Below are 55,120 nucleotides of genomic sequence, written 5' to 3'. Positions count from 1 at the left end.
GCCGCAGCGATGCCGCCAGGAACAGCGCGGACTCGCTGTCAAGAAGCACTCCACGAGCCGCGGAGACGGTCATTGCGGCCGCCGGGGTATCGACGCGAGGGCGGCCAACTCGTCGAGCAACGGCTCCGGTGCAGCGACGTCGTCGGCGTGGGGCAACTCACCGATTATCGAGCCGAGCATCGCGACGAACAGGTCCCGGTCGGGCGCGAGCACCTCCAGGCGTTCGCGCCCGACGTCCCAGCCGGACAGTGCCACGTCGGGCGGGTTGTCGATCTCGTTGAGGCGCGGGTCCTGGTCGCCGACGATGATCTTGTCGTCGGGGGTGCCTTCATAGCCGTACAGGACGAGCTCGGTGACGGCCCGGGCCAATGGGGTCAGTCGGCCGGCGAGCTGAGTCCGCAGCGTCGTCGGGTCGGCGATTGAGCGGGTCAGCTTGCCCAGCGACTGCCGAAGTGTTGGCAGCATCTCGTCGACAGTGGCCTGGTCGGAGTCGAGTGCCACCCGGTCAGCGGCCCATCCGTCGGCGTCGTCGCGTGTGCCGTGCACGACGAGACCGATGACGGCGCGCTGGATACGGAGTTCACGATGGACGACGTCGAGCGGCCGTTCGGCGGGGCGGTCAGTGGCGGTCATGCGGTAGGTCCTTCCGTCGTGGTGGTGTCGATGGCGTCGTGGAGCGCGTCGGCGAGGGTGCGGGCCTCGTTGACGGGCAGTGAGATGCGTAACCGCTCGAGCTGCACGACGATCGGCCGGTCGGGGCTGTCGGTCAGACGCACGGTCGGCGTGCAGGTCCATCCGTGCACCCGCGCGCTCACGGGCGCTGCCGCCGATGCCAGCCACACCGATGGGCGGGCGCGGACACGGCGATGCGACACGGGTGACCGTCGGCGCACGGCGCACCGCACCGGAACGCGGCGGCGAGAACGCGGTGGTGCACGTCGTCGGGCAACGGTCCAAGGCGTTCGTGCGCCGGCGGCTGTGGGGCACCCAGTGAGGTCCGCCTGCCGGGCTTGTCGAAGTCGGTGAAGTCGGCCACCCAGAGGCGGCGGCGGCCGTCGTCGTGGATGGTCTCGGCCGCGTAGTGATCCTGCAATCCGACGTCACCGAGATCGGTGGTGCGGACCATCCAGCCCACGTCTGAGGCGTCCCACTGGTCCTCGGGGTGATTTGGACCTGTCGTCATCGACACGGTTGCCTCCTCCTCGATTCGTTTCTGTCCGCGCCGTGGGGCGCGTCAACTGGTCATGTGATGAGGCTCCGCTCGGATGAGTTCCCATGAGTTCCCATCGGTTCCCGGAACCGGTTCCCGGTTCCGGTTCCCTATAGGGAGGGAACCGGGAACCGAACCGGAAAACCGAGGTCATCAGTTCCCGGTCTGGGAACCGATCTCGACCGCTTTGAAACCGCACGAGCCCTTCCTTTCTCCGAGGACTTTCTCGAGCCGTCCCTGAATCGCGAGCACCTCTATCGCGTCGAGGACGTCTTGCTTGCGTGCCTTGCCGTCAGCAGCCTTGAACGCCGCATAGGCTTCGGCCTTCGACGTCGCCACACCGCCCGGCAAGCCGGCGATCGCCTCATAGATCTGTTCACCGAGCACGTCCTCGCGGGCCGTCGCGGGGATCGCCTCATCAGCCTTCGGCGCATAGAAGCCCACGGAGAATCCGTCGTCGGTCGCATCGACGACGAACGTGCCCATCCAGGTGCGGCCGGGTGTCTTCGACGGCTTGCCGTGCTTGCGGAGATGCCCGGGCCGGTCCTTCGTAACGAACACCAGCGACCGGCCACGCATGTCACGGCCGAATGGCTCTTTGTTCTCGAGGATGAACCGGGCACCGTCGACGGCAGCACCCTTGTGCACGGTGCCGTAGGCGTCACGGCGACTGCCGTCAGCGCCCATCGGCATGTGGTCGCAGTGCAGCACCGTCGCGCCCATCTTGATGAACGGCGTGATCACGCGCCGCCGGAACTCCGACCAACCCTCGACGTCCTTGGTCGCCGCGCCGTGCATCGCCATTCCTTCGTTGACGCCATCGGCGATGACCAGGGCCGGACCGGTCGTGAGGAGCGCGGCACGTGAGTCGGGGTCGATACCGCGGTCCGGTGCCACGAACAGCAACCGCGATGCGATGAGTTCCGGTGGCACACCGAACAGTTGGAGCCGTTCGATCGTCGATGCCGGATCGGATTCTTCGAAGTGGATGTAGATCACGGTGTGCTGCAGCTGCAGCTCGATCGCGACGCACGCCAACGCGAACCATGTCTTGCCGGATTCAGTTTCGCCGAGGACGGCGTGCTCACGGCCGGGGTAGAGCATGCGCAGGTCGTCGGAACGTAGGACACCCTGGGTTGGCTCGATCGGTGTGACTTCACCACGCAGGTAGGGCCCGAGATCGAGGGGGTGCCAGGTGGATTGCTCGACCAGTTGTTCGTCGGGCGGCTCGTCGGGCACGTCGACGTATGGGTCTGCGCCGTTGATCTGAGTCATCGTGGGTCACCTCGCACGACGGCGAGCCGGTCTCGCAGCGAGCGCACCGCGGCACCTTCTCGGAGAAGCAGCGCCCACAGATCGTCCTCACAGGCATCGGCTGCCCCGGTGACGAGTGCTTCACCTGCGGCCCGCAGTCGTGCCCGAAACAGGTCCGAAAGGACTGCGGAGGCATACTCGGGCAACAGTTCTGGGAGTTGTTGCGGGTTGCCGGCGGCGTCGATCATGCGTGTGCGGACGAGGTCACCGTGGTGGCCGTGGTAGGCGCCGCGGCGCAGCAACTCGGCGTTGACGACGTCGGCGGTCGGGGGTGTGCCGACGATGGCGAGCTCGGCGACCACCCGGAGCGCGGTCGCGGTCGCTGCGTCGAGCAGCTCGACGTCGTCGGGCCGGCACGCTGACAGGACCTCGACGACCTGGCGGGGCGGGGCCGCCATCGCCGCCGACAGCAGGATGGTGAGGGTGCTCTGGCTACTCATTGGAGACCTGCGCGGCCTGCTCGTCGAGCGTCTCCCTGTCGATGCCGATGACGAACGTCTCCCAACTCCGCATGTCGCCGAATCCGCCAGGCGGCACCGACTCACCGCCTTTGCTGAGCAGGTAGCCGTCGATCAGCGACGTCGACGGCTGCCGTCGACGTAGCTCGGTGAGCAGCCGGAAGGTCCGCACATCGTCGTCGTCACCGAGGCGGACTCCCCGGTCGTGGCAGACGACCGCCACGGCGAGCGGATCGAGCACACTCCGCTCGTACGCGTCGTCGTCCCATCTGCGGTGCAACCGTGAGGCACGCGCGAAGGTCAGGGCTTGGCGTTCGGTGAACTGTGCGGGCATCTCCCGGGCGAGGAGGTCGAAGGTTGGACTGTGCCGTAGCGCGCAGCCGAACGCAGCGAGGAGCCGCAGGTACCCGTCGATGATCTGGTCGCGCCACACCAGGATGGGTTCGAGCTGTCCGAAGGTCGCCATCGTGAGTTCGAGCCAGGGCAGCACCACGTCATCGACCGGTCCGGCTGCGATCACCGGATGTACCGAAATCCCTTGCTGCACTGATGGTGTGGGGTCTCGGTAATGCTTCTTGAACAGGTCGGAGTCGAGGTGGTCGAGGGGTATATCGGCGCCGGGCCGCAGGTCGGTGCGTGCGGGGACCAGTCCGGCGTCGGCCATCCGGTCCCACGCCGCCACGTACCGCAGGATGGTGTTGCGGCTCATGTCGGCGGCGTCGGCGAACTTGGTGGCGGACACTTTCTCGTCGGTCACTGTTGACCGACGAGATCCGCGCTCGAATTGTCCTGCGCCGGGTTCAACACATCGCGCGATGACCTGGGCGAGGTCTCGACGATCTGTCCAGGCCTTGGTGTTGACTGTGCGGGCGTCGGATTCCCAGGCCCTCATCGACAATCACCGCCTGCGATATGCTCATCGTCGAAGCCCCCCGCCAGGTCTTCACTCGCCTGCCCCGGTTGTATTCCCGCCGGGGCGGCGGCGTCTCCGGGGGGATCATCACCGCCGAGATCGCACGCTGGCGTGTGCCGCTTCCTGATTGCCGCCTGGACATGTGGGCGCAGCAACTCAGCGAGGCCTGTGATTTGCTCGTCGGTGAGCGGTGGAAAGTTGGCGAGCTGCCGATCCACCCATGCGTCGATCCGGGCCTGCAGGTCCGTGGCGCTCATCGAGACTCACCGCTCGTCGTCGGCCGCGAACAAGGCGTCCTCAACCTCGGCCAAGTTGTATCGAATCAATCGCGGCCCGACGCGCCTGCCTGCGATGAGGCCTGCAGCCTCCCATCGGCGCACGGTTGTCACCGAGACGTTGAAATGCTGCGCGATGTCGGCTGCCGTCTCCTTGTAGCCGCCGCTCGACGAGCGGGGCGGCACGTTGCGTGGTGGGGCTACCCTGGCCATCGGAAACTCCCTCCGTGAGTTTTCGTTCAGCGGCGACCGGGAGTTCATTGGCGTGAGCCCGGTCGCCGCGTCATCTGCGATGAACTTTTGCGTTCACGCACATCCACAGGGGTACAGAGGATTTCACGTTCCGTCTACAGGGCCGATGACACACCACTAGCGCCAGGTTTGCCGAAGCCATGTCCGCAATGCGGAAGCTCTGATCACTGACGGTCAGTACAGGGCAACCGGAGAGATTTTCAGCCATCCCAACGGGATTCGATTGTTTGCCGAAACCAACATGAGAATTGGTGACGCACCATCGGCGTGTCGCTCAGCCGGGCGTGTCGCGCAAGGCCGACTCGATCCGCACGCTGTCCGGGTCAAAGCCAGGCCCTTTCCTCGCACGATCGATCACGACCCGCATGCGTAACATCTCGATTACCGCGCGCCGTTGCGCAATCGACATCCCATCCCAGCTAGCCGTTGCCGTCTCGCCCATCAGCGGCCGCAGAACATCGAGATCGATCGCTGCCACTGATTCGCGTCGACGCTGCTCAGCTTCATCGAGTCCCGGCCGCAATCGCTCGGTGATCCGCCGGAGCTGTCCGGCGTCGATCGCGCCCTGCGCGAACAAGTCGGCAGCCTCGTCGAGTTGCCGTCGCAGCCGATCCACACGATCCGCCCACTCCCGCGTCTCGACGTCGTCGCCGAATAGCCAATTGAGCTCCGACTTGGACAGCAGAGCGATCACGAACTGGCGCGCGAGTTCGTCCACTGCGGACTCCGATCGACCCACACACCCTTTGCCGTCGCACACGTACAGATCCAGCGGCCGCCCATACCGGCCCCGTTTGGTCACCGCACGGAGCATCGATCCGCATACACCGCACTCCCCGATCCCCCACGAGAGCAAGTGTCGGCGAGCGCCCGGTCGGCGGGCACCGTTGGAACGACGAGACGGATCGGTCAGCTTCGCTACGAGCTTCTCGTACTTGGCGCGGTCGACGATCGCAGGCCAGCATCCGGCGAACCGCTCTTCGTCCTCGCGGCCGCGGTGATGCACTCGGACCGCGATGTTCGACTCTCGCAACACGAGTTTCTTCAGCGCCGTTTTGCCCCAGGCCGCAGAGTTCGGCGCGGGTTCACCGCGTCGGTTCAGACTGTCGGTGACGCCACGGAGTGTCTCTCCCGCGAGTAGTCGGTCGACGACTTCGCGGACGACGACGGCCTGTTCGGGGTTCTCCACCCACTTGGCGGTCGCGCCGGTCCCCCGCTTGGTCCATCCGTATCCGAGAGTCCCCGACGGCCGGCCATCTCGCGCCCGACGGTCAGCAGCTGCCGAGACCCGCTCAGATTTGATCTCGCTCTCCCACGTCGCCAGTGAGCCCTGGATGTCGGCCCACGATCGGCCCGCGGCCGTGGACAAGTCGTAGTCGCCGCCCTGCGTCTCGGTCACGTTCACGCGGTTGCGATGGAAGTCGTCGATGAACTCGGCGCGCTCTCGCCGGTTCCTCGTCATCCTGGTGACTTGGTAGACGACGACGCGGTCGATCTCGCGTCGCCGCGCGAGCGTCAGGACCTTCTCGTAGCCCGGCCGCTGGGCACCACGGAAAGCGCTGATGTCGTTGTCGGAGTGCTCGGCGACGATCTGGTAGCCGCGTTGGTCGGCGAGTTTCCGAGCGGACTCGAGTTGCGTGTTCACGCCGACGGCTCTGCCGCTGGAGTCCTGACTGATGCGCGCGTAGAGCGCCACTCGCTCCCCGTTCCGAGTATTCACCGTTACGATCCTACCGGGTTCCCCGGCGGAGTCGGCAAGACGTGGCAGCCGGGTGACTTCGAGAAGCTCTACGCCGACGTGACCAGCAAGGTCTTCGACCGCTACGACGACTCGACGGTCGTCTACCCGGGCCACGGCAAGGACACCACGCTGGGCACCGAGCGTCCCGCGCTCCCGGAGTGGCGCACACGCGGCTGGTGAACTCTTGTCGAAATGGTCCCCCGGCGGTCGCGCCGAGGGGATATCCCCTGGTTAACGCACCGGGGGGACGATTTCGGCGGATCGACGACAGCCGGCAGGTACCTGCGATCGTCGGCCGTGGCCGGTAGCCTCGATGAAGTTCACTGCTCGAGACAACGGGGGTGAACACACGAGTCCTGTCACGAGGAGGCCGTCGATGTTGATCCGCCGAATTGCCCGACCCATGCTCGCCAGTGTCTTCATCTCCGCCGGCATCGATGCCGTGCGCGATCCGAAGCCGAAGGCCGACATCGCCCAGGAGTTCGTCGACAAATCCGTCGACACGCTGCCGGACACCGTGACGGACAAGGTCCCGACGGAGGCCGAGACCCTCGTCCGGATCAACGGCGCGGTACAGATCGGTGCCGGGACATTGCTCGCGGTCGGCAAGTTCCCGCGGGTCGCGTCGGCGGCACTGGCCGGCTCACTCGTCCCGACAACCGTTGCCGGACATTCGTTCTGGAACGAGCCCGATCCGGTGAAGCGCAAGATGCAGCGCACGCAGTTCCTCAAGAACGTGAGTCTGCTGGGCGGTCTGCTCATCGCCGCGGTGGACACCGAGGGCAAACCGTCGCTGGCGTGGCGTGGCCGCGCGAAGGCCGCAGCCGCGGGACAGGCGCTGTCGGCGGCACTCCCGTCGACCGGAGGTGCACAGGACACCGCGTGGGAGTCGGTTCGCGAGCGCTCGCAGGAGGGCGCGCACGCGCTCAGCGAGGGCGCGCACGCTCTCAGTGCACGTTCGGCCGGCGCAGCCGAACTGATCCGACAACGCGCTCCCGAACTGGCCGAGGCCGCCCGCGAACGATCCACCGAGGCCGCCGAGCTGATCCGACAACGCGCTCCGGAACTCGCCGAGGCCGCGCGGGAACGTTCCACCGAGGTCGCCGATGTGATCCGCCAACGCGCACCCGAGGTCGCCGACGAACTGGCGAGCCTCGCGACCACCGCACGCGAGGATGTCACCTCCCTGGCCGCCACCGCCCGGGAGAAGGCACACGAGGGTGCCCAGGAAGGCCGACGACGCGCCCGAAAGGCCCGCTCATAGCCACACCGCCTGCCACCGTTCCGGGACGACCACCCAGCATCGACCCGACGGTGTTCCCTGCCCACGACTATCCGTGGACATCACCGCATCGCCGTCAACAGACCGACCTGCATCCCGACCGCCTCGACGGGCGCCGCCTCGTCGTCGCGGTCGGGTCCAACGCGTCACCCGCAGTCCTGCGGGCCAAGCTCTCCGGCGATCCGGCAGCCATGCCACCGCTGATGGCGGTCGCGATCTCCGGACTGGCGGTGGGGTACTCGGCACATGTGTCGCGACGCGGTTATGTCCCGGCCGCTCCGTATCGTGCTCCGGGTGCCCGATTGTCCACGGTGGGCGCCTGGTTGAACGACCGGGAGACCACCGCTCTCGACCGCACCGAACCGAACTACGATCGGATGGTGCTCTCCACCGCCCACCACCCGGTCGCCGCAGCCGTTGCGCCCGAGACATTCTCCCTGTATGTGTCCCGCCACGGCGTGCTCGCCGACCCGAGAACGGCCACTCCGGTGCCGTTCGGGACGCAGCAGGAGATCATCGACTGGCTCGAGACACACCTGCGCGATCCGGGTCTGTCCGGAACCGCGACCGCGGTCTGTGCACGACTCGCCGACCGCGACGTCGGCCGTCGGGTGACCGAGGCCATCCGCACCACCCGCCTGTCCACGGACTCGCGGATCACCACGACGAAGCACGACCGAGAAGGCTTGACGCAGCAGTGAGTACAGACATCCACGCAGACGAACGGGTGGTCGAGGAACAGGCCCATCTCGACCTCGTCTACGCACGACTGGACCGCATGCGGGCCAACACCGAACGTCGTTTGTCGTCGACGCTGCGGGAGACCGGCGGCACCCCGCAAGCACGCTCGGAACGTGAGTCGTACGAACGCATGTACACCGACGACCTCACCAAATTCGATGCGGCCGAGCACAACCTGTACTTCGGCCGACTCGATCTCGACGACGGCGAGGTCCGCCGGATCGGCCGCATCGGCGTCCTCGACGACGACGCCACCGACACCACACTGTTGCTGGACTGGCGGGCACCACTGTCGCGCCCCTTCTATCTGGCGACACCCGCGGCCCCCGAGGACGTCGACCGTAGGCGCCACATCCGCACCCGCAGCCGCCACGTCCGGGCGGTGAACGACGAGTTCCTCACCCTCGGCGACGCATCCCCCGACGACGTCGGGCACGGCGACGTGGTGAACGAGAACGCCCTCGTCGCCGCGCTCAACGCAGCGCGTACCGGTGAGATGACCGACATCGTCGAGACGATCCAGCGCGAGCAGGACCTCATCATCCGCTCGGCGCATCGCGGCGTCACGGTGATCCAGGGTGGCCCGGGGACCGGCAAGACCGCTGTCGCCCTGCACCGAGCCGCATATCTGCTCTACACCCATCGGGACATCTTGTCGCGCAGCGGCATCCTGATCATCGGGCCGAACGACGACTTCCTGACCTACATCGGACAGGTCCTGCCATCGCTGGGTGAATCCGGGGTGTTGTTGTCCACCATCGGAAACCTCTATCCGGGCGTCCACGCGACGGCTGAGGAGTCGCGCGCCACGGCCGCCATCAAGGGCAGCCTGCGCATGGTCGACGTCCTGAAACGTGCGGTACGTGCCCGCGAGTCGTTGCCGACCAAACCGGTCCCGGTGGATTTCGACACCTACCAGGTCACCATCGACTCCGCGCTGATCAAGGCGGCCCGCACCAAGGCCCGAGGTTCCCGGCGGGCACACAATCTCGCGCAACGTGCGTTCCTGCGTGCTGCACTCGACGGACTCGCGCAGGCACATGCCCGGTCTATCGGATCGAGCCTGCTCGACGGTTCACAGCTGCTCAGCGCCAACGACATCGCCGACATCCGCGACGAGATGAGCCATGACGCGGACATCCGGCGCGCCCTGTTGCAGTACTGGCCGACCCTGACTCCACAGACGCTGTTGCGTGAACTCTTCGCCGATCCGACCGCCATCCGCAAGGCGACGCCGGGATGGTCGGAGGCCGACCGCGATGCCCTGCAACGGGATCCGATCGTGTCCGGTGACGACGACCTGACGCCCGCCGACGTCCCGCTGCTCGACGAACTCGCAGAGCTGATCGGCTACGGCACCGACGACGCCGAACGAGCCGAACGCGCCCGCTGGCGACGACAACTCGCCGACGCCCAGGACGCGTTGGACATCCTGACCGGCTCGGCGCCACAGGATCTCGAGGACGAACTGGATCCCGAGATCCTGATGGCCTACGACCTCATCGACGCCGAACAACTCGCCGCCCGCCAGACCGAGACGCAACGTCTGACCACCGCCGAACGTGCACACGGCGACCGGAACTGGGCCTTCGGTCACGTCATCGTCGACGAGGCGCAGGAGTTGTCGGCGATGGCCTGGCGAATGGTGATGCGCCGCATCCCGAATCGGTGGATGACGATCATCGGCGACACCGCACAGACCGGCGATCTGGCCGGCACCCGCTCATGGGACGAGGTGCTCTCTCCCTACGTCGCACAACGTTGGCAGCTGCGGCAACTGACGGTCAACTATCGCACCCCGGCCGAGATCATGGTCTACGCCACTCGTGTCCTCGCTCGGATCGGCGCAGAACAGGACGCACCGACGTCGCTGCGCAGCAACGGCTTCGAACCGCTCGCCATAGGGTCGGATGTCCGGGAGCGTGCGCGCACGGCGTTCGCGACCGCCGAACGTCCCGAACTCACCGGGCTGACCGCGATCATCGTGCCCGACCGATTGCACGACGACTTCGTCACCGCTGCCAAAGAGTTCGATTCCTCGCCAAGGGTTCTCACGGTAGGTGCCTGCAAGGGGCTGGAATTCGACAACATCGTCGTGGTGGAGCCGTCACAGATCGTCGACCAGTCGCCACGGGGATACAGCGATCTGTACGTCGCCTTGACTCGCGCCACCCAACGGCTGTTCGTGGTGCACGCCGAGGAGCTGCCGGAAGAGTTGGGCGACATGACGCAGGCCGCCCCCGACTCCTGAACGGTGTCGGGGGCGGCCTGGCGGTCGAGCGATCCTAGGTGGTGTGGACGATCAGCACGTCGCATGCGGACTTTCGCGCGACGTCGGCGGGCACCGAGCCGAGCAGGCGGCCCGCGATCGAGTTGAGGCCCCGGTTACCGACCACCAGGAGATCGGCCTTGACGTCGGTGACTAGTTGCAGCAGCGCGTCGACCGGAGCGCCCTTCACCGAGCGCAGATCGATCGAACCGGCGCCGGATTTGGCGGCACGCTCGCGAGCGGTGCGCAGGATCTCCTCGGTCGGCGACGAACCGGTGATCTGATAGGCCTCGTCCTTGAGGACGTCGGCGGCTCCCCCGGCTTCCCGCTCGTTGGGGAAGTATGCGCACGCGACCACCAGAGTGGCCTTGTCCCCCGCCAGTGCCCCCGCACGATCGACGGCCCGCAGCGATGACTCGGAGCCATCGGTGCCGACGACGATCGTCTGATATGCGCTCATTCGGAAAAACCTCCACGGTCCGCGGTGCCTCGCTCGGTCACGAAGCAGATGTCATCCCCACACTGTAGAACCCCTGTCCCGGGAGAGTAGTTGGCGGAGTGTCCCTTTGTCCGCCGTTCGTGGGGATGAGCACATTTACTTGATCCCCGCGGCGTCCATCCCGCGAAGTTCTTTCTTCAGGTCGGCGATCTCGTCTCGCAGGCGTCCGGCCAGCTCGAACTGGAGATCCCGTGCCGCGGCCATCATCTGGTCGGTCAACTGAGCGACCAGATCGGCCAGCTCGGCACGCGGCATCGACGATGTGTCACGGTGCTCGATGACGCCTGCACTGCCCGCCTTCTTGGACACCTCGCCCTGGGCGCGTCGGCCACGACTCGCGTTACGGCCGGAACCGCCGATCGCCACCTCGTCCTCGGCTTCGCGATACACCTGATCGAGGATGTCGGCGATCTTCTTGCGCAACGGTTTCGGATCGATACCGCGTTCTTGGTTGTATTCGATCTGCTTGGCACGGCGCCGTTCGGTCTCGTCGATCGCGTTGCGCATCGAATCGGTGATGGTGTCGGCGTACATGTGCACCTGACCGGACACGTTACGGGCGGCGCGACCGATGGTCTGGATGAGTGATGTGGTGGAGCGGAGGAATCCTTCCTTGTCCGCGTCGAGGATCGCCACCAGAGAGACCTCCGGCAGGTCCAGCCCCTCTCGCAACAGGTTGATCCCAACCAGCACGTCGTACTCGCCGGTGCGCAACTGGCGCAACAGTTCCACGCGACGCAAGGTGTCCACCTCCGAGTGCAGATACCGCACCCGGATGCCCAGTTCCAGAAGATAGTCGGTGAGATCCTCGGCCATCTTCTTGGTCAGCGTCGTCACCAACACGCGTTCGTCGCGGTCGGTCCGCTCGCGGATCTCGTGCACCAGATCGTCGATCTGCCCCTTGGTGGGTTTGACGATCACCTCCGGGTCGACGAGCCCCGTCGGACGGATGACCTGTTCCACGAACTCGCCGTTGGCCTGACCGAGTTCGTACGGGCCGGGCGTCGCCGACAGATACACCGTCTGACCGATGCGGTCGACGAACTCGTCCCAGGTGAGCGGACGGTTGTCGACGGCTGACGGGAGCCGGAATCCGTAGTCGACGAGATTGCGTTTACGCGACATGTCGCCTTCGTACATGCCGCCGATCTGCGGCACCGTCACGTGCGACTCGTCGATGACGAGCAGGAAATCGTCCGGGAAATAGTCGATCAGCGTTGCCGGCGCGCTCCCGGCGGGACGACCGTCGATGTGTCGCGAGTAATTCTCGATACCCGAGCAGAAACCGACCTGTCGCATCATCTCCAGGTCGTAGCTCGTGCGCATGCGCAACCGCTGCGCTTCCAGCAGTTTGCCCTTGCCCTCGAGATCGGCCAGACGCTGCTCGAGTTCTTGCTCGATGCTCTGCATCGCCTTCTCCATGCGCTCGGGCCCGGCGACGTAATGGGTGGCCGGGAAGATGCGCAACGAATCGACCTGCCGCACAACGTCACCGGTCAGCGGGTGCAGGTAGTACAGCGCCTCCACCTCGTCGCCGAAGAACTCGATCCGTACCGCCAGTTCCTCGTAGGACGGGATGATCTCGACCGTGTCGCCGCGGACGCGGAAGCTGCCGCGGGTGAACGACAGGTCGTTGCGCGTGTACTGCACGTCGACGAGCAGACGCAGCAGGGCGTCGCGGTCGACCTCCTCGCCCACGGCCACCTCGACCGACCGGTCCAGGTAGGACTGCGGCGTACCGAGACCGTAGATGCAGGAGACCGACGCGACCACCACGACGTCTCGCCGCGACAGCAGGCTCGAGGTGGCCGAGTGGCGCAACCGCTCGACGTCGTCGTTGATCGACGAGTCCTTCTCGATGTAGGTGTCGGTCTGCGCGATGTACGCCTCGGGTTGGTAGTAGTCGTAGTACGACACGAAGTACTCGACCGAATTGTTGGGCAGCATGTCGCGCAGCTCGTTGGCCAGCTGCGCAGCGAGCGTCTTGTTCGGTGCCATCACCAAGGTTGGTCGCTGCACCCGCTCGATCAACCACGCCGTGGTCGCCGACTTGCCGGTACCGGTGGCGCCGAGCAGGACGATGTCCTTCTCCCCTGCCCTGATGCGACGCTCGAGGTCGTCGATGGCCGCGGGCTGGTCACCGGCAGGCTCGTACTCGCTGACGACGTCGAAATGCCCCTCGATCCGTTCGATGTCACCGATCGGACGGAACTCCGAGTGCGCGATCACCGGACGTTCTGCTGCAAAAGCCATGACACGAGGGTAAACGCGCCGTCTGACAGATGTGTTCCGTCCGCGCGGTGAGCTCCTGACCTGCGGGTTAGGGTGAGGCCATGCCAGCCGATCTGCATCCGCCCAAGCGCGAGGTGTTCGACGTCCCCGCGATGACCAACACCGACAACAAGGGCTTCCTGCGGCCGGTCGAGCGCTACGAAGTCACCGCGCACGGCCTGTACATGTCCCGGCCCGCAGATCATCCGCGGTTCTTCCACCTCGAGTCGTGGTTGCTGCCGGATCTGGGGCTGCGTGCGAACATCTTCCACTTCGTCGCCGGCCACCGGTCCGGACAGCGCCTCTACCTCGACGTGGGACGGTTCACCGGGCCGGATGCCGACGGCAAATGGTTCGCCGAGGACTGGTACCTCGATCTCGTCGACGTCCCCGGCCGTCCCCTCGAACTCGTCGACATCGACGAATTGTTCGAGGCGCACCGCGCGGGCCTGCTGGACACCTCAACCTGCGAGGAAGCAGTGCAGATCGCGACCCGCGCGCTGGTCGGAGCCGCCGAGCACGGTCACGATGTGCAGACGTGGTTAGACGCCGCCGTCGGGGCCACGGTGTTCTTCCGGGACCGCCCGACGGGCTGAGCGGTCAGTAGATCGGTACGACGAAGCAGGCGCCGCTACGGATGAAATCCGGGAACTGGACGCCCGTACCGACGTTGACGGCCCTCGTCTTGGTCACCCCGTCGAGCGTCGCGCTCAGCATGTATCGGCCCGGCGCGGTGGGCCGCCACTTGGGTTTCACGACGGAGGTGGTGGGCTTCGCGTCGTAGATCGTCACCGATCGACCACCCACCGACGACGTCACCTTCAGGTTGGACGTGGCCGTCTTGGGATTGTCGACGACGACGTCGAGCTCGTAGGTGCACCCTGCGCCGTACACGTCGTAGTTGGTCGACCCATTCGACGACCCGTACCCGGCAGGCGTCCCGATGGCCACCCCGCGCAGCGCGGCGTCGGCCGGCGCCGCGAATGTCGCACCCGCGGCCCCGACGGCCGCGAATGTGATGACTGCGCAAGCGAACCTGGCGCGCGTACGGTGACCTTGAATCATGGTGTGCTCCACTCTCGACGACCTCGATGTCCATCGCCCCCGACAGGGCGTGGAGCAAGGCTAACAACCTCGTCGGCCATCGCGGAGCAATTTGGTTACATCTGTAATCAGTTAGGGAGGAAGTCGTGATCGAAGTGATCCGAAGGTCCGTCGTCGCCGCACGCCCGGACGAGGTGTGGGAGCGCGTGGTGACTCCCGAGGGCATCAACGACGAGCTGATGCCGTACATGCGGATGATGCTGCCGCGCCGACATCGGGGCATCACCGTCGCCGACGTCACGCCGGGTACATCGCTCGGGCGGGTGTGGATCTTCTATCTGGGCGTGCTGCCGCTCGACTGGGACCGGATGACCATCGCCGAACTGGAGCCCGGACGAGGGTTCGTGGAGGTGTCGTCGATGGCGTCAATGCGGATCTGGCGGCACGAACGCACGCTGACCGAACGTGGCACAGACGGCACCGAGGTGATCGATCGACTCCGATTCACGCCTCGACTGCTGCTGCGGCCGGCGTCGCCGCTGCTCGAATGGTTCATCGGCCACCTTTTCGAGCATCGGCATCGGCGCTTGGCTAAATATTTTTCGTAACGGACCGAAAGAATGAAAAACCTGTGCAACGTCAATGCAACATTTGACAAGAAACAAGCCATGAAATAGGCGCGGAAATATTAATGCCGCCATACGCCACGCGGGGCGCCCCGGACCGGAGTCCGAGACGCCCCGCGTGTGATGAACGCGTGTGCGTCAGCCTGTTACGGCAGGACGACGATGCACGAACCCGAGAACGGGAGCTCGACCGAGCCGCTCGGCGGCGTCTGGAAGCCGGTGCCGACGGTGGCCTCAGCCTGCGTCTTCTCGACGGCCGCATCCGACCAGTTGGCCGCGCCCCCCTCAGTCGTTTCCTGGGTGGCCTGGAGGGTGAACTTTCCTGCGCTACCCGGCTCGAACGTGAAGGTGGCCTTGCTACCTGACGGAACCTTATTGGCGTCCGAACCCGGGACAGGGGTCAGCTCGGTCGTCCCGTCCTCTGCGCGAGTTTCCTTGAGTGCCCGGAAGTACACCTTGGCCGAGGGACTCTGGTTGTTGACGGCGACCTCGACATCATACGAACAGCCCGAACCCAGCACGCCCTGCGACGAACCGTACCCGGACGAGGTCGTGATCTTGACTCCGGTCACCGCGGCATTCGCCGGGGCAGCCATCACGAGCCCGGCGGCGCCGACACCCACGAATGCGGCCGCGGCACCGAGAACACGGGTCCGACGGGTCTTGTTTACAGCCATGAACTGTTCTCCCTTGAATATTTGCTGATCTGCACACCGAATAGACCGGCGCGACAGGACAGAGATTAAATGGTGAATCCGGTTTGAGCAACAGCGATTATCGACATCACACATTGATAATTATCACGTGCGAGGTCAGAACCTTTGTCGAACGATGTTTCGATTACAATTCACGAAATCACAATGCATGAACTGCCGGTGTACACACCGAGTCCCACGGTGAGTGGGCTGATCGTCTTGGTGGACTGCCCCTGCTTGACCGTGAGCGTGTAGGTACCGGGGGCGAACGGAATCCAGAAGCCGGTGGCCTTGCCGTCCTGCGGGGCGACCGAGCCGAACTGTGTGTTGTTCGCGGCAAAGGTGACCTGCTCGTCGGTGTCGACGGTGGCGATCACCCCGTATGCGCAGCCTGCGCCGTATCGGGTGTCCAGCGAGCCGAAGAGATTGCTGCTGTCGATCTGCACGTTGGTGATCGCGGCTTCGGCCGGCGCGGCCAGGGCGATCCCTGCCGCCGCGACTCCCGCGAATGCCACTGCGGCGACCGCAGCACGGCTCTGCTTGCGCATATTCATGATTGTTCTCCCTCGACCCGAGCCGTGGTTCACATCGCACCACGTCATGCGGCTTCACGCTAGCAAAGCGAGGGTGTCGAGGTCAGCGGATCGGCGAACAGGTACGCGTAGAGTTCATCCGAATGTTCGACCGGATCACCGGCCGGACTCGCGCCGTTTCCACTGCGCGATCCGACGATAGGCGTCGTCGAACCACGGTTCCTTGGCCTCGACGTAGCGTTCGAGATCCCCGTCGGCGCCGGCCAGCGCCGCCCGCTTGACGTCGGCGTACTCGGCTCGCGCCGCGGCGTCGTCGCGCAGCCAGTCCCGGAAGTCGATCGCAAACTCGCCGCCGGGAGATCCCGCTGCCCGCACGTGGACGTTGATCGGACGTCCGGGGTCGGCCGACGCGTGGAAGCGCTTTCCCCACCGCCCCTCGTCGACCGAGCCGGTGGCGGGGTCCGGCTTGGGACGGTCACCGTCGATCCCCGCGACCCGCGGGAATCCGCCGTCGGCCAGCGTGTCGGCCAACGCGTCCGCGACATCGAGGTCGGCGACGGTCACCTGTACGTCGATCGTCGGTTTGGCCGCCAGTCCCGGCACCGCCGTGGAACCGATGTGGTCGACGGCCGATGCCTTGTCGCCCACGACCGCCCACAATCGATTGACCGTGCGGGCACCCAACGCGGCCCACTCTGGGTCGGGATCGGCCAGCGTGAGTGGGCCGCGCACCACCGTCCGCGACCGCACGTTGCGCTCGAACGGAACCAGCCGTTCGTCCCACAGCGCCGCGGCCGCGGTGGCCAGATCCGCGGGCGTACCCGAGTTGTCGAGCCATACGTCGGCAACCGCACGGCGCTGTTCGTCGGTGGCCTGCGCCCGGATCCGTGCCCGCGCATCGTCCTCGGGCATACCGCGCAATGTGGTCAGCCGCTCCACACGCAGATCCTCGTCTGCGCCGACGATGACGACGATGTGGAAGAACGGCGCCATGTTGCCCTCGACCAGCAACGGGATATCTTGCACCACAATCGCATCCGACGGCGCCTCGGACAGCATCTGCTGGGTGCGCGCACCGACGAGCGGATGGGTGATGCCGTTGAGCTTCTGGCGTTGCTCCTCGTCGACGAACGCCTTGGCGGCCAGGGCCGGCCGGTCGAGGCTGCCGTCGGCGGCCAAGATGTCGTCGCCGAAAGCCTCGACGAGCTTCGTGAGCCCTTCACTGCCGGGCTCGACCACCTCGCGGGCGATCTTGTCGGCATCGATGTGGTAGCCACCACGAGCGATGAACGTCTCCGCCACGGTCGATTTGCCGGCGCCGATTCCACCGGACAGTCCCAGTCTGATCACATCGACCAGTCTCGCAAATCCCCCGACGGGTGTTGCCGCGACCTCACCGGATGGTCGCGACAACACTCGACACCTGCTCGTTCAGCCGGAGACGCCGGTCAGTTCGATCGTCTCGTGCGGGAGGTCCGCCTGCGCGGTCTTCTCCCCGGTGTCGAGGTCGATCGCGGTGACCGACTTCGCCGTCGGATCCGAGATGTAGGCGATCTCGTCACGCACGTACAGATTGGGCATCGCCGACTGCCACTCGTCGGGCTCGGTCCATGCACCGATCGCCGGGATCTTGCGGATCTGTTGTGCGGTGGCCGGATCGTAGACGTAGAGGGCACCGTCGGTACCGAGGATCACCGCGGAGCCGTTCGGGCCACGTTCGAGGGAGCGGAAGCTGTAGCTCGCCGGGAAAGGGACAACCCGTAGTTCACCCGTGCGGGTATCGGTGAACGTGAAGCGATTCGGCCGTTCGAGTTCCGCATCGGCGTCGGTCTTGTAGTCACCGAGCACGATCGGCGACGCCTCGCTGCCCGCCTGGTTGCCGATGCGACCGTATCCATCGGGGCTCTGTACCTTCTGGATCTGGTTGCCGCGCACGATCAGGATGCCGTCCTGGCATCCGAAGGTCAGCGCGCCGTCGGCGGCAGCGGCCTCGCCGTGCACTTCCGGGCACTGGTCGTTACGTGCGATCTCCTTGCGGGCCTTGTCGAGAATGACGATGCCCGAACGCTGCTCCTCGTTGCCCGACGTGACCACCAGAGTGCCGTCGCCACGCGAGACCGCCACCCCGTGATGCGGTTCGGGAACTGTGTAAGCCGTCGATTTCGCGTTGCCCTGCAACAACTCCGCGGGTTCGACGATGTCGACCTCACCGGTTCCGTCGCTGAACAGCGTGATCCGCGAATCGTGGGGCACCACATGCCCGGGTTCCTCGCCGCCGAAACGCATGTCGGTCATCTCGGGCCGTTGTGTGTAGTAATGGCCGTGGTCCCCGTGCTGACGCGTCCAGGTCCCCATGTCGAGTACACCGAAACCGCCGGTCTGCGAAACGAAGACGTTGCGTCCATTGTCGGCGTCGTTGAGCCGGATGAACCCTTCGGTCGGGATGTCTGCGACCTGGGAGAGATCGTCCGCGTCGAGGACGAGGATGCCACCGTCGTAGCTCAGCGCCAATCGCGGTGTCGCGCTCTGTTGTTCGACAGGTGAGGCCGACGAGCTGCTGCCGGCGGCCGACTCCGCGGCGCCCGGATCGGTGTCGGTACCGCACGCAACGAGCGCGCAGGACGAAGCGATCAGCAGGGCCAGGGTTCGTGTCAGGTTTGTCCGTTGTGATTGCACGAGGGACAGTCAACACGGTAATGAAAATCATTGCCAAATACTTATCGGTCCCACCCCACACAGCACAGCGCCCCGGCTCGGATTCCGAGCCGGGGCGCTGTGAGTGGTACTGCAGGTGTCAGGCGTTACCCGACAGCTTCTCGCGCAGTGCGGCGAGCTGCTCGTCGCTGGCGAGCGAGCCGCCACCGGACGAGCTGGAGGTCGAGCGGTTCTCCGACGCCGACGAGTAGTCCGACGGGGCGTTCTCGGCCTCGGCGGCAGCAGCCGCGAACTTCTCGATCTGAGCGGTGTGCAGCTTGTGACGACGCTCGGCCTCGGCGTACCGGGCCTCCCATGCCTCACGCTGCTTCTCGAAGCCCTCGAGCCACTCGTTGGTCTCCGCGTCGAAGCCCTCGGGGAAGATGTAGTTCCCCTGCTCGTCGTAGCTGTCGGCCATGCCGTACTTCGAGGGGTCGAACTCCTCGGTGTAGTCCTCGTTGGCCTGCTTGAGGCTCAGCGAGATCCGGCGACGCTCCAGGTCGATGTCGATGACCTTGACCATCGCGTCGTCGCCGACGGACACGACCTGATCCGGCACCTCGACGTGGCGCTCGGCCAGCTCGGAGATGTGCACCAGACCCTCGATGCCCTCGTCGACACGGACGAACGCACCGAACGGCACCAGCTTGGTGACCTTGCCCGGCACGATCTGTCCGATCGCGTGGGTGCGAGCGAACTGACGCCACGGATCTTCCTGGGTTGCCTTGAGCGACAGCGACACGCGCTCGCGGTCCAGGTCGACGTCGAGGACCTCGACGGTGACCTCGTCGCCCACGGCGACGACCTCGGACGGGTGATCGATGTGCTTCCAGGACAGCTCGGAGACGTGCACCAGACCGTCGACGCCGCCGAGATCGACGAACGCACCGAAGTTGACGATCGAGGACACGACGCCCTTGCGGACCTGGCCCTTCTGCAGCTGATGCAGGAACTCGCTGCGGACCTCGGACTGGGTCTGCTCGAGCCAGGCGCGACGCGACAGGACCACGTTGTTGCGGTTCTTGTCGAGCTCGATGATCTTGGCCTCGATCTCCTTGCCGATGTACGGCTGCAGATCGCGGACGCGGCGCATCTCCACCAGCGACGCCGGGAGGAAGCCACGCAGACCGATGTCCAGGATCAGGCCGCCCTTGACGACCTCGATGACGGTGCCCTTGACGGCCTCGTCCTTCTCCTTGAGCTCCTCGATGGTGCCCCAGGCGCGCTCGTACTGAGCACGCTTCTTGGACAGGATCAGGCGACCTTCCTTGTCCTCCTTGGTGAGGACCAGGGCCTCGACCTCGTCACCGACGTTGACGACCTCGTTGGGGTCGACGTCGTGCTTGATCGAGAGTTCGCGGGAAGGGATGACGCCTTCGGTCTTGTAACCGATGTCGAGCAGAACCTCGTCCCGATCGACCTTGACGATGGTGCCCTCGACGATGTCGCCATCGTTGAAGTACTTGATCGTGGAGTCGATGGCGGCGAGAAAGTCCTCGGCCGAGCCAATGTCATTGATGGCTACTTGCGGCGAGGTGATCGTGGGGGACGACATATGTTGAGTTGCTCCGGACAGGTGTGTAGTAGGTACAGTTTTTCTTGCGTGGATCGCTGTGTGCCACTGGGCGGCTGGGCCGCCGGGAAGGGCATACACGAACCGCGCGTAATCGAGCACACGCGCGTGAGCAAGCGTACTCCAGCGGCATTGTGCTGGGCAAATGGCGCCCACCAGGAGGGCCCGATGGTGCATTCACTCGAACTACTCCTCGATGCAGACACCGACGCACTGATCCGACAGGAATGGGAGCGTCTGGCCGCGCTCGGACTGGCGAATCAGGGCCACATCCGTGCCGGCACCAACCGTCCGCATGTGACCCTGCTGGCCGCCGAGCAGATCACCACCTCGGCCGATGCCGCGCTCACACCCGTGAGTACAAGGCTCCCGATCCCCATGACGGTCGGTGCGCCGGTCCTGTTCGGCCCCGCCACACGCCTGACGCTCGCGCGACTCGTCGTCCCGTCGACCGAACTGCTGTCGGTTCATGCGCAGGTGACGCGCCTGAGCGCGGATCACCTCGGGGACGGTCCGGCGATGCCGCACAGCGCGACGGGCCGATGGACACCGCACATCACGCTGGCCAGACGCCTGGACGCGTCGCAGATGTCACGCGTGCTCGAGGCGATCGATCCACGTTCGGAGATCACCGGCGCCTTCGTCGGTCTGCGGCACTGGGACGGCGACGCCAAGACCGAACACGTCCTCGCCGGCCGCGCCTGCTGACGACAAGACTCCCCTGACACGTCGTCGCCCGACGACACCTTCGGCACCCGAGAAGCTTTCTGGCCAATTTCTCGAAGTGACCTACATCTCATGTGACAACGGATGTAGTCTCTGTCACCAAACCTGGACGTTCGTCCAACCGATTGCTTGCCGGGGGGCTGCATGGGAATACCGTCGACATACGAGGTCCGCGGGTTGCGGTGGGCCTATCAGCTCACCACTCTGATCAACCGGGTCCTCGGCTACCTGGGTCATTTCATCTCGTTCGCGTGGTACGCGGCCCGCTACGCACCCACTGCGCTGATCCGATACCGCCGTCAGACCATCCAGACAGTGACGGATCTCGCCTGGGGACGCGGGGCGATCATCGTCGGCGGCGGCACCGCCCTGGTCATGGCGGTACTCGGGTTGGCGGCGGGCGCCACGGTCGCGGTCATCGCCCACGGCACACTCAACATCCTCGGCATGGGGTCGGTCGCCGGTGCGGCATCGTCGTTCGCCATCACCCGCGAGTTCGCTCCGTTGCTCGCGGCCGTCGCCTTTGCGGTGCAGGCAGGCTGCCGGATGACCGCCGAGATCGGGTCGATGCGCATCAGCGAGGAGATCGATGCGCTGGAAGTCGTTGGTGTGCACTCGATCTCATTTGTCGTGTCCACACGGGTGATCGCCGGGATGATCACCACGATCCCAACCTTCCTGGTCGCGATCGTCGCCAGCTATGCCAGCGCAGCGCTGATCGTCACCTTCCGCGGAGAATCCGGCGGAGCCTACGGTCACTACTTCGATCAGTTCGTCAACTTCACCGACCTGCTGTTCGCCACCGTCAAGATCATCGTCTTCGTCGTGGCGGTGACCGTCATCCACTGCTACAAGGGATTCTTCGCCTCGGGTGGTCCAGAAGGTGTGGGGGTGGCTTCGGGCCGCGCGATTCGGGCGAGCCTGGTCGCCATCATCCTCCTCGACGTCGTGCTCACGGTGCTGTTCTGGGGCGTCAACTCACCTCTCGAGTTCCGGGGCTGATCGCCGATGCCCGATTTCCGTGCGCCCGGTATGGCCGCCGACCCGAAGACCTTTCGGCTACGCGCACTCGGTTTCCTCGCCGCGACCGTCGTCGCATCGGTGATCACGGTGACGGTGATCCGACTGATCCCCGACGACTCGCTGGACATCACCATGCACACGAGCAGCGTGGCGGGAGGCATCGTGCCGGGCGCGACGGTGGTCGCCAACGGTGCCGACGTCGGCACCGTCTCTGACGTGTCCGCGGACGCGCCCAACACCTTCCGGGTGAAGATGGCGCTCGACCCGGACCTCGTCGGCGACGGTGGACTGCTCACCTCCACCATGGGCGTGAAGTACGCCCCGAAGAATCTGTTCGGGATCGGGGCCGTCGTGCTGTATCCCGACGATGGTCCCCCGATCCACGACGGCGACGACTTCACGCCCGCGCCGCCTGCCGACGCCACACTCACCACGCTGCTGCGCAATCTGAGCGACCTACAGAACAAGGCGTTCTCACCGCATGTCAGTGACATCCTGGCCTCGGCGAATCAGGCGACGTTGGGACTTCTGCCCATCGTCGGGGTGGCGGGTCGCCTCGCCGAGGCGATCGCCGACACCCAGCGGGTCAGTCCGCGACAGACCCTGCCGCAATACGCCCAACTCGTGAGCCAATTGCAGCAGGCGGGTGAGGACCTACTCCCGCCGACCGAGGGAATCCTGGCCTGGCAGGCACCGCGGCGGCCCGATTTCCTGGAAGAGATGCACGCGGGATTCTCCTTTGCGGCAACGACACTCATGGACGACGCGGAAGCGCTGCTCGGGCCGGAAGAGCTCGGTGCGGCCGAGCCCCTGGTGGCCCCGATGGTGTCCATCCTGAACCGGGTGAACGACACCTTTCCCGGCGCCCGCCGCAACGGCATCGAGATCGCCGAGCTGATCGACCGGATCGACAGGGCGATGCCGACCGGACCCCGAGGACCGATGTTGAACGTCGACCTCGTCCTCGACTCGATACCGGGTGTCACCGCTGCCCTGGGAGGACATGCCCGATGACGCGTTTCTCCCGGGCCATCGTGTATCTCCTGGTGTTCGCGGTATTCGCCGTCGCAGGCGGCGTGTTCATCGCCAATGCCATCACCCGCCCGCTCAGTGGCGCCGACGGCGAGTACACCGCCGAGTTCAGCAACGTCTCCGGTCTGAGGGTCGGCAACGATGTCCGCACCGCCGGAGTCCGGATCGGCAAGGTGACCGCCGTCGACCTGCATCACGACAGCACCGACGACGCCTCGACGGCACGGGTGCGGTTCACCCTCACCGACGGCAACCACATCTACACCGACAGCCATCTCGCCATCCGATACCTCAACCTGACCGGCATCCGGTACCTGGACCTACAGCAGAAGTCGCGGTCGGGACCCACGTCGTCGCCGAACGAACTGATCGGCATCGAGTCGACGTCGCCATCCTTCGACATCACCGAGGTGTTCAACGGTCTCGCACCGGTTTTCGCGGTCATGAACCCGTCCGACATCAACCATTTCTCGGAAAGCATGCTGGCGCTGGTCCAGGGCGACGGTTCCGGGTTCAGCGAAGTACTCGACTCGCTGAGCACGGTGCTGAAATTCACCGACGACCGTGCCGCCCTGATCGACACGCTGGTGAACAACCTCAGCACACTCTCCGCCACACTCGACGGACGGTCCCGCTACCTCAATCCGATCATCGATCTGCTGTCGCGATTCGGGACCGAATTGGCCGCACACAAGGCGGACTTCGCGGATCTCGCGAACGTCAGCGGCGAGGCCGTCGTCGCACTCGACGACCTGCTCGACGCCGTCGGTCTGCGTCGCGACCAGACTCCGGATCTCGATGCCGTCGTGCACCAGATACTGCCGATGGCACAGGCGGCGGTCGGTCTCCTGTCGTTGACACCGGGCATCCTCAACGCACTGAACTCGGTGCTACCGCAGGCCGATTCGACGCCCACCCTCACGTGTTCCAAGGGGCGCGCCCAACTCCCCGCCAACATCGCGCTGTTCGTCAAGGGATCGCAGGTGACACTGTGCAAGCGTTGAGTCGGACGGAACGCCGACCGTTCACCACGGCATGGATGTCCAAGCCCGTTGCCGTCGTCGCACGGGTCATCGATCCACCGGCGATGACGGCACGGCAACGTTCCCGTCGCGACCTGCGATGGGGACTCACGGCCGCGGTGTTCCTCGTCGTACTGGCGTTGATCGCCGTCGGGATCTACGTCCTGACACCCGGACAGGTTCGCGTGCACACCCAATTCGCCGAGGCAGGCCAGATCCGCGTCGGCGACAACGTGCGCCTCGCCGGCGTGCCCGTCGGAACGGTGAAGAAGATCGAACTCGCCGACGATCACGTGAACGTCGATCTGTCGGTCGACGACGGGGTGTTCGTCGGCGACGAATCCCGCGCCGACGTCAAGATGCTGACCATCGTCGGCGGCAACTACATCGACATCACCTCGGTGGGACGTGCCCCACTGGGCAAGAAGGTCATCCCGGTGTCCAAGACTTCGATCCCCTACAGCCTGATGAACACCTTCCAGACCGTGTCCCCCAAGATCGACAAGCTGGACGGCAAGCCACTGCGCGAGACGCTCGTCCAACTCGACCAGGGACTCGACGAGAACCCCGGCTCCCTACGCGCCAACCTCACCACGCTGTCCTCGATGCTGACGAACCTCGACCGCAGGCAGGACGATTTCGGCCGCATGCTCGAACTGGCCGCCGACTACTCGGAACGGCTGAACGCGAGCGGCGACGTCATCACGGGCCTGCTGCGCGGACTGAGCAGTTTCGTCTCGGAGTACCAGTCCTTCGGCGAACGGCTCAACGTCGTTCTGTTCCGGCTGTCCTCGGTGGTCCGGCGCCTGCACGGCGCGGTGATGGTCTACCAGGGCGACCTCGAGCCTCTGGTCGACAAGATCGACGCCATCGGAAGGGAATTCGGCCCAGCCCTGCGTCGGTACACGCCGATGATCACCCAGGGACGCGACCTGATCAAACGACTCGAAGGGATGGTCGGCCCTGACGGATCCATCGCCGTCGACAAAGACCTCATGCTGTCGTCGGACATCTGCGTCCCACTACCGGGAATGGCCTGCTGATGCTCATCCGGATTCTCTCGTCCAAGTGGCTGATGACCGGCTCCCTCGTGGTGGTCGTCGTCGCCCTGGTCGCCGTCTTGCTCGGAGTCCGGCAGGCGCAACCCGGCGCGAAAGAGTATTGCGCCGCAATGCCGGACGCGGTGGGTGTCTTCGACGGCAACGCGGTGACCCGCCGAGGGGTCACCGTGGGCAAGGTCACCAAGATCGAATCCCGACGAGGCCACGCAGTCGTGACCTTCACCGTCGACGGCGACGAACGCCTGCCCGCAGACGTCAAGGCGGCCACCGTCGCCCCGTCGATCATCGCCGTCCGTCAGCTCGCCCTGATCGGCGACTACCACGGCGGTGCGCAACTGCCACCCGGACAGTGCATCGACCTCGGTTCGACCGCCACGCCGGTGTCGATCTCCCGATCCCTGCAGAGCGTGTCGGATCTCGCCGAGGAGATGACACTCGGCGGCGGACCCCAGCAGGCACAACGGGTGCTGGGCAGCATGTCGTCTCTCGACCGCGAACTCGCCGGCACCGGACCACTGCTGAACGCCATGATCAAGCAACTCGCGAAAGCGCCGCACACACCCATGGTCGGCGGACTCGTCGACACCGCACGGGTCATCGACAACGTCAGCTCGCTGACCACCGGACTCGCCGGGAACTGGAAACTGTTGCAGGACTTCATCACCACCGCCGCCCCACTGGCCGGGACAATGGCGGTGGGCACGGTGGACCAGCTGGCGAGCCTCATCAAGAGTCTGCCCGATGTGCTCAACGTGACCGCCCGGCTGATGTCGCGGTACAGCCACTTCCTGTGGCCCGCGGTCGATGCCGTGGTCCCGGTCGCCCGACTGGTCGGGGCCGGGATGCGCAACTGGGGCGATCTCCTCGGCATCGTGCCGGTGTTCATCCGGGCCTTCGACATGTCCTGGGACCAGAAGTCGTTGGGTCTACGTATCCGGTACACGCCACCGTCGAGCACACGGATACCGGCCAAGAATCCGGGATTGACGTGCGCCAACATCAACCGGATCGTGCCCGGACAATGTCACGTGGTGGGCCCGGACGCAATCGAGGTCGACGGTTTACGCGCGTTGCTGCTGATGACGGGAGCGGCTCGATGATCCGCAGGCCCACGCCGTCTCGCCACATCGTCATCGCCCGTGTCGCAGTCGTGTGCACCGTGCTCACGCTGCTGGTCGCCGGCTGCACCGAATCGTTCTCCCCCGAGCGCCTGCCGACGCCGCAGACCCAGACCGGTGGCCGACTCATCAACGTCGAATTGAGCACCGTCGCAAACCTTCCGGACGACGCCCGGGTGGTGGTCGACGGCGTCGACGCCGGGTCGGTGCACGGCATCCGTACCGGTTCCCACGGTGCGTTGATCTCCCTCGCCCTACGCGCGGCCACCCGGGTGGACAGCAAGGCGACGGTCGAACTCAAGCAGGACACCCTGCTGGGAGACACCTACGTCGCCATCGCCAACCCCCAAATCACCGATACCACCGACGCCCGAACACCGTTACCCGTGGGCGGGACTCTCGGGGCGGCCCAGGTCAAGGACCCCGTCCAGGTGGAGAACCTGCTGACGAGTCTGGCCAACTTCCTCGGCAGTGGCAGCCTCCCCCAACTCGGGAGTTCCTTTGCCGCCGTGAACAACCAATTCCCCGAAGATCCCGCCGAGGTCCGCAGGATCGAGGGCACACTCGTGGACACCCTGCGCACCTGGGCCGGCGACACCGCCGACCTCAACAAGATGCTCGTCGGCATCAACGCACTGGTCAACCGACTGGCCGGGATGCGCGACTCGCTGGCCTACCTGCTCAGCCCCGGCGGCGTCCGGCACGTCAAGGTCATCACCGAGGCACTGTGGATCGCCGAGGTGTTGACGCGTCTGGACTCCAGTCTCAAACCGCTGTTGGCCGATGTGCCACTGCTGCAAGCGCTCACCCGGACCGTCAGCGACGTGGTGAAGCCATACCTCGTCCCCGGCTGGCCCGACTACGACGGTCAGGACTCCAACGCCACACGTCTCGTCGAGCTGCTGACCGACAAGGTCATCCCGTTCTTCAAAGGGACACCGGCACTGAACATCCGCAGATTGGCGATCGCCAACGACGTCTCCGACAAACAACTCGCCGACCGCATGGTTCGCGTGTACCGAACGCTGGGGCTGGTCCGATGACGTCAAGTACTGCACGGGAATTCGTCGTCAACGTCGTCATCTTCGTCGTCGTGGTCGCGGCGACGAGCGCCTACCTCGCCACGTCGGTGTATCACTGGCGTCCGTGGGAGGAGTCGAAGACGGCGACGCTCCACGTCACCGGCACCGACCTCGTGCTGTCGGGGACGGGTGTCGACCTCAACGGAGTCTCGATCGGCAAGGTATCCCACGTCCGGATCACCCACGACGGCGCCGACCTGACCGTCGAATACCCGGGGAGTGCGACGATCCCGTCGAACGCGGGCGTCGAGATCGGCATGCAATCGGCCCTCGGCGAACCATATGTCAACTTCGTCCCGGGCGACGCCGATGCCCCGGCACTCCCCGACGGCGCGGTTCTCGACACCGATCGCGTCGCCGAACCAGAATCGATTCCGGGGATCTTCGACCGCATCTCCAACCTCTCCGCGGTGACCGCCGCCGATCCCGTGGCCGGGGTGTTGCACACCGTGTGGCAGTCCCTCGACGGCAACAACACCTCGCTCGCGCAGATCAGCGACGGCAGTCGACTGGTCGCCGGACTCCTGCTGTCCCGAGAGGCGCAGCTGCGCACCATGTTCACCAACACGCAGGTCTACACCGGCGATCTCGACTGGCTGGTGAAGTCCTTGCCGCAGTTCGGCAATGGTCTCGGCAAGGTGTTCTCCCATTTCCTCGGTGCGATGACGGGCACCGAGGACCTCGTCTACGGGGCGAACATGCGTCAGACCCTCGTCGACATCGTCCACCCGTTCCTCGCCCGGCTCAACCCGTATCTGCGTGAGATCGTGCCCACCAGCGTCGAAGCCCTCGGTCCGCTGATGCCCATCGCGAGCGCGGTGAACTCCACCCTGCCCGTCATCGACGTCAGCGATCTGCTCTCGCGCGCTCTGGAACTCTTCGGATCCGGTGACTCCGCGAGATTCGTGATCCGACCCAGACAACCGCAACCCCGCTGACCCGTCCCACCGACGACACAGAACGGAGCAATCGATGACGACCACCGATTCCGGCAATGACACACACACCGAACCGAACAAGGAAAATGACACGGACACAATGACACTCGACACCGACAAGCGCGACACCTCCGCCGAGGGCGTTACCACGGCCAAGGGTGAGTCGGCGCCCAAGACAGAGGAGTCGTCGCCGTCGGGCCGGCGCCAACTCACGATCTCGGTGCGGTCGCTACTGATCAGCCTGGGAGCCGTCATCGTGATCGCCGCCCTCGTCGCACTGATCTTCGAGGTCGTCAACACGCGTCATGACCTGAGCGATCTGCGGTCACAGACATCCGACCGGGCCACCGCGGAGCGACTGGCGGGTGACTACGCGGTACGTGCCGCCACACTCGACTACAAGGATCTGACGCCGTGGATCGCCGCCATGAAGAAGGGTGTCAGCCCCGATCTGCAGAAGCAGTACGACGTGGTCGGATCGACGATGGAACAGGTGCTGACACCGTTGCGGATGCAGACGTCGGCCGATCTGGTCGTGGCGAAAACCGTGAAGGCGTCCGGGGACAACTACCGGGTGGAAGCCGTGGTCAACGTCAACACCAAGACCGTGCAGACCCCCAACGGCGGGTCCACCACCGCCGTCTACGGCATCACACTCGACAAGGACAAGGACTGGCTGATCACCTCCGTGGGCGACCCGACATCGGCGATCGGACAGAATCTGGGCACGCAAGCAGGTGGCGATGCGGGCGCGCCCGCGGCCGATCAGCCGCCCAACCCGGCACCGGGTGCACCGGGTGCACCGACCGACGGCACACCGGGGAACTGACGTGTCGGCCGACATGACCGCACCCGGCGCGCCACCGGTCGGGCCGACCGCCGCGGAGGCGCTGTCGGAGAACCTGCAGGACAACGTCTTCGATCCGGTTCGGACACTGGGCCGTACCTTCCATCTGGCCACCTCGACAGTGCTGCAGATGGCGGTCGACGCGGTCCGGTTCCGACTGAAGCTGCGCGAGACGGTCGTGCAGGCGTGGTACCTGGTGAGCGTCACCGCACTGCCCGCGCTGCTGATGGCAGTCCCGTTCGGAGTCATCGTCACCATCCAGATCGGCAACATCATCAACCAACTCGGTGCGCAATCACTACTCGGCGCGGGCAGTGGGTTCGCCGTCATCCAGCAGGCCGCACCGCTGGCCGCCGGATTGCTGCTCGGCGGGGCCGGGGCGTCGGCGATTGCCGCGGATCTGGGCGCCCGGACCGTGCGTGAGGAGATCGACGCGATGCGCACGATGGGCATCGACCCGGTGCAGCGGCTCGTGGTGCCCCGGGTGATCGCGGCCGTTGTCGTCGCGCCGTTGCTCGCCCTGTTCATCGTGTTGGTCGGAGTGCTCGCCGCCTTCTACCTCGCGGTCACGCTCCAAGGCGTCGGTCCCGGCAGCTACTGGCAGTCCTTCGGAGCGTTCTCGTCGGTTCGTGACATCTTTCTGGCGCTGGTCAAGGCGAGCGTCTTCGGTTTCATCATCGCCGTCGTCGGCTGCCAGCGCGGGCTGGAGGCCAAGGGCGGGCCGCGCGGCGTCGCCGACGGGGTGAACGCGACCGTCGTGATCTCCACCGTCGCGATCATCGGCGTGAACTTCGTGCTGACCCTGATCTATTCGATCTTCTTCCCGATACAGCTGGGTTGAGTTCGGTCCGGATCGGACAAGCCCTGTGCCGGCGGGATCTATCATCGGGGCATGTCCGGTGATGAGGACGTGGTCATTCGACCGCCCCGTGTGTTGACCGACGTCGACTCGATGACGAGCGAACGCGCCAACCGCTGGTGGTGGGACCACGACGCGCAGAACTATCACGACGAGCACGGCGAGTTCCTAGGCACGTACGCCTCCGACGGCGATTTCGTCTGGTGCCCGGAACGTCTCCGGGAAGCCGACGTTGGCCTCCTCGGTGAGATCGCCGAGCGTGACGTCCTCGAGATCGGCTGCGGGTCTGCCCCATGCTCGCGTTGGCTCGCGGCCCACGGTGCGCGGGTCGTCGGAATCGATCTGTCCCGGCGGATGCTGGGAATCGGCCTCGCGGCGATGGACGCCGACACCCGGCGCGTTCCGTTGGTCCAGGCGAACGCCGAGAACCTGCCCTTCGCCGACGCATCCTTCGACATCGCGTGCTCGGCCTTCGGCGCGGTGCCCTTCGTCGCCGACTCAGCGCAGGTGATGGCGGAGGTCGCGAGGGTGTTACGTCCCGGTGGACGTTGGGTTTTCGCAGTGAACCATCCGATGCGGTGGATGTTCCTCGACGATCCGGGCCCAGACGGCCTGACCGTCCGCATCCCCTATTTCGACCGCACCCCGTACACCGAGGTCGACGACGCCGGCACCATCACCTACGTCGAACACCACCGCACCATCGGTGATCGGGTACGTGAGATCCGTTCCGCCGGATTGATTCTCGACGACATCGTGGAACCCGAATGGCCGGAAGGGTTCACCCAGGAGTGGGGACAGTGGAGTCCGTTCCGCGGCCAGTACTTCCCCGGCACCGCCATCTTCTGCTGCAGCAAACCTACCTGAAGCGGAGTCCGGTCACAGGAGTTTCGAGAGGAAGGCGCGGGTGCGTTCCTGCTGCGGATTCGCCAGCGTCGCTCGGGGATCACCGCGTTCGACGACGACGCCGTCGTCCATGAAGGCCAGTTGGTCGGCGACCTCACGGGCGAAACCCATCTCGTGGGTGACAACGATCATCGTCATGCCGGATTCGGCGAGTTCACGCATCACCCCCAGCACCTCCCCGACCAATTCCGGATCGAGCGCCGAGGTCGGTTCGTCGAACAACATCAATTTCGGATCCATGGCCAGGGCGCGGGCGATGGCCACGCGTTGCTGCTGCCCACCCGATAATTGCGCCGGATAGGTGTCCGTCTTGTCGGCGAGCCCGACACGGTCCAGCAGGTGCCGGGCCCTTTCGATCGCCTCGCTCTTCTTCTGCTTCTTGACCTGTGTCGGCGCCTCGATGATGTTCTCCAGCGCAGTGCGATGCGGGAACAGGTTGAAGTGCTGGAACACCATTCCGATGTCCCGACGTTGTCGAGCCGCGTCCTTGGCGCTCATCTCGTACAGCTTGTCGCCGCGTTCGCGATACCCGATGAGGTCGCCGTCGACGTAGAGTCGCCCCGCGTTGACGATCTCCAGGTGATTCACACAGCGCAAGAACGTCGACTTGCCCGAACCCGAAGGCCCGATCAGACACAGCACCTCACCGCGACCCACCTCGAGCGAAACACCTTTGAGCACATCGAGATGTCCGAAACTCTTCCAGACCCGGTCGGCCACCACCATCGGGCTCTCAGCGGCGCTCATCGCTCTCCCCCTCCACCGCGACGCCGCTGCCCAACGGCGCATTCTGCGCTGCGGCAAGAGCTTTGAGCTGCCGGGCGGTCATCTGACGGCTGGCCCCCTTCGAGTAGTGACGCTCCAGGTAGAACTGCCCCACCATCAGCACGCTCGTCACGACGAGGTACCAGGTCGACGCAACCATCAGCAACGGGATCGGCTGGAAGTTCACCCCGGAGATGTCCCGGGCCCTCCCGTAGAGTTCCAGGCTGAACGGGACCGCGGCCACCAGGCTGGTGGTCTTGAGCATGCTGATCAGTTCGTTGCCGGTCGGCGGGATGATCACGCGCATCGCCTGCGGGAGCACGGTCCGACGCATCGTCTGACTCCACGACATACCGAGCGCGACCGATGCCTCACTCTGCCCTTCGCCGACCGAGGACACGCCGGCCCGGACGATCTCGGCCATGTAGGCGGCCTCGTTGAGGGCCAGACCGACGACCGCGAACAGGAATGCGGCGTTCCAATCCTGGATGTCGAAGTGCACGAACTGAACCGAGAACGGAATGCCGAGGTCGATCTGCTTGTAGATCGACGGGAACAGGCCCCAGAACACCAATTGCACGTACACCGGTGTGCCACGGAAGATCCAGAGGTAGACCCATGCGGTGTAGCGCAGCACCGGATTCGGCGACAACCGCATCACCGCCAGCACCACGCCGAGGATGATCGCGATGATCATCGCCAGGACGGTCAACGCCAAGGTGTATCCGACACCGGAAAGGATGCGGTTGTCGAACAGGTACTTGGCGTAAGTGTCCCAGCGGTACGCGCCGTTGGTGGCCGCACCGTAGACGAACAGGACCACCACGATCACCACGACGGCCGCGGCGATCCATTGACCGGGATGGCGCAGAGGAACGGCCTTGATCGGTGTCGGCTCGTGCCTGCCCGGCTCGTGCCTGCCCGGTTCGTGCTTGTCTGGGTCCTTCGCAGCCGAGTCGGTCGGGCCGGTCACGTCGTCAGCTCACCGCGCCGTTGATGACCGCGGTCGGGATCGTGCCGGCCTGCACGCCCCAATGCTCGGCGATCTCGCGATACTGGCCGTTGTCGATCAGATGCTGCACGGCCTGACGTAAAGCCTCTGCCAGCGGCGAACCCTTCTTGACGGGGTAACCGTACGGCGCCGACGCGAAGACCGGGCCCGCCGGTTCGAGGGCGCCCTCGGACTTCTTGATCGCGTAGGCGGTCACCGGAGAATCGGCCGACATCGCGTCGACCTTGCCCAGCACCAACGCATTGACCGCCTCGTCCTGGGAGTCGAACTTGACCTTGGTGATCGCGGGTTTGCCCGCATCGGTGCACGCCTTGCTCTTGGCGGGCACCTCGTCGGTGTCCTCGACCGTGGTCGCCTGCACCGCGACCCGCTTGCCACAGGCATTGTTCGGGTCGATACCGGCGCCCTTCTGCTGGGCCCATTGGACACCCGCGCTGTAATAGGTCACGAAGTCGACCTGCTTTTCGCGTTCCTCGGAGTCGGTGAACGACGACATCCCCACGTCGTAGGTGCCCTGCTGTACGGCCGGGATGATCTTGTCGAACTCCGACTCCTTGAACTCCGGCGTCACACCGATCACCTGGCCGATTGCCGTCATCAGATCGACATCGAAACCGATGATCTCGCCGCTCGAACTCTTGAACTCGTTCGGCGAGTACGGCACGTTCACGCCGACGGTCAGCGTCCCCGAATCGCGGACGTCGGCAGGCACCGCAGCCGCGATGTCGTCGACCTTCGCCACCTCCAGATTGATCGGACCGACGTCCCCGGACGAACTGCTCTCGTCGTCGGTGTTCGAGCACCCCGACAATGCCAGGGCCAGCATCGCGACCAGCGCGACGAGCACCGCACCAATTCGAGACGACTTCGCAGACCGCATCACACACCCCATCCGTAAACCCGACATCACGTCGAACCTACTTCCTGACAGGGGATTCCACCGGGTGGTTACCAGAGATTTACCGGGCCCCCGGGCGCCGTCAGCCGAGTTCTGCGATGACCTCGTCGGTGAACCGGGCGGTCGAGGCGGTGCCACCGAGATCCGCGGTGGCGATCGATCGTGCGAACGCCGCGGCCACGGCGGCCTCGATGGCCTCGGCCGCGGCGACGAGGCCCGGACGGCTCACGGCGTCACCGTGTTGTCGGAGCGCCATCGCGGTGGAGAGGATGATCGCGGCCGGGTTCGCCACGCCGCGACCGGCGATGTCCGGCGCCGCACCGTGCGTGGCCTGCGCCATGACCTTGGTGTCCGAACAGTTCACCGACGCCGCGATTCCCAGCGAACCCGCGAGTTCGCCGGCGAGGTCCGAGAGGATGTCGCCGAAGAGATTCTCGGTGACGACCACATCGAAGTCGGCAGGTCGCCGGACCAGGTGCGCCGCCATCGCATCGACGTGCTGTTCGTCGACATCGACGTCCGGAAAGTCTTGGGCCACCACACGACACACGTCTCGGAACAGCCCCGTCGTCAACCGCAACACGTTGGCCTTGTGCACGATCGTCACTCTCGACGACCGTTGGCGTGCCGCCTCGAACGCGACTCGCGCAATGCGCTCGGACGCCGCACGCGTCACCATCCCGACGGCCAACGCCACATCCGGGGTCGGCATGAACTCCCCGCTGCCGGCGAACATGTTGCGGTCGGCGTAGAGCCCCTCGGTGTTCTCCCGCACGATCAGCACGTCGATGTCCGGCGCGGTCGCCCGCACGCCCGGAAATGCCCGCGCCGGACGCAGGTTGGCGAACAATCCGTAGCGTGACCGGATCACCGCGCCGGGAGTGCGCGCCGCGTGCGGCGGTGGATAGCTCGCCGAGTCGTGCGGCCCCAGAATCCAGAGGTCCAGGTCGTCGAGCGCACGCAGCGTGTCGTCGGGGACGGGATCGCCGTGCGATTCGATCGCAGCACGTCCGAACGGCAATTCCACCCATTGCAGCGACACCCCGGGGCCGCGTGCGGCAGCCTCGGCCACGGCCACCGCGGCCGGGACGATCTCCGGTCCGATCCCGTCGCCGGCAAGGACTCCGACCCGGACCGGCGACTCCGACATCAGTGCGCCGCGTCGTCCCAGGACCGCCCGAAGCCGACCGAAACCTCCAGCGGCACCGAGAGAGTGATGGCGTTGCCCATCTCCTCACGGACCAGCGTCTCGACGGTGTCGCTCTCGCCCGTGGCGACCTCGACGACGAGTTCGTCGTGCACCTGCAGCAGCATGCGTGACCGAAGCGCCTCTGCCGCAATCCGTTTCTGCACGTTGATCATCGCCACCTTGATGATGTCTGCCGCGGTGCCCTGGATGGGGGCGTTGAGTGCCATCCGCTCGGCGGATTGTCGACGCTGCCAATTGTCACTGTTGAGATCGGGCAGATAGCGCCGGCGGCCGAACAACGTTGCCGTGTACTCGTTTCGGCGTGCCTCGTCGACCACGTTGTGCAGATAATCGCGAACGCCGCCGAAGCGGGCGAAGTACGCCTCCATCTGTTCCTTGGCCTCGTCTCGGCTGATCTTGAGCTGGGCCGCGAGACCGAAAGCGCTCAACCCGTACGCCAGACCGTAGGACATCGCCTTGACCCGATGCCGCATCTCTGTGGTGACCTCGTCGATCGGTACGCCGAAGGCGCGGGAGCCGACGAAATTGTGCAGATCCTCACCGGTGTTGAACGCTTCGATCAGACCCGCGTCCTCGGACAGATGCGCCATGATGCGCATCTCGATCTGGCTGTAGTCAGCCGTCATCAAGCACTCGTAGCCGGCGCCCGGCACATCCGAACCGCTCGCCCCGCCCACCACGAACCCGTGGCGGATCTGCCGTCCCGCGGCGGTACGCACCGGGATGTTCTGCAGGTTGGGATCGGTCGACGACAAGCGACCGGTCGCGGCGATCGTCTGATTGAAAGTGGTGTGGACGCGGCCGTCGTCGGCCACCGACTTGAGCAGACCGTCCACGGTCACCTTCAGTCGCGTCGCGTCACGATGCTCGAGCAGGTGCGCCAGGAACGGATGTTCGGTCTTCTCGTACAGGCCCTGCAGCGCATCGGCGTCGGTCGTGTAGCCCGTCTTGGTCTTCTTGGTCTTGGGCATGTCGAGCTTGTCGAACAGCACCGTCTGCAACTGTTTCGGCGAGCCGAGGTTGATCTGTTCCCCGATGACCTCGTAGGCTGCGTCGGCCGCAGTCCGAATACGTTGCGCGAAATCGGCTTCCAACTCGTGGAAGTGGTCGACGTCCACCGCGATACCGACCGCCTCCAGCTCGGCGAGCACGAAGGTCAGCGGCAGCTCCATCTCGGTGAGCAGCGGTTTGGAATCGATCCGGTCGAGCTCGGTGTCGAGGGTGTCGGCGAGTTCGGCGACCGCTTGGGCTTCGAGCATCTGATGCTCGGCGTGTCTGGCGTCGCCGGCGTCCTCGTCGAGCAGCGACATCTGGCCGTCTCCGGGGCCGTCGTCGGCACGTAGTTCCCGACGCAGATAACGCAGGGCGAGATCGTCGAGGTTGAACGTCCGCTGTCCCGGACGCACCAGGTACGCGGCGAGCGACGTGTCGCTCGTGACACCGCCGAGGGTCCATCCTCGAGCGCGCACCGCATGCACCGCCCACTTCGCCTCGTGCACGGCCTTGGGCCGTTCGGGGTCGGCCAACCACGCCGCCAACGCCTGCTCGTCATCGACGTCGAGGGTCGTGACGTCGGCGTAGGCGGAGGAACCGTCGGCGCCGGCGATCGCCAGTCCGGTGGCATCGGCACCGACGACGACGTGCGGCGCCGTGACCGCAACTCCACTGCGTCCGGTCGCGGTGTGCTCGTCGAGCCATCCGCGCACGGCACCCGGCGCGAGTACCGTCCCGTTCAACTCGAAACCCGATTCCGCCTCCGGCTCAACCGAACTCAACGTCGAGAACAGGCGGTCGCGCAGCACCCGGAACTCCAGGTCGTCGAACAGCTGATGGATCCGATCCCGGTCCCACCCGACCATGGCCAGGTCGTCCGGCCCGGCCGGAAGCTGCATGTCGCGCACCAGCTCGGTGAGCTGTCGGTTGGTCTGCACCGACGCCAGGTGCGCACGCAGTGCGTCACCCACCTTGCCCTTCACCTCGTCGACGTGATCGACCAGTCCGGCGAGGGACCCGTATTCCCGAATCCACTTCGACGCGGTCTTCTCCCCCACCCCCGGGATGCCGGGGAGATTGTCACTCGGGTCGCCGCGCAGAGCCGCGTAGTCGGGATACTGCCGTGGTGTGAGGCCGTACTTCTTCTCGACCTCTTCCGGCGTGAACCGGGTCAGATCGGACACGCCCTTGCGCGGGTAGAGCACCGTCACCGAGTCGTCGACCAGTTGCAGCGAGTCGCGGTCGCCGGTCACCACCAGCACTCGGAAGCCCTCGGCCTCGGCCTGCGTGGCCAGGGTGGCGATGATGTCGTCGGCCTCGTAGCCCTCGATCGCCATGACCTGCACGCCGAGCGCGTCGAGCACCTCCTTGGTGAGATCCACCTGACCGTTGAACTCGTCCGGCGACTTCGATCGCTGCGCCTTGTAGTCCGGGAACATCTCCGAACGGAAGGTCTTGCGGGAGACGTCGAAGGCCGCGGCGATGTGGGTCGGCTCCTCGTCTCGCAACAGATTGATCAGCATCGAGGTGAAGCCGTAGACCGCGTTGGTGGTCTGGCCGGTGGCGGTCTTGAAGTTCTCTGCCGGCAGGGCGAAGAACGCCCGATAGGCCAGGGAGTGGCCGTCGAGCAGCATCAGGGTCGGTCGCCCGTCCTGGCCTGCTGACTTCTTCGCGGGTGCTGTCGAACTCTTCGCGGGACTCACCCGTGCGAGTCTAGTGACCCGACCCGACAACACGGTGAGGTGTGCATTCGTCCGAGCCGACCGGTCAGCCGCGGCGATACATCGGCCACACCCTGGGGCCGTCGAACGGCAGCGTGACCTCGGCGGTCACCTCGAATCCGAAACGCTCGTAGAGCGGGATGTTCACCTCGTTGGAGCTCTCCAGATACGCAGGCCCGTCCACCCGGTCGACGCCGGTCGTGAGCAACGCGGTGCCCACGCCCATGCCGTGTACCGCGGCACCGACCTGACCCAGATACCAGTGCGGCTCCTTGGGGCGATGCTTGGCGAACTCCGTCTCCAGGATCATCCCTCGCCGCACCTTCCCGCGCAGGGCCCGCACGAATCCCCACACCGACCCGAACTGTTGCCGGGGCGACATCCGGGCCCCGGGCGGATCCCACACCGCGGCACCCACCGCAGAACCGTCCAGAAACGCCACATCGGCGCAGGCGGCCGGACCGTGCACCCACCGCACCAGGGTGGCGAAGAGCAGTTTGTCGGCAGACGGATCGGGATTGACCCAGCGCGTGACCGGGTCGTCGGCGAATGCCTGGGCCAGCAGAGTGCTCACCAGATCCAGGTCGCGGCTCGGGGCGGTTACGATGCGCGGCACCATGACCAGAGCCTACCGACCCGTCCGGCAGAGCCGAAGGGTCTCGGACTGATCAGGCGACGCCCAGATAGGCCTCGCGAACAGCGTCGTCGACGAGCAGGTCGCGACCCGCACCCTCCTTGGTGATCACCCCTGTCTCCAGGATGTAGCCGCGCGTGGAGCGGCTCAGCGCCTGCTGGGCGTTCTGCTCCACCAGCAGAATCGTGGTGCCCTCGGCGTTGATCTGCGCGATGATGCGAAAGATCTGTTGGATCACCATGGGCGCCAACCCCATCGACGGTTCGTCCAGCAGCAGCAGCCTGGGGCGGGCCATCAACGCACGACCGATCGCCAGCATCTGCTGCTCACCACCGGACATGGTGCCCCCGAACTGTTTCCGACGCTCACCGAGACGGGGAAACAGGTCGAAGACGTGGTCGAGAGCATCACGGTAGTCGGACTTGGACGTGAATTTTCTCCCGTAGCAGCCCATGTCGAGGTTCTCCAGGACGGTCATCCCGGGAAAGATGCGACGCCCTTCCGGCACCTGGATGATGCCGCGCTTCACACGTTCGTGCGGGGCGAGACCGGAGATCGACTCACCGTTGAACAAGACCTCGCCGCTGGTGAGCCGGTTCAACCCCGAGATTCCACGCATGGTGGTCGACTTGCCCGCACCGTTGGCTCCGAGCAGCGTCACGAGTTCCCCGTCGCCGACATGCAGCGAGATACCGTGCAGCGCCCGGATACGGCCGTAGTGGACGACGACGTCACGAAGTTCCAGGATCGGTGTCGGCGCCGCCGGTTCGTCGGGCGTCGCCGATTGCGGGTCAGGCACTTTCGTCATCGGGGACCCCCAGGTAGGCGGCGATGACCGCCGGATTGTCGCGGACTTCCTTCGGGCTGCCCTCGGCGATCTTGCGGCCGAACTCGAGCACCACGATGCGGTCGGTCACACCCATCACCAACCGCATGTCGTGTTCGATCAGCAGCACGGTGTAGCCGTCGTCGCGGATCTTCTGGATCAGCCCCATCAGTGCGGTCTTCTCACTCGGATTGAAGCCGGCGGCCGGTTCGTCGAGGCACAACAACTTCGGCTCGGTGGCCAGTGCGCGGGCGATCTCGAGTCGACGCTGATCGCCGTAGGGCAGATTCGACGCCTTCTCGGCGGCGCGGGCGCCGATTCCGACGAACTCGAGCAGCGCCATACCGCGCTCCGCCGCGTCTCGTTCCTCGCGGTAGAGGCGCGGGGTGCGGAAGATGCTGCCGAACACCGAGGTCTTGTGACGGGCGTCGGTGCCCACACAGACGTTCTCCAGCGCGGTCATCTCACCCCAGAGCCGCACGTTCTGGAAAGTGCGGGCGATGCCGAGACGGGTGATCTTGTGTTGCTTGATCTTTCCCAGGCGTGCACCGTCGAAGGTGACGGTGCCGCGGGTGGGTCGATAGACACCGGTGATGGCATTGAAGCATGTGGTCTTGCCTGCCCCGTTGGGGCCGATCAGTCCGAGGATCTCGCCACGCCGGATGTCGAAGCTGACATCGTCGAGGGCGGCCAACCCGCCGAACTCGACGGTCAACCCCTCGACCGAGAGCAGGGACTCGCCGGTCGCGGTGGCGATGTCACGCTGGGGTGCAACGACTTCCGCAACAGCCTCCGGATCGGCGAGATCCGGGTCGATCGCGGCGGTGTCGACGATCGCGGTGGCCTGCGGGTCGGCGACGGCTTCGGCGATCTGTTCGGTGTGGTCGGGAACCTCGTAGTCGGGAACCTCGTGGTCGGTGCCCGACGATTCGTCGGGCTGCTCGCCGGATTCCGGGGGATGTGTCACGCCGCCTCCTCACGAGTCGACGGCGCAGCCGGGGTCCGTTTGACCGCTCCGTAGATCTTTCGGCCAAAGGTGATCAGGCGCGCCCGTGCCGGGAACAGTCCCTGCGGACGGAAGATCATCAACACCACGAGCGCGAGACCGAAGAACAGGTACTTGAACTCACTCAACGACTGTCCGCCGATTTCCACGCCCTGCACCCGAGCCGGGAGGTAGACGATGAGGAAAGCGCCGGCGATGACCCCGAGCTTGTTGCCCTGGCCACCGAGCACCACCGCGCACAGGAACAGCATGGAGTTGATGACGGTGAACGCCTTCGGGTCGACGTACTGCACCTGACCTGCGTAGACCGCACCGGAGAGGCCGCCGATCCCGGCGCCGATCACAAACGCCCACAACTTGTACTTGAAGGTCGGCACACCCATGATCTCGGCGGCGTCCTCGTCTTCGCGGATCGCCACCCAGGAACGGCCGACACGACTGCGTTCGAGGTTGCCGATGATGATCAGCACCAAGATCACCAGCACGATTCCCAGCCAGTACCACCAGACACCGTAGTTGAGGGTGTCGGAGTTGTTCGCGCTGGAGAACACCCCGTCCGGATGTTTGTCGGAGGTGCCGAGTTCGGGGAACAGCACCCCTTGCAGACCGGACGCCCCGTTGGTGATGTCGCCGAGATTGTCCGCGAGCAGACGCACGATCTCACCGAAACCGAGGGTGACGATGGCCAGGTAGTCGCCGCGGACGCGCAACGTCGGCGTGCCCAGGATGAGACCGGTGATCCCGGTGATCACGATGGCCAGCGGGACACACGCAAGCCATGCCCACGGGCCGGAGAAGATGCCGTGATCGGTGCTGCCCCACAGCGGGCTCGCCGGACTGGTCAACAACGCGACGACGTAGGCGCCGACCGCGTAGAAGCCCACATAGCCGAGGTCGAGCAGACCTGTCTGACCGACGACCACGTTGAGGCCGATGGCGATCAACGCGGTCATCGCGAAGGTCGCCATCACCACTCCGAAATCGGTTGCGGTGGTGGTGATCAACGGCGGGTTGAGTACCGGGAGCAACGCGATCACGATGATCGCCGGCACCCCGACGAGCCATTGCGCGACACGCGGCAGCCCGTTCCACCACGTACGGATGGCGTCTCCGACTCCGCGCGGTTCCGGCGCGTTCGGGTCCTCGAGCTCCGAGGGTCCGGACAGAGGTCGATCAGTCGTCATACCCTTGCCTTCCCGAGTTTCTCGCCGAGAATGCCCGTCGGGCGGAACATCAGCACCAGGATCAGCAGGACAAAGGCGACGACGTCACGCCACTGGTTGCCGAGCACCACCGATCCATAGTTTTCCATGACGCCGAGCAGAAGTCCGCCGAGAAGTGCACCGCGAACGTTTCCGATACCGCCGAGGACCGCGGCGCAGAACGCCTTGATCCCGAGGATGAAGCCGCCGTAGTAGACGATGTTGGTCGGCACCCGCAACGTGTAGAGCAGGGCGGCGGCGCCGGCCAGCAGACCACCGATCAGGAACGTGACGGTGATGATGCGCTCGCGGGACACACCCATCAGCAACGCCGCGTCGGGGTCCTGTGCCACCGACTGGATGCCACGGCCCAGTCGGGTGCGGTTGACCAGGTAGTCGGTGCCGAGCGCAAGAACCAACGCGGAGATGATGATGATCAGCGTCAGGTTGTAGACCGGCGCGCCGAACAGGCTGAACTCCTCGACCGGCTGCACCAGCCGGATGGTCGGCTGGGCACTCGACCCGCCCAACGGCGGATCGATGGGCAGTTTCGGGAGCACGTAGTGCACGAACTCCTGCAGCACGAAAGACATGCCGATCGCAGTGATCAGGAACGCCAACGGTTTGGCTCGTCGGCGACGTAGCGGCCGATAGGCGACGAACTCCAAACCCACTGCGGCGCCCCCGGATACGGCCATTCCGCATAGACCCGCGAGGAGCAGGTACAGAATCGTCATGACCGTGCCCTCGGAGTAGGTGTTACCCGACGGACCGAACCCGAGCAGAAGCAGACCGATGTACTGCCCGAACATGCCGAGCATGAACACTTCGGAGTGCGCGAAGTTGATGAGGCGCAGAACGCCGTAGACCAGGGTGTACCCAACGGCGACCAGCGCGTAGATCGCGCCGTAGGTCAACCCCTCGATCGTCAGACCCCAGAAACCGTCCTTGAGCGCACCGAGATCGAATCCGATGGTCGAGGCCACGGCCGTCGTCTCGGCCAACGAGTACCCGATCATGCGTGCCTTTCAGCCACAGAAATCCCCCAGAGACCACGATGCGTCCGGGCTCATGTGCCCGGACGCACCGTGTTCGTCGTGTCCTACTTGACTTCGTAAACCCAGATCAGCGACGAGGTCAGCTCACCGGTCGGAGTCCACTCGTACTCGCGGGCAAGGCCCGGTCCCTTGTACGAGCTGACGTAGGAGAGCAGTTCGGGGCGGGTGCGCTTGCCCTCGGTGATCCCCTTCATCAGGATCGACGCGAGGTCGTATGCCTCGACCGAGTAGACACCCGGCGCCTGCTTGAACGCGCTCTGGTAGTTCGACTTGAACTGCGACGGCGCCGGACCACACGGGCACGACAGGATCGCCCCCTTCGCACTGTCGCCGGCCTGCGCGGTGAACTGCGGGTCGTTGGCGCCGTCACCGGAGACGAATGTCGCCTCCGAGCCTGCGGTCTTCAACTGCTGAGCCAGCGGGGCGGCCTCGGCGTAATAGCCGGAATAGAAGATCGCGTCCGGGTTGGCGGCGGTGACCTTGGAGATGATGGCCGAGAACTCCCGATCGCCCTTCTTGACGTCGCCGGAGCAGTCGGCGTCGAAGGCCGAGCCGAGCGACTCGGTGATCGCTTCGGCAAGTCCCACACCGTAATCGGTGTCGTCCTTGATGACGCAGACCTTCTTGGCGCCCTTCGCGCCGGTCAGGTATTTGGCGACCGCGGGTCCCTGCACGTCGTCGTTGGCCAGACCGCGGAAGAACGTCTTCCAGCCGTTGTCGGTCAAGGTCGGGTTGGTGGCCGAGGCGGTCACCGACACGAGGCCGGCCTGGTTGAAGATTCCGCCGGTGGCCTTGGTCTCACCGGAGAACGCCGGTCCGATCAACCCGACGATGGCGTCGTCGTTGACGATCTGCGGCGCGACCTGCGTGGCCTTCTGCGGATCACCTTCGGTGTCGAAGGGCTTGAGCACGATCTGGCAGTTCGGATTCGCCTTGTTGTGCTGATCGACGGCGAGTTGGGCGCCATTCTTGATGTTGATGCCGAGAGCCGCGTCGGCTCCGGTGAGCGCACCGGCCATGGCGATGGTGGTCTGTGGGCACTGGGCCTTGCCGTCACCCGCCGGGTCGAGTGCTGCCGACTCAGAGGTCGGTTTCACCTCGTTGCCCTGGGTGTCGATCTGCGCGAGGGGCGCGATCTCCAGACCGGAACTGGCAGCGGCGGATCCGCTGGTACCCGATTCGGAACCGGAGTCGCTGGACTTACTGCTACACGCGGACACGGCCAGGACACTCGCGAGTGCCACCGCGAGGGCACCGGTCGCCATACGACGATGCATGCTCATACCTCTTCGTTTCCCACCCACCCGGCGCGGGCGCCGAGAGGCCTGCTGAGGAGACCTCCGAAAAACATAGACCGAATCACCCGCCTGCGCGCTGTATTGACAGCAAATGCGCACGACGTCGCGGGCCGTGTTTTCACAGATTTAACGAGTCCCCCGAGATCCGGGATGAGTGGGCGCGCAGGATCACTCGGTCGGGCCGAGAGTCTCCACGACGACTTGCGCGACCGCCTTCATGGTGGTGCGACGATCCATCGCGGCACGCTGAATCCACTTGAACGCCTCGGGTTCCGAGAGCGACTGCTTTTCCATCAGCAGACCTTTTGCGCGTTCGACGAGTTTGCGCGTCTCGAGACGGTCGGCCATGGTGGCCACCTCCTTCTCGAGCGCGGCGACCTCGTTGTACCGGCTCACCGCCACCTCGATGGCCGGCACCAGATCGGCCTTGGTGAACGGTTTGACGAGATAGGCCATGGCGCCCGCATCGCGGGCCTGCTCGATGAACTCGCGTTGGCTGAACGCCGTCAACATCACCACCGCGGCGAGCTTCTTGCGCGCGATCTCCGACGCCGCGTCGATCCCGTCGCGAACGGGCATCTTGACGTCCATGATCACGAGGTCCGGAGACAGGCTCTCGGTGAGATCAACCGCCACCTGTCCGTTCGGCGCCTCGCCGACGACCTCGTACCCCTCCTCGCGGAGCATCTCGATCAGATCCATCCGGATCAGCGAATCGTCCTCGGCCACCAGCACCCGATGAGTCGTCGCCTGCCCTTCGGTCCGAACCTCGACGCCGTCTGCCACCGTCACCATCCCCTCCTCGCGATCGCACACTCCCGGCCCCGCGTCACCGCCGCGACCAGCACAATCCATCATGGACCGATGCGAGCAGAGTACCGGCTGGCCCGGCGCTCGGCCGATCATCTAAAGTAGACCTTCGCAGCTGCCCGACCACGTCGGCAGAAGCACTCGCCCTCGTAGCCCAATTGGCAGAGGCAACGGATTCAAAACCCGTCCAGTGTGAGTTCGAGTCTCACCGAGGGCACCAAGCCACCTGACCTGAAATACCAGGTCAGAGGCTATTTACAGGCCAGTCGCCAGTCCCGAGTCGGCCCCCGTGGGCACATTTTGGGCACACTTTGTCACGCGGGCATCGTGAGCGTCGGCCACGCTGTCGAGGTCGTCCGGGAACAGATCGGCGTACGTGTCGAGCGTCATCGTGGCGCTCTTGTGCCCGAGCATGCGTTGAACAACCTTGACGTTGGCCCCCGACGAGATCGCCAACGACGCCGCGCTATGTCGCAGATCGTGAGGTGTCACGCGAGGAAAATCCTCCGATTCAGCCTGACAACGGCCGACCGCCCCCGAGAACCACGTGTTCGCACCGGGCGACTTCGCATAGTGCCCGTACCGGTTCGCAAACACGATGTCGTCTCGCCCCTTGCCCTCGCACGCACGCGCCAGATACTCGGCGAGGAATCGCGGGAATGGCACCGATCGCTGCTCGTGGGTCTTGGGCGTGCCCACAACGATCTCTCCGCCGACGTTGACCGCGTTGCGTCGAACGTGCAGGCGTCGGCGCAACATGTCGACGTCGGCCACGTGCAAACCGGCGAGCTCACCCCATCGCAGCCCGCAGTAGGCGAGGACGAGGACCTTGGTGTTGTGCTCGCCCGCTTCCCGAGCCAGGTGCCACACCTGCCCGTCGGTCAAGTAGGCGCGAGCCCGAGCCGACTTGCGAGGCAACTTCACGCCACGCGCCGGATTGACCGTGATGAGCCGATCGGCGACCGCCTCATCGAGGATCTGCGCAAGCACCGAATGCGCTCGGATCACCGTGACCGGCCCACTGCGAGCAGCGAGGTCGGCCACCCACTGACTCACCGCACTGCGTTCGATGTCGCCGACGGCGACCACACTCCACCGGGGTTCGACATGCACGCGCCATGCCACTTCCGCCGAGCGCAGGCTCGAGGGTTTCAGGTGGCTCTGGCGTTGCAGCCAACCACCACCGCGATCGCCGACTGTTGCACGTCCGGCCGACGGCGCAACGTATGCGCCGGTCATCTTCGAGACCTCGACGGTGTTGGCAAACGCCGAGGCGTCACGCTTGGTTGTGAAACCGCGCTTCTTGGTCTGCTTTTGGTCAGGTGTCCGGTAGCGAACCATCCATCGTTTTGCGCCGGTTGATGTCTGGTATTGCTCAATTGTCGCCACGACGCTGCTCCCGGCTTGCTCTCCGTGCCATCTTCCGGCCCTCTTCGGCCATCTTTGCCCGCACCCATACCGGTTGCGATCGCATGCTCCAGTCGAGGTCGTAATCCACATCCGATGGGTCCGCGGTGTCGTCGTCCCCGACGATCCAGTTCCACAAGTCCCCCGCGTCGACCTCGCCAAGGCCGGTCGCACTGACCCGGTCGTCGATCACGTTCACGGCCGGCATCAACAGAGCCGCTGGCGCGCATCGCAGCGCAACCGACAAGGCCATCAGATCATCGACGTCGACGCGCCGATCGCCTTCCTCGATGCGCAGCAATCCCAGGGCGGCGATGGGTTTGCCGATGTTGCCGAGTCGCCTGACCATCTCGGCGCGGGTGAGGTTCTGACTCTCGCGGAGGCGTCTGACGTTGTCGGCGACGGTGCGGGCGGTGGCCCCCGGTTGATTCTTCGTTGCTGGCATGCAAACCAACTTATCATAATGATACTTTCCTGTTTCTTCTTGACTTCTTGTGGCGTCACGCGCATCGTCATGACTACGCACATCATTTCGAGCATTGTTGCGATCAGTTTGATACTCCAGGAGGCGTCGTGGACACCACTGACCGAGCACTCATCCCCGCCAACGAGATGAAGGAGCGGGTACCTGGCACCACTGATCAATCGTGGGCCACCATGCGCCACAAGGGAACTGGTCCCAAGTACGTGAAGTTGAACGGACGAATCTACTACCGTCATTCCGATCTCGACGAATGGATCGAGTCGAACGTGCGGCAGCGCACGGACGACAAACGTCCTCCGCCGCAAGGGAAGCGGCCCAGCAGCACCCGGCGTTCCCACCCCGGACAGCACGACTCAGGTGATGCCGCGTGAGTGTCGCGACGATCCGTTTGCGGCCGCACGGTCAGCCGATCGTGAACGCGGACTGTGCCGGGCTCATGTTCGGGGTGTCGGCGGACAGTCTCGCCGGGCTGCAGGTGGGCGGCCGGTGGCCGGCACTACTCGTCCGGCGTGGCCTGAAGCTCAGGAAAGAGTATGCCCGCGAGATGTGCATCGGGATTGAGGACATCGACGAGCTTGGGTTCCTCGCGCACTGCGCGCGGCGTCCCGGGGTCGCCCTGGTCGTCGAGGCACCCGACGGACAGCTCACCGTACTCGTCGAGGAACCGGGAGACGCCGAATGAGCACCGACCGCTACGCCGATCTCCGCGCTATCGAGGACTTGGGTCTCGGCTATCCGCCAGCCGACAGGACGCCCGAGTTGGTCGACGAACCCAGCCTCGACGGCGTGCTGGTGTCGTCGCTGGCCGATTGCCAAGACGACTGAATACAACCGCACCGCAACAACTTCAGGGACGCACGGGGAACCAAAGAGGGCACGCGGGGGTGCGGCTGGACTGGCGAAGGGGACGCCAGCACCAGCCCGCCACAAACCATCAACTCCGAACCACAGGAGTCATTCGTGATGATAGAGCAAGCCGACCCGTACCCACTCGTTCGTGCGTTCGTGCAGCGCGCGGTCGGTCCGTGTCACGGTGGCCCGGCACCTGCGGCCGGATCACCAGATTGGGCAGAGCTGCCCGATGATCACCCGGCGAAGTGGGCAGCGGTCCTCACCGCCGGCACATTGCAGGTGCTGCATCAGGAGCTCGACGCGATCGAGGCCCGCCGCCGCGCCACGAAACAGGCGGCCGTCGAGGTCTGCCAGGCGCAGGTCTGGGCGTCAGTGGCCAAACGGGTCCAGGAGCGTGACGAGTTCTACCGCGAGCATCCGTGGGCAAAGCGGACCGCCCGATGAGCGCGACGAACATTGTCCTGTTCGACCGTGACCGCGGCGAGGTTCACTCCGGTCAGGTCCGCATGGCACACCGGTTCGCGTACTGCTACGCCGACGAGTTGCTCTACGTACACGGGATCGGCTGGCACGTGTGGGACGGGCGGCGCTGGTCGCCGGATGACTCTGGAGCGGCCAGGCGAGCGGTCGTCGCGGTGCTGCGCCAAGGTCTGGCCGACACCGCGGGCATCGTCGACGACGACGCCAAACGTCTCCGCAAGGACGTGTCGCGGTGCGAATCGGCCAGCGGTATCGCTGGTGTCCTCGAGGTGGCCGGGTCGCTGGCGCCGATGGCTGCGGCCGCCCGTGAACTCGATCCGGACCCGTTTCTGCTCAACTGCCGCAACGGCACCCTCGACCTCCGCACCAACCAGCTATCAGCGCACAATCCGGCCGATCGCATCACGAAGTGCTGCGCGGCCGACTATGACCCGTTCGCCGTCAGCGGACTGTGGACGACGTTCCTCGAACGCGTGCTACCGAATCCCGACATCCGCGACTATCTGCAGCGACTCATCGGAGTATCGCTGCGCGGCAACGTGATCGAACACATTCTCGCGATCCTCACCGGCACCGGCGCCAACGGAAAATCCACGTTCTACGAAGCGATCTGCGGGGCGCTGGGCGACTACGCTTCCACGGCTGAACCGGATCTGTTCATGCACCGCCAAGGCGCGCATCCGACCGGCGAAATGGACCTTCAAGGCCGGCGCCTGGTTGTGGTATCGGAGTCCGACCGCGACCGTCGCCTCGCCGAGGCCACCGTCAAACGGCTCACGGGCGGCGATCGTATCCGCGCCCGACGGATGCGGGAGAACTTCGTCGAGTTCGCCCCGTCGCACACGCCGCTGCTGATCACCAACCACCTACCCAAGGTGTCGGCCGACGACCCGGCCGTGTGGCGGCGTCTGCGCGTCATCCCGTTCGACGTCGAGATCCCCGGGCCCGAGCGGGACAAGACGCTGCACGACCGCCTACAGCAGGAGCACACGGCGGTGCTCGCGTGGGCGGTGGCCGGACACGCCGCCTATCAACGCCGTGGCGACCTCGACGAGCCCGACGGGGTCCTGGCGGCCACGGACCGCTACCGCACCGACAGCGACGCTGTGGCACGGTTTATCGCCGATCGCTGCGTCACGACCAGTCCGGCGCTGAAGGCCACCACGAGCCAGCTGCACGCGGAGTGGGCACGCTGGGCGGTCGAGGACGGCTCCGAACCCATGAGCCAGCGAGGGTTTGGACTCGCGCTCGACCGGCTCGGCTACCCGGTTACCTCACGCACAACTGCCGGCCGTTGGCGCGACGGAATCGCCCTTCTGGAGATGACGCATGACGCAAATGACGCATGAAAGGTATGACGCTACGCGCGCGCACACTATGAGTTCATACTTTCGGTGCGTCATCTGCGTCATAGACAGCAAGAACCCCCAGGTCACAGCACCGAAAGGGGAATGACGCATGAGCATCGGCCCCGACGACGAGCTCCGCGGGTGGTCATTCCTCGACGACGCCGCTTCCGTCGACCTGGGTGACGTCGGCTCTGCGGGCTACACCCTCGCCGAGGCGATCCGTTCTGACGGCGAGCGCCGCCTCTGGATCGTCGACGAACTCGTCGTCGGTAGCCCTGACGCCGACCACGGCGCCCGCCAACCACCGCCCCACGAGGAACTCGGCCCGCTGCCGGCCGACTGGCGAGATGCGATCGACGACGCGCCGCTTCGCTGCGGCGCTCCGTGCGCGGACGGTCGAGGCCCCTGTCGCATCGTCGTCAGCGCCCCCGGACATCGATGCCACTGGCACCGGACCTCGACGCGCCAACAACACAGGAGAACACCATGATCGCGTTGCACGGGCTCACCACCGACGACCACCGACGTGCGGCGGTGTTGCTCAAGCACTTCGGCGACGGCAACGACGCCGGGGTCACAGCCATCGTCGACGAGATCGACGCCGACGACCGGGGCGGCCAGCTGCTGTTCGCTCTGCTGGTGCTGTTCGGCCACCTGCTGCCCGAACTCCGCACCAGCCGCGGACAGGAACTGCTGCGTCGCCACGTCGCGGCACGCGCCGCAGGCCACACACTCGACACCGAGGAACCGTGATGTCCGACGACGACGAGCGTCCCCTCGCCGAGGTGCATCGCGAACTGCGCGTGCAGCGCGCGGCCGCACAGCTCGCCATCCACGGCACCACAGGCAACGCGGCCGGGTTCAACATGGCCGCCAACGACCTGTTCCTCGCGGGGATGCGCGCACCAGACGGGTTCTGGCAATCACTGTTCTGGGCCCTGTCGCACGTCGTCGCCTACCCCGACACCATCCGCGATCACCTACTCGCGCTGCACTCGATCCCCGACGACGGTGATTGAACCGATCAGCGGTGTACTCGTGGACGTCGACGACGCCCACGAGCTGGTACGCGTCATCGACGCTTACGGTCAGCTGCTCGCCGAGTCGCACAGGCGGCCGTCGGCCCGGTTGACCGCACTGCGCGACCGGTTATCTCGCGCCGAAACTCGCGTGACACGCCGAAACACTCCCGCTGGCGCGAGAAAACCTGGCAGCCAACAGGATTCGGAGGCACCATCCGTCTATGACGTCATCGACACCGGCCAAGCCGCCGCACTTCTCGGCATCACCGCCGACGGTGTCCGAGACCTCGCCCGCAGAGGCCGCATCCCGGCCCGCAAGATCGGTGGCCGCTGGTGCCTCGACGCCGCCGCAGTCTCCGCCCGCTCCACCCGATAACGCGACACGCCTGCCCGGCATCGAACTCGTCAAGACCGGCGTCTGGGAGATCTCCACCGGCATCTGGACCGTCACCCCGGCCGACCTCCGTTCGGCCGTCGACGCCCACCGCGCCGGTGTGCTGCGGAAGCCGGTCATCAAACTCGGGCATGTCGATCCTCGGTTCGACGGCGACCCGGCATACGGCTTCGTCGACAACCTCGCGCTGGCCGACGCCGGACACACCCTTCGCGGCGACCTCATCCTGCCGGGCTGGCTCGCCGACGCCGCCCCGATGTCCTATCCCGACCGCAGTGTCGAGGCGCTCATCGACTACACCGACGGCGACGGCCGTGCGTGGCCGCTGATCCTGTCGGCAGTCGCGCTACTGGGCGCCACCCCGCCCGGTATCGACGACCTCACGTCGCTGCAACACACCGTCACCGCCGCCAGCAGCGGCCAGGTCATCGTGCTCGCATCGCATGTCCCCGATCCCCACCGCCGCGTCCGTGTCATCGCGGCCGCCCGCCGCCAACGCGGCAGAAAGAAGGTCTGAATGTCTACCACGATCACGAATCCTCGTACGTACAAGCCAGGTTCGGATGTGACCTGCCAGGCGACCGCCGCGGTCACCAGCCGCCACCTCGTCGCGATCTCCGGTGACCGCGCCGCCCGCGGCAACATTGCCGTGGCGCCCGCGACTGCCGGTGGCCGGATCTTCGGTGTCGCGGTCACCGACGCCGACACCGACCACCTGGTGACCGTCGCCCGCGACGGCATCGTGCTCGTCACTGCCGGCGCCACCGTCAACGCCGGAGACGACGTCGAAGTCGGCGCGAACGCGACCGTCATCCCCAACACCGACGGAGTCGTGATCGGCCAAGCCGTCGCCACCGCCACCGCAGGCTCCGACGCCGAAATCGCTTTGCGCTGAAAGGAACCCCCCTATCATGACGTTCAGCTCACTGATGCCCGACCTCAACGGCCGGGAAATCACCGTCGACTACGCACTCAAGAACGTGTCCCGCACACTGGGACCGCAGATCGCGCAACTCACCGAATCGCAACTGTTGCTGCCCAGGTTCTTTCGGCCATACGGGCGGCCCGTCGAAGGTGGTGGCCTGCTGTACACCACCGTCAACGCGTCGGACTTCTACTCATCCGACGTCGAGGAACGCCAACCCGGCGCCGAGTTCCGGGTCGTCGAAGGCGTCGACCCCGACCCGCACCTCGCCAAGGTGCGCCAGTGGGGCGGAAAATTCAAGATCACCGACGAGCAGATCCGGCGCAACGATATCTCGTACCTGGATCAGCAGACGACCCAGTTGGCCAACACCATCGCCCGGAAACTCGACAACCACGCCTACCAGATCCTCGACGACAGCATCAACGCGATCATCTACAGCGGCGAGGGCTGGAGCAAGTTGGTGATCGACGGCCCCGCCGACTCCATCACCCCTTCATCCTTGCGGCCACCGGCCCATCTGTCGCAGGCGCAGTTGCAGGCCGACCTGGAAGAACTCGCCGTCATCCACGACCTGATGGTCGTCCACCCCAACGAAGCGCACTCGTTACGATCCGCCTACGGTGACCGCCTCGACGACATGCTCACCTCGGCCGGCGTCCGCATGGTGTCCAACCCCCGCGTCACGCCAGGCGTGGTCTGGGTGTGCGCAGAACAACAGGTCGGCACCGTCGGATTCGAGGACCCGCTGACCGTCGAGGTCTACGACGACCGCGCCACCCGGTCCCGCTGGGTACAAGGATTCGCGTCCCCCGCACTCGCCCTCGACCGCCCATACGCCGCCAAGAAGATCCACCTTCTCGACGACATGTTCCCGCCGGAAAACCCTTGACCCCGGTGCCGGGGCCTGAGACCTTCCCCGGCCCGGATCTCTTCCCAGGAGGTGGGAAACGATGAGCGACCCCGACCAGAAAGCAGAGCCCGCCATGGCAGACGACACCACCAGCCCCACACCACAGTTCGCGCGCTGGACCGACGACCAAGCCGCGCGACTCTACGACCTACTCGGGCTGCCACTCGACGGCAGCGTCACCGCCGACGACATCCTCGCCGTCATCGAATCGTTGGTCGCCCAGGAAACCACACCCGACCAGCAGACCAGCGGCACCGCAGCAGCCACCGCCGCAGCCGCCCGTCTCGGCCTGGAAGTAATCGACCGCGACTCACTCGCCGCGCTCCGCACCGAAGCCGACGAAGCACGAACCGTCAAAGCACAAGCGGCACAAGCAAAGATCGAGGGCACCGTCCAGGCCGCGGTCGCCAAGGGCAAAATCCCACCCGCGCGCGCACACCACTGGATCGAACTCATCGCCGCCGACCCCACCATGGCCGACACGCTGGCCGCCATTCCGAACGAAACCGCAGTCCCCATGAACGAGATCGGGCACGGCGACGGTCGAGAACTCGCCGAACCGGCCGTCTGGTTCTACCCCACACCAGCCACCACCACCCCAACCGACGGCCAATTCAGAACCTGACCACGAACGTGCCGACACACCGCACCCACGTGCCCGCTGCCTGAGCACGCCAGCGACGTCGGCCCCTGGGAGACCCGCACGGGCGGCACACCACGGGCACCTGCCACCACGCGGACGATCTCCCACCACACGGTGGCTCCCGACCCCGCACATGTCAGATGCTCCAGGCCGGGAGCCACCGCCCCCTTCGAAATCCTGAGACCCCCCCAATGTCTGACTCCGCTGGTAGTCAGGGATTTTTTTCGCGGAACCTGCGATTATCGGTGCAGATCCGGTCGTCGATCGCAGGTTTCGGCCGCGTATGTGCTGCTCGCGGCCGAGATCGGGCCGCAGATTACCGTTTCGGCCCGGAACCGGTTCGTCGTCGGATACGGTGTCGCTACTTGGCATGGCATGGCGAAAGCAAAGGGCACCGATCAGTGGGTTGCCCCCGTCGCGAGAGGAAATGCTATGTCCGAGTTCGATCACACCGAGTTCTGTGGGACGCACGGCCGCCCGTGTCAGGGTCCGCCCGACGATCAGCGCTACCCGCTGTCCCAGCCGCCTGGTATGGCGGTGCAGGAGGCTCTCGACGAGCTGCCTGAGGGTGTGCCGTGGTGCCGAGTTCAGCAGCGGGCCATGGAACTGGCTGGCTGACCGGGTAACCGGTCTGGACCTTCTCTGTGGTGGACGGCCTCGACGCGACCCGGTGTCGGGGCCGCCTGCCGTGGGTGAGGCGTTACTCGCCGGAGGCGGAGGGGAGGTCCCGATGCCGGGTCACGGTGACGTGCTCGGGTAGAGGCTGGTCGAGGTTCTGTTCGGCCGCTTCCGCTTCCTGCGCGATCAGCACCGCCACATCATCGCGTCGTTCGCGAGCCGGGGCGTCATTCTGAGATAACCCAAGATCTTGGGTTATCTGGCACCGACCGGTGCCCTTTGGGTCGGCCATCGTCTCCTCCCTCCTCGTCAGTCGAACTGATGTCCGTCGGGTGGAGATCAGCCCCTTCGAAGCCCGGTGCGGGATCGCAGGGACGCGTGCCCGCCAGGATGAACGGGCGACCGTGTCCGCTGGGATGCCCCTGAGGGCATCAGACCCGCACCGGGCCCGGAAAGGAGGTCAATGGACGATGTCCACCACCCGCTGCAGCACTCTAGCGGCGTCTACCGACAACCACCGAATATCGCCGTCAGAGGGCGTCGTCAGTTCGGACTCGGAGCGGCCGGTCTGGGTCTGCGCCGTCGGGGTCGACGAGGTTTGCCATGGCGATGAGTCGCGCCGCGACATGGCGTGCTTCGTCCGGAGTCAGCGACAGTTCAGCGTCGTCGAGGTCGGCCGGCGAGCCCTGGATCTGCAGATGCATGCTGATCTGAGGCAGCCGGTGGTGGTCGCGTCTCCCGGCCACGCCCACGGTGGAGGCCCAGCGGTACCACGTGCCGTCATGCTCTTCGCGGTGCGTGCCTTCCAACGTGAGCACGGTGTAGTCGGCCGAGTGTGCCCAGCAGGAGTCGTCGATGACCCACTCAGCGTGCCCTTCACACCATTCGGCACAGTCGGCAGTTCGGGCCAGATGATGGGTTCTCAGTTCGGTGGTCATGGCCCGATCCGATCACAAGCGTGGCCAGATCCGCGACGGTGTTCGCTGCGCGCGAAGAACTCACGCCGCCGAGTGAAGCGGCGCGGGCTCGGAAACGGCGAGCGAGGGTGCTCGCGCCGAAGGCTGCGGAGAAGAAGGGCGGCAGACCGAAGAAGGGAGAAGGCAAAACCGGTGAAAAATTAGCACCGGTTTCGAGCCGCAAGACTCGGGACGTGGCCGCGAAGGGGACCGGCTATTCAGGGCCGACTCTGGACAAGGTCGACGCGGTCGTCGAGGCTGCCGCATCCGAGAGTGCGCCCGAGCCTGTCCGGACCGCAGCCCGTGAAGCGGCCACTGAGATGTGATGCCACCGGCAAAGGGTCGGACTTCAGTTCCGACCCCCCTGTTCGTACCGCGGCCTTGTGGGCACATTTTGGGCACACTTTGCACGAAAACCGGTCTATCCGAGAGTATCCAGGTGAAGCCATATACCCAGGTCAGAACCATTTCCAGCGTCCTGACCACACTCGATATTTGAGTTCGAGTCTCACCGAGGGCACCACGAAACCCCTGTTCAGCAGGGGTTTCTTTGTTTCTGCCTCAGTTCCGAATGTTCGGGTTAATGGCCAAAATGTGTGTATGGCTGTCGGCGTGTCTTGGTCGGGTTAGCGTGATCGTC

The 55,120-nt window shown here is 65.6% G+C and carries 64 protein-coding genes, 1 tRNA gene and 1 pseudogene; 33 read left to right on the top strand and 33 right to left on the bottom strand.

Going from position 1 to position 55,120, the window contains the following annotated elements:
* Positions 1-69 precede the first annotated feature (69 nt).
* The 9 genes from AAFP35_RS24295 to AAFP35_RS24255 form a co-directional block, all read right to left on the bottom strand.
* Positions 70-633 carry a hypothetical protein gene (locus tag AAFP35_RS24295; RefSeq protein ID WP_419224244.1) on the bottom strand — a complete coding sequence of 188 codons (564 nt, stop codon included), beginning with the start codon at positions 631-633 and terminating at the stop codon, positions 70-72.
* A complete protein-coding gene (locus tag AAFP35_RS24290; RefSeq protein WP_419224243.1) occupies positions 630-815 on the bottom strand; it encodes a hypothetical protein in 186 nt (61 codons plus the stop codon). The genes AAFP35_RS24295 and AAFP35_RS24290 overlap by 4 nt, the downstream gene beginning before the upstream one ends.
* Complete coding sequence (locus AAFP35_RS24285; RefSeq protein WP_419224242.1) at positions 812-1,183, bottom strand: hypothetical protein; 372 nt, start codon at positions 1,181-1,183, stop codon at positions 812-814. Before AAFP35_RS24285 ends, AAFP35_RS24290 begins: the two co-directional genes overlap by 4 nt.
* Positions 1,184-1,363: 180 nt before the next feature.
* Positions 1,364-2,485, bottom strand: coding sequence for a hypothetical protein (locus tag AAFP35_RS24280; RefSeq protein WP_419224241.1), 1,122 nt, complete (start codon positions 2,483-2,485; stop codon positions 1,364-1,366).
* Complete coding sequence (locus tag AAFP35_RS24275; protein ID WP_419224240.1) at positions 2,482-2,964, bottom strand: hypothetical protein; 483 nt, start codon at positions 2,962-2,964, stop codon at positions 2,482-2,484. Before AAFP35_RS24275 ends, AAFP35_RS24280 begins: the two co-directional genes overlap by 4 nt.
* Positions 2,957-3,739 carry a hypothetical protein gene (locus tag AAFP35_RS24270; protein ID WP_419224239.1) on the bottom strand — a complete coding sequence of 261 codons (783 nt, stop codon included), beginning with the start codon at positions 3,737-3,739 and terminating at the stop codon, positions 2,957-2,959. The genes AAFP35_RS24275 and AAFP35_RS24270 overlap by 8 nt, the downstream gene beginning before the upstream one ends.
* Positions 3,740-3,870: 131 nt before the next feature.
* Positions 3,871-4,152, bottom strand: coding sequence for a hypothetical protein (locus AAFP35_RS24265; RefSeq protein WP_419224238.1), 282 nt, complete (start codon positions 4,150-4,152; stop codon positions 3,871-3,873).
* Positions 4,153-4,158: 6 nt separating this feature from the next.
* Entirely contained in the window at positions 4,159-4,383 is a 225-nt protein-coding gene (locus tag AAFP35_RS24260; protein ID WP_419224237.1) for a hypothetical protein, read from the bottom strand.
* A gap of 313 nt (positions 4,384-4,696) precedes the next feature.
* Positions 4,697-6,142: a recombinase family protein gene (locus tag AAFP35_RS24255; protein ID WP_419224236.1), complete on the bottom strand. Its 1,446-nt coding sequence runs from the start codon at positions 6,140-6,142 to the stop codon at positions 4,697-4,699.
* Between the two features lie 18 nt (positions 6,143-6,160).
* Here AAFP35_RS24255 and AAFP35_RS24250 point away from each other — a divergent pair.
* The 4 genes and pseudogenes from AAFP35_RS24250 to AAFP35_RS24235 form a co-directional block, all read left to right on the top strand.
* Positions 6,161-6,343, top strand: a pseudogene (locus tag AAFP35_RS24250) (MBL fold metallo-hydrolase); the annotation flags it as partial.
* 196 nt (positions 6,344-6,539) lie between these two features.
* On the top strand, positions 6,540-7,427 hold the full coding sequence (locus tag AAFP35_RS24245) for a DoxX family membrane protein (protein WP_419224235.1): 888 nt from the start codon (positions 6,540-6,542) through the stop codon (positions 7,425-7,427).
* A 50-nt stretch (positions 7,428-7,477) separates the two neighbouring features.
* Entirely contained in the window at positions 7,478-8,146 is a 669-nt protein-coding gene (locus AAFP35_RS24240) for a hypothetical protein (protein ID WP_419224234.1), read from the top strand.
* Entirely contained in the window at positions 8,143-10,437 is a 2,295-nt protein-coding gene (locus tag AAFP35_RS24235) for a HelD family protein (RefSeq protein ID WP_419224233.1), read from the top strand. Before AAFP35_RS24240 ends, AAFP35_RS24235 begins: the two co-directional genes overlap by 4 nt.
* Before the next feature lie 34 nt (positions 10,438-10,471).
* On the opposite strand, the gene AAFP35_RS24230 is transcribed toward AAFP35_RS24235, so the two are convergent.
* Together AAFP35_RS24230 and uvrB are read right to left on the bottom strand one after the other, a co-directional pair.
* Complete coding sequence (locus tag AAFP35_RS24230; RefSeq protein ID WP_419224232.1) at positions 10,472-10,915, bottom strand: universal stress protein; 444 nt, start codon at positions 10,913-10,915, stop codon at positions 10,472-10,474.
* 135 nt (positions 10,916-11,050) lie between these two features.
* The gene (uvrB, locus tag AAFP35_RS24225; protein WP_419224231.1) at positions 11,051-13,207 is read right to left on the bottom strand and encodes an excinuclease ABC subunit UvrB; all 2,157 of its coding nucleotides are present in this window, start codon (positions 13,205-13,207) and stop codon (positions 11,051-11,053) included.
* Between the two features lie 80 nt (positions 13,208-13,287).
* Between uvrB and AAFP35_RS24220 the strand changes: the two genes are divergently transcribed.
* Positions 13,288-13,821: a DUF402 domain-containing protein gene (locus tag AAFP35_RS24220; RefSeq protein WP_419224230.1), complete on the top strand. Its 534-nt coding sequence runs from the start codon at positions 13,288-13,290 to the stop codon at positions 13,819-13,821.
* A 4-nt stretch (positions 13,822-13,825) separates the two neighbouring features.
* Here the strand turns inward: AAFP35_RS24220 and AAFP35_RS24215 are convergent, their stop codons facing one another.
* Entirely contained in the window at positions 13,826-14,290 is a 465-nt protein-coding gene (locus tag AAFP35_RS24215; protein ID WP_419224229.1) for a hypothetical protein, read from the bottom strand.
* A gap of 125 nt (positions 14,291-14,415) precedes the next feature.
* Here AAFP35_RS24215 and AAFP35_RS24210 point away from each other — a divergent pair, with 125 nt between their 5' ends.
* Positions 14,416-14,877, top strand: a complete 462-nt coding sequence (locus tag AAFP35_RS24210; protein ID WP_419224228.1) for a hypothetical protein — start codon at positions 14,416-14,418, stop codon at positions 14,875-14,877.
* A gap of 164 nt (positions 14,878-15,041) precedes the next feature.
* Here the strand turns inward: AAFP35_RS24210 and AAFP35_RS24205 are convergent, their stop codons facing one another.
* The 5 genes from AAFP35_RS24205 to rpsA all read right to left on the bottom strand — a co-directional run bounded on the left by AAFP35_RS24205 (position 15,042) and on the right by rpsA (position 20,372).
* Positions 15,042-15,572: a hypothetical protein gene (locus AAFP35_RS24205; RefSeq protein WP_419224227.1), complete on the bottom strand. Its 531-nt coding sequence runs from the start codon at positions 15,570-15,572 to the stop codon at positions 15,042-15,044.
* Positions 15,573-15,742: 170 nt separating this feature from the next.
* Positions 15,743-16,138, bottom strand: coding sequence for a hypothetical protein (locus AAFP35_RS24200; RefSeq protein WP_419224226.1), 396 nt, complete (start codon positions 16,136-16,138; stop codon positions 15,743-15,745).
* A 141-nt stretch (positions 16,139-16,279) separates the two neighbouring features.
* Positions 16,280-17,473, bottom strand: coding sequence for a dephospho-CoA kinase (coaE, locus tag AAFP35_RS24195; protein ID WP_419224225.1), 1,194 nt, complete (start codon positions 17,471-17,473; stop codon positions 16,280-16,282).
* 81 nt (positions 17,474-17,554) lie between these two features.
* On the bottom strand, positions 17,555-18,799 hold the full coding sequence (gene aztD, locus AAFP35_RS24190) for a zinc metallochaperone AztD (RefSeq protein WP_419224224.1): 1,245 nt from the start codon (positions 18,797-18,799) through the stop codon (positions 17,555-17,557).
* 118 nt (positions 18,800-18,917) lie between these two features.
* Complete coding sequence (rpsA, locus tag AAFP35_RS24185; RefSeq protein WP_419224223.1) at positions 18,918-20,372, bottom strand: 30S ribosomal protein S1; 1,455 nt, start codon at positions 20,370-20,372, stop codon at positions 18,918-18,920.
* 186 nt (positions 20,373-20,558) lie between these two features.
* Between rpsA and AAFP35_RS24180 the strand changes: the two genes are divergently transcribed.
* From AAFP35_RS24180 to AAFP35_RS24130, 11 genes are all read left to right on the top strand, one after another.
* Positions 20,559-21,098, top strand: a complete 540-nt coding sequence (locus tag AAFP35_RS24180) for a 2'-5' RNA ligase family protein (RefSeq protein ID WP_419224222.1) — start codon at positions 20,559-20,561, stop codon at positions 21,096-21,098.
* Positions 21,099-21,260: 162 nt separating this feature from the next.
* Entirely contained in the window at positions 21,261-22,118 is an 858-nt protein-coding gene (locus tag AAFP35_RS24175; protein WP_419224221.1) for an ABC transporter permease, read from the top strand.
* 6 nt (positions 22,119-22,124) lie between these two features.
* The gene (locus AAFP35_RS24170) at positions 22,125-23,153 is read left to right on the top strand and encodes an MlaD family protein (RefSeq protein WP_419224220.1); all 1,029 of its coding nucleotides are present in this window, start codon (positions 22,125-22,127) and stop codon (positions 23,151-23,153) included.
* Positions 23,150-24,175 carry an MlaD family protein gene (locus tag AAFP35_RS24165; RefSeq protein WP_419224219.1) on the top strand — a complete coding sequence of 342 codons (1,026 nt, stop codon included), beginning with the start codon at positions 23,150-23,152 and terminating at the stop codon, positions 24,173-24,175. Before AAFP35_RS24170 ends, AAFP35_RS24165 begins: the two co-directional genes overlap by 4 nt.
* Positions 24,163-25,236, top strand: a complete 1,074-nt coding sequence (locus tag AAFP35_RS24160; protein WP_419224218.1) for an MCE family protein — start codon at positions 24,163-24,165, stop codon at positions 25,234-25,236. Before AAFP35_RS24165 ends, AAFP35_RS24160 begins: the two co-directional genes overlap by 13 nt.
* A 32-nt stretch (positions 25,237-25,268) precedes the next feature.
* Positions 25,269-26,354: an MlaD family protein gene (locus AAFP35_RS24155; protein WP_419224217.1), complete on the top strand. Its 1,086-nt coding sequence runs from the start codon at positions 25,269-25,271 to the stop codon at positions 26,352-26,354.
* Positions 26,351-27,415 carry an MlaD family protein gene (locus tag AAFP35_RS24150; RefSeq protein ID WP_419224216.1) on the top strand — a complete coding sequence of 355 codons (1,065 nt, stop codon included), beginning with the start codon at positions 26,351-26,353 and terminating at the stop codon, positions 27,413-27,415. Before AAFP35_RS24155 ends, AAFP35_RS24150 begins: the two co-directional genes overlap by 4 nt.
* Positions 27,412-28,392: an MlaD family protein gene (locus tag AAFP35_RS24145; RefSeq protein ID WP_419224215.1), complete on the top strand. Its 981-nt coding sequence runs from the start codon at positions 27,412-27,414 to the stop codon at positions 28,390-28,392. Before AAFP35_RS24150 ends, AAFP35_RS24145 begins: the two co-directional genes overlap by 4 nt.
* 100 nt (positions 28,393-28,492) lie before the next feature.
* Entirely contained in the window at positions 28,493-29,221 is a 729-nt protein-coding gene (locus AAFP35_RS24140) for a hypothetical protein (protein ID WP_419224214.1), read from the top strand.
* A 13-nt stretch (positions 29,222-29,234) separates the two neighbouring features.
* The gene (locus AAFP35_RS24135) at positions 29,235-30,080 is read left to right on the top strand and encodes an MlaE family ABC transporter permease (protein ID WP_419224213.1); all 846 of its coding nucleotides are present in this window, start codon (positions 29,235-29,237) and stop codon (positions 30,078-30,080) included.
* A 51-nt stretch (positions 30,081-30,131) separates the two neighbouring features.
* On the top strand, positions 30,132-30,965 hold the full coding sequence (locus AAFP35_RS24130) for a class I SAM-dependent methyltransferase (RefSeq protein WP_419224212.1): 834 nt from the start codon (positions 30,132-30,134) through the stop codon (positions 30,963-30,965).
* Positions 30,966-30,977: 12 nt separating this feature from the next.
* Here AAFP35_RS24130 and AAFP35_RS24125 read toward each other — a convergent pair whose 3' ends face one another.
* The 12 genes from AAFP35_RS24125 to AAFP35_RS24070 form a co-directional block, all read right to left on the bottom strand.
* Positions 30,978-31,751: an amino acid ABC transporter ATP-binding protein gene (locus tag AAFP35_RS24125; protein ID WP_419224211.1), complete on the bottom strand. Its 774-nt coding sequence runs from the start codon at positions 31,749-31,751 to the stop codon at positions 30,978-30,980.
* Positions 31,738-32,655 carry an amino acid ABC transporter permease gene (locus AAFP35_RS24120; RefSeq protein ID WP_419224275.1) on the bottom strand — a complete coding sequence of 306 codons (918 nt, stop codon included), beginning with the start codon at positions 32,653-32,655 and terminating at the stop codon, positions 31,738-31,740. The genes AAFP35_RS24125 and AAFP35_RS24120 overlap by 14 nt, the downstream gene beginning before the upstream one ends.
* Before the next feature lie 91 nt (positions 32,656-32,746).
* Positions 32,747-33,661, bottom strand: coding sequence for an ABC transporter substrate-binding protein (locus tag AAFP35_RS24115; protein WP_419224210.1), 915 nt, complete (start codon positions 33,659-33,661; stop codon positions 32,747-32,749).
* Between the two features lie 100 nt (positions 33,662-33,761).
* On the bottom strand, positions 33,762-34,829 hold the full coding sequence (locus AAFP35_RS24110; protein WP_419224209.1) for an isocitrate/isopropylmalate dehydrogenase family protein: 1,068 nt from the start codon (positions 34,827-34,829) through the stop codon (positions 33,762-33,764).
* Positions 34,829-37,585 carry a DNA polymerase I gene (gene polA, locus AAFP35_RS24105; RefSeq protein ID WP_419224208.1) on the bottom strand — a complete coding sequence of 919 codons (2,757 nt, stop codon included), beginning with the start codon at positions 37,583-37,585 and terminating at the stop codon, positions 34,829-34,831. Before polA ends, AAFP35_RS24110 begins: the two co-directional genes overlap by 1 nt.
* A 64-nt stretch (positions 37,586-37,649) precedes the next feature.
* Positions 37,650-38,222 (bottom strand): GNAT family N-acetyltransferase, encoded by a 573-nt coding sequence (locus tag AAFP35_RS24100; RefSeq protein WP_419224207.1) that lies wholly within the window; start codon positions 38,220-38,222, stop codon positions 37,650-37,652.
* Positions 38,223-38,271: 49 nt separating this feature from the next.
* Entirely contained in the window at positions 38,272-39,045 is a 774-nt protein-coding gene (locus tag AAFP35_RS24095) for an ABC transporter ATP-binding protein (RefSeq protein WP_419224206.1), read from the bottom strand.
* Complete coding sequence (locus AAFP35_RS24090) at positions 39,029-39,934, bottom strand: ABC transporter ATP-binding protein (RefSeq protein WP_419224274.1); 906 nt, start codon at positions 39,932-39,934, stop codon at positions 39,029-39,031. Before AAFP35_RS24090 ends, AAFP35_RS24095 begins: the two co-directional genes overlap by 17 nt.
* A 92-nt stretch (positions 39,935-40,026) precedes the next feature.
* Positions 40,027-41,253 carry a branched-chain amino acid ABC transporter permease gene (locus tag AAFP35_RS24085; protein ID WP_419224205.1) on the bottom strand — a complete coding sequence of 409 codons (1,227 nt, stop codon included), beginning with the start codon at positions 41,251-41,253 and terminating at the stop codon, positions 40,027-40,029.
* Complete coding sequence (locus AAFP35_RS24080) at positions 41,250-42,290, bottom strand: branched-chain amino acid ABC transporter permease (protein ID WP_419224204.1); 1,041 nt, start codon at positions 42,288-42,290, stop codon at positions 41,250-41,252. Before AAFP35_RS24080 ends, AAFP35_RS24085 begins: the two co-directional genes overlap by 4 nt.
* An 83-nt stretch (positions 42,291-42,373) precedes the next feature.
* Positions 42,374-43,606, bottom strand: a complete 1,233-nt coding sequence (locus tag AAFP35_RS24075) for a branched-chain amino acid ABC transporter substrate-binding protein (protein WP_419224273.1) — start codon at positions 43,604-43,606, stop codon at positions 42,374-42,376.
* A 189-nt stretch (positions 43,607-43,795) separates the two neighbouring features.
* Entirely contained in the window at positions 43,796-44,422 is a 627-nt protein-coding gene (locus AAFP35_RS24070; RefSeq protein ID WP_419224203.1) for an ANTAR domain-containing response regulator, read from the bottom strand.
* Between the two features lie 158 nt (positions 44,423-44,580).
* Here AAFP35_RS24070 and AAFP35_RS24065 point away from each other — a divergent pair.
* A tRNA-Leu gene (locus AAFP35_RS24065) sits at positions 44,581-44,657 on the top strand.
* Positions 44,658-44,692: 35 nt separating this feature from the next.
* On the opposite strand, the gene AAFP35_RS24060 is transcribed toward AAFP35_RS24065, so the two are convergent.
* Positions 44,693-45,826, bottom strand: a complete 1,134-nt coding sequence (locus AAFP35_RS24060) for a tyrosine-type recombinase/integrase (RefSeq protein WP_419224202.1) — start codon at positions 45,824-45,826, stop codon at positions 44,693-44,695.
* Entirely contained in the window at positions 45,813-46,370 is a 558-nt protein-coding gene (locus AAFP35_RS24055; protein ID WP_419224201.1) for a helix-turn-helix domain-containing protein, read from the bottom strand. Before AAFP35_RS24055 ends, AAFP35_RS24060 begins: the two co-directional genes overlap by 14 nt.
* A gap of 47 nt (positions 46,371-46,417) precedes the next feature.
* On the opposite strand from AAFP35_RS24055, the gene AAFP35_RS24050 reads away from it, so the two are divergent.
* The 14 genes from AAFP35_RS24050 to AAFP35_RS23985 all read left to right on the top strand — a co-directional run bounded on the left by AAFP35_RS24050 (position 46,418) and on the right by AAFP35_RS23985 (position 53,524).
* Positions 46,418-46,699, top strand: coding sequence for a helix-turn-helix transcriptional regulator (locus AAFP35_RS24050; RefSeq protein ID WP_419224200.1), 282 nt, complete (start codon positions 46,418-46,420; stop codon positions 46,697-46,699).
* A complete protein-coding gene (locus AAFP35_RS24045) occupies positions 46,696-47,010 on the top strand; it encodes a hypothetical protein (RefSeq protein WP_419224199.1) in 315 nt (104 codons plus the stop codon). Before AAFP35_RS24050 ends, AAFP35_RS24045 begins: the two co-directional genes overlap by 4 nt.
* Entirely contained in the window at positions 47,007-47,153 is a 147-nt protein-coding gene (locus tag AAFP35_RS24040; protein ID WP_419224198.1) for a hypothetical protein, read from the top strand. Before AAFP35_RS24045 ends, AAFP35_RS24040 begins: the two co-directional genes overlap by 4 nt.
* Before the next feature lie 138 nt (positions 47,154-47,291).
* Positions 47,292-47,624, top strand: coding sequence for a DUF2742 domain-containing protein (locus AAFP35_RS24035; RefSeq protein ID WP_419224272.1), 333 nt, complete (start codon positions 47,292-47,294; stop codon positions 47,622-47,624).
* A complete protein-coding gene (locus AAFP35_RS24030; RefSeq protein ID WP_419224197.1) occupies positions 47,621-49,009 on the top strand; it encodes a DNA primase family protein in 1,389 nt (462 codons plus the stop codon). The genes AAFP35_RS24035 and AAFP35_RS24030 overlap by 4 nt, the downstream gene beginning before the upstream one ends.
* A 109-nt stretch (positions 49,010-49,118) precedes the next feature.
* On the top strand, positions 49,119-49,499 hold the full coding sequence (locus tag AAFP35_RS24025) for a hypothetical protein (protein ID WP_419224196.1): 381 nt from the start codon (positions 49,119-49,121) through the stop codon (positions 49,497-49,499).
* Positions 49,496-49,762: a hypothetical protein gene (locus AAFP35_RS24020; RefSeq protein ID WP_419224195.1), complete on the top strand. Its 267-nt coding sequence runs from the start codon at positions 49,496-49,498 to the stop codon at positions 49,760-49,762. The genes AAFP35_RS24025 and AAFP35_RS24020 overlap by 4 nt, the downstream gene beginning before the upstream one ends.
* A complete protein-coding gene (locus AAFP35_RS24015) occupies positions 49,762-50,028 on the top strand; it encodes a hypothetical protein (protein ID WP_419224194.1) in 267 nt (88 codons plus the stop codon). Before AAFP35_RS24020 ends, AAFP35_RS24015 begins: the two co-directional genes overlap by 1 nt.
* Complete coding sequence (locus AAFP35_RS24010; RefSeq protein WP_419224193.1) at positions 50,021-50,407, top strand: helix-turn-helix domain-containing protein; 387 nt, start codon at positions 50,021-50,023, stop codon at positions 50,405-50,407. The genes AAFP35_RS24015 and AAFP35_RS24010 overlap by 8 nt, the downstream gene beginning before the upstream one ends.
* Positions 50,355-50,942, top strand: a complete 588-nt coding sequence (locus tag AAFP35_RS24005) for a hypothetical protein (protein ID WP_419224192.1) — start codon at positions 50,355-50,357, stop codon at positions 50,940-50,942. Before AAFP35_RS24010 ends, AAFP35_RS24005 begins: the two co-directional genes overlap by 53 nt.
* A complete protein-coding gene (locus tag AAFP35_RS24000) occupies positions 50,943-51,320 on the top strand; it encodes a capsid cement protein (RefSeq protein ID WP_419224191.1) in 378 nt (125 codons plus the stop codon).
* Positions 51,321-51,336: 16 nt separating this feature from the next.
* Positions 51,337-52,242 (top strand): major capsid protein, encoded by a 906-nt coding sequence (locus tag AAFP35_RS23995; RefSeq protein ID WP_419224190.1) that lies wholly within the window; start codon positions 51,337-51,339, stop codon positions 52,240-52,242.
* A 61-nt stretch (positions 52,243-52,303) separates the two neighbouring features.
* Positions 52,304-52,888 (top strand): phage protease, encoded by a 585-nt coding sequence (locus tag AAFP35_RS23990; protein ID WP_419224189.1) that lies wholly within the window; start codon positions 52,304-52,306, stop codon positions 52,886-52,888.
* A gap of 450 nt (positions 52,889-53,338) precedes the next feature.
* Positions 53,339-53,524 carry a hypothetical protein gene (locus AAFP35_RS23985; RefSeq protein ID WP_419224188.1) on the top strand — a complete coding sequence of 62 codons (186 nt, stop codon included), beginning with the start codon at positions 53,339-53,341 and terminating at the stop codon, positions 53,522-53,524.
* A gap of 82 nt (positions 53,525-53,606) precedes the next feature.
* Here AAFP35_RS23985 and AAFP35_RS23980 read toward each other — a convergent pair whose 3' ends face one another.
* Together AAFP35_RS23980 and AAFP35_RS23975 are read right to left on the bottom strand one after the other, a co-directional pair.
* Positions 53,607-53,816 carry a hypothetical protein gene (locus tag AAFP35_RS23980; protein ID WP_419224187.1) on the bottom strand — a complete coding sequence of 70 codons (210 nt, stop codon included), beginning with the start codon at positions 53,814-53,816 and terminating at the stop codon, positions 53,607-53,609.
* 238 nt (positions 53,817-54,054) lie between these two features.
* Entirely contained in the window at positions 54,055-54,462 is a 408-nt protein-coding gene (locus AAFP35_RS23975; RefSeq protein WP_419224186.1) for a hypothetical protein, read from the bottom strand.
* Positions 54,463-54,482: 20 nt separating this feature from the next.
* On the opposite strand from AAFP35_RS23975, the gene AAFP35_RS23970 reads away from it, so the two are divergent.
* Entirely contained in the window at positions 54,483-54,806 is a 324-nt protein-coding gene (locus AAFP35_RS23970) for a hypothetical protein (protein ID WP_419224185.1), read from the top strand.
* Positions 54,807-55,120 lie beyond the last annotated feature (314 nt).

Origin of the sequence: Gordonia sp. CPCC 206044, from assembly GCF_048537895.1 — a bacterium.
Taxonomy (GTDB): Bacteria; Actinomycetota; Actinomycetes; order Mycobacteriales; family Mycobacteriaceae; genus Gordonia.
The sequence above is the reverse complement of the archived record's forward strand: the minus strand, read 5'-3'. Positions and strand labels throughout refer to the sequence as shown.

Excerpts from the sequence above, each read along its gene's own strand:
- AAFP35_RS24295 (WP_419224244.1), bottom strand. The coding sequence starts at position 633 with ATGACCGCCACTGACCGCCCCGCCGAACGGCCGCTCGACGTCGTCCAT.
- AAFP35_RS24285 (WP_419224242.1), bottom strand. The coding sequence starts at position 1,183 with ATGACGACAGGTCCAAATCACCCCGAGGACCAGTGGGACGCCTCAGAC.
- AAFP35_RS24280 (WP_419224241.1), bottom strand. The coding sequence starts at position 2,485 with ATGACTCAGATCAACGGCGCAGACCCATACGTCGACGTGCCCGACGAG.
- AAFP35_RS24275 (WP_419224240.1), bottom strand. The coding sequence starts at position 2,964 with ATGAGTAGCCAGAGCACCCTCACCATCCTGCTGTCGGCGGCGATGGCG.
- AAFP35_RS24265 (WP_419224238.1), bottom strand. The coding sequence starts at position 4,152 with ATGAGCGCCACGGACCTGCAGGCCCGGATCGACGCATGGGTGGATCGG.
- AAFP35_RS24260 (WP_419224237.1), bottom strand. The coding sequence starts at position 4,383 with ATGGCCAGGGTAGCCCCACCACGCAACGTGCCGCCCCGCTCGTCGAGC.
- AAFP35_RS24245 (WP_419224235.1), top strand. The coding sequence starts at position 6,540 with ATGTTGATCCGCCGAATTGCCCGACCCATGCTCGCCAGTGTCTTCATC.
- AAFP35_RS24230 (WP_419224232.1), bottom strand. The coding sequence starts at position 10,915 with ATGAGCGCATATCAGACGATCGTCGTCGGCACCGATGGCTCCGAGTCA.
- uvrB (WP_419224231.1), bottom strand. The coding sequence starts at position 13,207 with ATGGCTTTTGCAGCAGAACGTCCGGTGATCGCGCACTCGGAGTTCCGT.
- AAFP35_RS24220 (WP_419224230.1), top strand. The coding sequence starts at position 13,288 with ATGCCAGCCGATCTGCATCCGCCCAAGCGCGAGGTGTTCGACGTCCCC.
- AAFP35_RS24215 (WP_419224229.1), bottom strand. The coding sequence starts at position 14,290 with ATGATTCAAGGTCACCGTACGCGCGCCAGGTTCGCTTGCGCAGTCATC.
- AAFP35_RS24205 (WP_419224227.1), bottom strand. The coding sequence starts at position 15,572 with ATGGCTGTAAACAAGACCCGTCGGACCCGTGTTCTCGGTGCCGCGGCC.
- AAFP35_RS24200 (WP_419224226.1), bottom strand. The coding sequence starts at position 16,138 with ATGCGCAAGCAGAGCCGTGCTGCGGTCGCCGCAGTGGCATTCGCGGGA.
- rpsA (WP_419224223.1), bottom strand. The coding sequence starts at position 20,372 with ATGTCGTCCCCCACGATCACCTCGCCGCAAGTAGCCATCAATGACATT.
- AAFP35_RS24180 (WP_419224222.1), top strand. The coding sequence starts at position 20,559 with ATGGTGCATTCACTCGAACTACTCCTCGATGCAGACACCGACGCACTG.
- AAFP35_RS24175 (WP_419224221.1), top strand. The coding sequence starts at position 21,261 with ATGGGAATACCGTCGACATACGAGGTCCGCGGGTTGCGGTGGGCCTAT.
- AAFP35_RS24170 (WP_419224220.1), top strand. The coding sequence starts at position 22,125 with ATGCCCGATTTCCGTGCGCCCGGTATGGCCGCCGACCCGAAGACCTTT.
- AAFP35_RS24165 (WP_419224219.1), top strand. The coding sequence starts at position 23,150 with ATGACGCGTTTCTCCCGGGCCATCGTGTATCTCCTGGTGTTCGCGGTA.
- AAFP35_RS24155 (WP_419224217.1), top strand. The coding sequence starts at position 25,269 with ATGACCGGCTCCCTCGTGGTGGTCGTCGTCGCCCTGGTCGCCGTCTTG.
- AAFP35_RS24150 (WP_419224216.1), top strand. The coding sequence starts at position 26,351 with ATGATCCGCAGGCCCACGCCGTCTCGCCACATCGTCATCGCCCGTGTC.
- AAFP35_RS24145 (WP_419224215.1), top strand. The coding sequence starts at position 27,412 with ATGACGTCAAGTACTGCACGGGAATTCGTCGTCAACGTCGTCATCTTC.
- AAFP35_RS24140 (WP_419224214.1), top strand. The coding sequence starts at position 28,493 with ATGACACTCGACACCGACAAGCGCGACACCTCCGCCGAGGGCGTTACC.
- AAFP35_RS24135 (WP_419224213.1), top strand. The coding sequence starts at position 29,235 with ATGACCGCACCCGGCGCGCCACCGGTCGGGCCGACCGCCGCGGAGGCG.
- AAFP35_RS24130 (WP_419224212.1), top strand. The coding sequence starts at position 30,132 with ATGTCCGGTGATGAGGACGTGGTCATTCGACCGCCCCGTGTGTTGACC.
- AAFP35_RS24125 (WP_419224211.1), bottom strand. The coding sequence starts at position 31,751 with ATGAGCGCCGCTGAGAGCCCGATGGTGGTGGCCGACCGGGTCTGGAAG.
- AAFP35_RS24115 (WP_419224210.1), bottom strand. The coding sequence starts at position 33,661 with ATGCGGTCTGCGAAGTCGTCTCGAATTGGTGCGGTGCTCGTCGCGCTG.
- AAFP35_RS24110 (WP_419224209.1), bottom strand. The coding sequence starts at position 34,829 with ATGTCGGAGTCGCCGGTCCGGGTCGGAGTCCTTGCCGGCGACGGGATC.
- AAFP35_RS24100 (WP_419224207.1), bottom strand. The coding sequence starts at position 38,222 with ATGGTGCCGCGCATCGTAACCGCCCCGAGCCGCGACCTGGATCTGGTG.
- AAFP35_RS24095 (WP_419224206.1), bottom strand. The coding sequence starts at position 39,045 with ATGACGAAAGTGCCTGACCCGCAATCGGCGACGCCCGACGAACCGGCG.
- AAFP35_RS24085 (WP_419224205.1), bottom strand. The coding sequence starts at position 41,253 with ATGACGACTGATCGACCTCTGTCCGGACCCTCGGAGCTCGAGGACCCG.
- AAFP35_RS24080 (WP_419224204.1), bottom strand. The coding sequence starts at position 42,290 with ATGATCGGGTACTCGTTGGCCGAGACGACGGCCGTGGCCTCGACCATC.
- AAFP35_RS24075 (WP_419224273.1), bottom strand. The coding sequence starts at position 43,606 with ATGCATCGTCGTATGGCGACCGGTGCCCTCGCGGTGGCACTCGCGAGT.
- AAFP35_RS24070 (WP_419224203.1), bottom strand. The coding sequence starts at position 44,422 with ATGGTGACGGTGGCAGACGGCGTCGAGGTTCGGACCGAAGGGCAGGCG.
- AAFP35_RS24040 (WP_419224198.1), top strand. The coding sequence starts at position 47,007 with ATGAGCACCGACCGCTACGCCGATCTCCGCGCTATCGAGGACTTGGGT.
- AAFP35_RS24035 (WP_419224272.1), top strand. The coding sequence starts at position 47,292 with ATGATAGAGCAAGCCGACCCGTACCCACTCGTTCGTGCGTTCGTGCAG.
- AAFP35_RS24030 (WP_419224197.1), top strand. The coding sequence starts at position 47,621 with ATGAGCGCGACGAACATTGTCCTGTTCGACCGTGACCGCGGCGAGGTT.
- AAFP35_RS24025 (WP_419224196.1), top strand. The coding sequence starts at position 49,119 with ATGAGCATCGGCCCCGACGACGAGCTCCGCGGGTGGTCATTCCTCGAC.
- AAFP35_RS24020 (WP_419224195.1), top strand. The coding sequence starts at position 49,496 with ATGATCGCGTTGCACGGGCTCACCACCGACGACCACCGACGTGCGGCG.
- AAFP35_RS24015 (WP_419224194.1), top strand. The coding sequence starts at position 49,762 with ATGTCCGACGACGACGAGCGTCCCCTCGCCGAGGTGCATCGCGAACTG.
- AAFP35_RS24000 (WP_419224191.1), top strand. The coding sequence starts at position 50,943 with ATGTCTACCACGATCACGAATCCTCGTACGTACAAGCCAGGTTCGGAT.
- AAFP35_RS23995 (WP_419224190.1), top strand. The coding sequence starts at position 51,337 with ATGACGTTCAGCTCACTGATGCCCGACCTCAACGGCCGGGAAATCACC.
- AAFP35_RS23990 (WP_419224189.1), top strand. The coding sequence starts at position 52,304 with ATGAGCGACCCCGACCAGAAAGCAGAGCCCGCCATGGCAGACGACACC.
- AAFP35_RS23985 (WP_419224188.1), top strand. The coding sequence starts at position 53,339 with ATGTCCGAGTTCGATCACACCGAGTTCTGTGGGACGCACGGCCGCCCG.
- AAFP35_RS23980 (WP_419224187.1), bottom strand. The coding sequence starts at position 53,816 with ATGGCCGACCCAAAGGGCACCGGTCGGTGCCAGATAACCCAAGATCTT.
- AAFP35_RS23975 (WP_419224186.1), bottom strand. The coding sequence starts at position 54,462 with ATGACCACCGAACTGAGAACCCATCATCTGGCCCGAACTGCCGACTGT.